This window comes from Peptostreptococcus anaerobius 653-L (genome assembly GCF_000178095.1).
Taxonomy (GTDB): domain Bacteria; phylum Bacillota; class Clostridia; order Peptostreptococcales; family Peptostreptococcaceae; genus Peptostreptococcus; species Peptostreptococcus anaerobius.
On record NZ_ADJN01000063.1, the window covers coordinates 1 to 57,671 of the forward strand.

Here is a 57,671-nt window from a genome sequence, read left to right on the forward strand (position 1 = left end):
ACTAAGGTCTCTCTCTTTTTAAAATACATTATATACCACATATGCCTATCTACTATAAAAATATATGCTTATTAAAGTTCAACTTTATTTATTATAACACCCAAGTCAGACAGGTATTTTTCAAGTCCAGCATATGATATAGTCACTGTCTTATGGTTTACATTTGGATGAAAGTTTAACTGGTCTTCACCAACTAGCTTTTTCTCTATAAAGAAGTTAACCACCTTCTCCCTGTCATTTATAAGTGAAAAAGGATTTACAGAACCAGGAAGAAGATTTAGGACCTTCTCCAGTCTTTCAGCTGATGCAAAAGATAGTCTAGTAGAACCTATCTTTTCCTTAAGCCCCTTTACATCGACCTGTGCATTATCTGTGCAGCTTATCAAATAATATTTGTCACCCTTAGCATTTCTAAAAAATAGGTTCTTACAATGAACTCCATGAGCCCTGTCTTTTATTGATTCAAGGTCTGCTGCTGTATATACAGGTTCATGCTCTATAACTGAGTAATCAATACCTAGTGAATCTAACTTATCGTATATCTGCTTTTCATTTTCTAAAATCTCCATAATAATCCTCCTAATACCATTCAATATTATTTTAAATTGATTATACCATACTAACCTTGTAATCACAATTATCACACCCTTACTATTAAACAATATAATCTGCAAGTCGGACTAGTGGCTAGATCTTTAAATCAGGACACGCAACTATATCTTGTATCTAATTCTTATAACCAAGTATTTAAATTTCGATATATAGTTGATATAGCTGATATCTCCTAATATACAAATATTTTTTCACCACTTCATTTTAAAAAGCTTAGTAGCATATGTATATGAAACTTTATTAACCTATATTATGATTATATTGATACCAGATTACACATTATATAATTAAGTTTTATTTTTTTTCAAGTCTTTTTGAAGAAAAAAATCACTTGTTTTATCCTGTGAAATAACGTATACTTATTAAGGGTAAGGTACAATATATTGTAGATTAGGCAGACTTTAAATCTATATATTGTGTTGCCTCTTGTTTTTAACGATATATTGCCCCAAGAAAATATAACTTGGCAGTATGTATTAAAACAGCTAGGTATGGGTACAAATTTATATGTAGAGTTTTTAAGTTATTTTTTTGATGGTAAACTTGTTTTTAATACTCTATATAGCAAAACAGCAATTATTTATTAATATATTTATAAGAGCTATATGGTTTTAAATGCAAGTGATATAAATATTATGGAAAGTGAGTGAGTATTAATGCTTGTAATGAAAAGAGATGGTAGTAAGGTAGATTTTGATAGATCTAAAATAAGGATAGCGGTTGAAAAAGCTATGAAAAATGGTAGTGGATTGTATCACCCAGACATAGCAGAGGCAGTTGCTAGAGACTGTGAAAACTATTTTTTAAGCCTAGACGAAGAACCTACTATTTATAAAATTGAGGGTTATGTGTATGATAGATTAATCCATTATAATCACAGTGAAACAGCGAGGGCCTACGAAGGATATAGGGCAGTTCAACAGTTCAAAAGACAAGTAAATACTACAGACGATTCTATACTTAACCTTATGAAGAAGTCTAATGAGGATGTCATGATGGAGAACTCAAATAAGAATGCCATCATATGCTCTACTCAGAGAGACCTTATAGCGGGCGAGGTATCTAAGGACATAGCTAGAAGAAAACTAATACCACCACATATAGTACAGGCACATGATGAAGGAGCCATACATTGGCATGATATGGACTATACTCTTCAGCCAATATTCAACTGCTGTCTTGTAAACATACAGGATATGCTAGATAATGGTACAGTAATCAACGAAAAAATGGTTGAGTCTCCTAAGTCTTTCTCTACAGCGTGTACAGTAACTACACAGATCATGGCTCAGGTAGCTAGTAACCAGTATGGTGGACAGTCTATAAGTATCAAGCACCTAGCTCCATACCTAAGAAGGACTAGGGACAAGTTTTACAATCTATACCTTGAAAAATATAATGATGAAAAACTAGCTGACGAAATAGCTGATGACATGATGAGAAAAGACCTAAAAGATGGTGTGCAGACTATCAGGTACCAGCTATCTACTCTTATGACTACTAATGGTCAGGCGCCATTTGCTACGATCTACCTAGAAGTAGAAGAAGGAAATGAATACGAAGAAGAGATGGCCCTAATCTGTGAGGAAATGATTAAGCAGAGACTTGAAGGTATGAAAAACTATAAGGGACAAAACATAGGTGAGGCCTTCCCTAAGCTAGTATACTTACTAGATGAATCTAACTGCCTTGAAGGTGGTAAATATGACTATATAACACGCCTAGCAGCTGAGTGTACTGCCAAGAGACTAGTGCCTGACTACCAGAGTGCTAAAATCATGAAGGAAAACTATGCTGGTTGTGCCTTCCCACCAATGGGTTGTAGGTCGCACTTGTCTCCATGGATTGACAAGGATGGAAACTACAAGTGGTATGGAAGATTTAATCAAGGTGTAGTATCCCTAAACCTACCTCAGATAGCTATCCTGTCAAAGGGTAAGATGGGACAGTTCTGGAATATACTAGACCAGAGATTGGACCTATGCAAGGATGCTCTATTATGTAGACATAAGATGCTTAAGGGCACCCTATCTGATGTATCTCCAATACATTGGCAGCACGGTGCTATAGCTAGACTTAAGAAGGGAGAAAAGATTGATTCACTACTTGAAGGTGGTTACTCAACACTTTCTCTTGGATACGTTGGTATATACGAAATGGTATATGCAATGTTAGGTGTAAGCCATACAAGTCCTGAAGGTGAAAAATTTGCGCTTGATGTAATGCACCACCTAAAGGATTCATGTGACCGTTGGAGAAATGAAACAGGTCTTGGATTTAGCTTGTATGGAACTCCAGCAGAGTCACTTGTTTATAGGTTCTGTAGGATAGATAGGGCTAGGTTTGGTGAAATAGAAGGCGTAACTGACAAGTTATACTATACAAATTCATACCATGTCAATGTATGCGAGGAGATAGATGCCTTTACTAAACTAAAATTTGAATCACAGTTCCACGGTATATCTACAGGAGGATGTATATCCTACATAGAAGTTCCAGACATGACTAAAAATATTGAAGCGGTGGAGCAGGTTATTAACTTTATCTACCACAACATACAGTATGCTGAGATAAATACTAAGCCAGACGTATGCTACAAATGTGGCTACACTGGTGAAATACAGATAGATAAAGACCTTAACTGGTATTGTCCTTCTTGTGGAAACAGGGATAGGGATGAAATGCAAGTTATGAGACGTACTTGTGGTTATATTGGTACTAACTTCTGGAACAAGGGACGTACACAAGAAATAAGTGAGAGAGTATTACACTTATAGATTCATATTGAATAGATACTCATAATATATTGTTTTTGTTTACCATTCATTTATATATAATATATTCAATTAATATATGCATTTTAGATACTAAATAAAATAATATAGCAGAGGTTGAAATATTAAAATGGCAATATGATATCATATTGCCATTTGTTTTTTGGGGAGGTTTTAAATGAAGTATACAACTATTAGAAAACTAGATGTATCAAATGGTCCTGGTGTTAGGGTGACGCTTTTTGTATCGGGATGTACACATAAATGTGAAGGTTGCTTTAACGAAGACCTACAGGACTTTAATCATGGGAATGATTGGACTAAAGACACTGAGGATATGTTTATAGGCTATCTTAAAAATCCTGTCGTAGTCGGTATAAACCTACTTGGTGGTGAACCCCTACAACAGACAATGGATGATAGCCTACTAAATCTTTTAAAAAGGGCGAAAGAAGAATGTCCAGACAAGGATATATGGATGTGGACTGGCGATGTATTTGAAGATATTATAGGGAATGAAAAGAAGATGGAACTCCTAAAATATGCTGATGTTCTAGTAGATGGAAAATTTGACTTATCTAAGAGAAATATAAAACTAAAATACAGGGGTTCAGAAAACCAGAGGATCCTAGATGTTGTAAAATCTATAGAAGAATCTAGACCAATTAAGTTAGATAATCAATAATATATATCAGTAGATAATTAATATTTTTTAATATCAAGATATAAGAAATTGTTTACTAAATTAGTTTCTATGGTATAATATAAATGTAGTAAATTACTATCTAATAGACCAGATGTATTCTGATTACTAGTTTAGAGAGTATATTATTTCTTACTTTAAGACTAGTTAATCTCATTGGAGTATATGGTTTTATAATAAAAACAATTTGAAAGGATGAATAGACATGAAAGTAGAAGCAGCACAGACAGCTTTAGACGTACTAAGAGAAATATTAGAAGAACAGGCAGAAAAGCCAACATCAATAAGAATGTATTTTGCAGGAGCAGCTTGTTCAGGTCCATCATTTGGTCTAGCACTAGATGACAAGAAGCCAAGTGACGTAGCTTGCATGGTTGAAGAATTAGAGTTTGTAATGGATGCTCAGGAATATGATCAGTTTGGAGACATGCTAATCCAGGATATCGGCGGTGGATTCAGAGTTATACCTGAAAAGCTAAAAGATATGGAAAGTGGATGCTCAGGTTGTTCAGGTGGATGCCACTAATAAGTAAGAATTTAATCAAGTTGAGGGCTTTTTGTCCTCAGCTTTTTTATTTGCTAAAATAGATTAGATGACATATCTATGTTATAATATAACTAATGTTTAGAGAAAAATTTATATTGCAAGGAGTTATTATGAGAAGAAGACGTAGAAAAGACGCTGATAAAAAATTACTATCCTATAAGGATTATATAATAAATGGTATGGTTGAGCAGGTATTTATTGAAAGTAAAGATGAGGACCAATACCTAAATCCTTTTGATAATAGGGTATTTATAAAGGATGAAGTGTATAAGAATATAATAGAAAATTACAGGGGCAAATGGTCTCAGGTATTCGAGAACGACAATCCAATCCATATCGAAGTAGGTACTGGTAGGGGACAGTTTATCACTAGCCTAGCTAAATTAAATCCAGATATCAACTATATAGCTCTTGAAATAAAGGAAGAAGTCTTACTTAGGGCTGTAGAAAAAGCAGACAAACTAAAGCTAGACAATATCCTATTCTTGTGGGGTGGGGTAGAGTTATTCGACCTATACTTTGAAGATAAGGAACTAGATAGGGTATATATCAATTTCTGTGATCCATGGCCAAAAAAGAGAAATGCAAAAAGAAGGCTTACAAGTTCGCTATTTATTGATCTGTATGACAAGAAGTTAAACAAGGGACAGATACACTTTAAGACAGACAATAGAGACTTGTTTGAGTTTAGCCTAAATGAATTTTCGTCAAAAGATTTGAGGTTGTCTAATATATCCTTGGATCTTGCAAAGAGTGATTTTGAAGGAAATGTAACTACAGAATATGAGGACAAGTTTATGGGCTTGGGGATGCCTATCTACAGGTTAGAGGCAGAGTTTAGAAAGTAGGTAACTTATGAACCTTATCTTAAATACACTAAAGTCTAGTCTTATATACAGCCTAGCCTTTATATTTTCACTTCTTATATTTGGACTCTTTTTCAGCATAATAGAAAAGAAAAACTCCTCAAGTATATATAGGGTTTTTGGCAGAAAAGGTCTGGTTATAACCGGCATGATTGGCACTGTAGTGCATGAATTTAGTCATATGGTATTCTGTATTATTTTCGGACATAGGGTAGATGAATTTTCACTATTTAGACCTATGAAATCTAGATATGATGGAATTATGGGCTATGTCAACCATTCTTGCGACCGACGTAGCCTATACCAAAATATAGGGAACTTTTTTATAGGGATTGCACCGATTATATTTGGAACAGGCTTTTTAATATTATCTATGGCAATATTGCTACCAGTACCTTTCTACAATATAATGTCTTCCTTTAATAGATATATGGTATGTATGTCACATATACAGTCCCCACTAGATTCAGTAAACGTATATGTAGATATTATATTGACGATACTATCAAATCTTAGTCCGCTTAAGCAAGATAACTTTATAATGTATATTATCTTTATATATATAATGTTTTCTACCAGTAGCCATATGGATCTTAGCAAGGAGGACTTACAGAATAGCAGCACTGGATTTTTTGCTTTTTTTGTATTTATTTTTATTTTAAACTTTGTATCTATACTAATAGGAAAGGTTAGCCAGGTATTTATATTAAAGATTCTTGTATGTATATTTGGATTTTTGACTGTGGGCTTGATATTTGCCATTATTACAATGACCATATCATTTTTACTAGAATTACTATTCGCAAATTAAATAATGAGATAAAAAAGGAGTCACTATTTTAAGCAGTGGCTCCTGATTTTACATATGATCTAATTTTCTTGACTTTCAGGAACTTGTTCTAGTGCACAGATAGCTGCATCTATATTAAAAACGGGGCATATAAATTGCTACATACATTTCTGTTTTTATGGATAGATTTGATATAGCTTTTACTTATCAAATTAATAAGTATGTACAGGAGAGTATCTGGACCGCAAAAGATAACTATTCTTTAAATGTATATTTAGGGAATAGTTGCTAGCTTATTATTATACTAATGATTCATTTTACTATTATATGGCGTATATAGATAATTCGTGATATAATATTAATAATGAAAATATGGAGGTACGATATGAGCATCAAATTAATAATAGATTCTGCATCCGATATTTCACCTGATGAAGCTAATGAACTTGGCCTTGAGCTAATGCCGCTATTGATTTCTTTTGACGATATGGATTATAAAGATGGAAAGACGATTTCTAAAACGGAATTTTATAGACAGCTTAAGGCGCATGACCAGCTACCTAAGACTAGCCAAGTCACTCCTTATGAATATGACCAGGTGATTAGTGATGTTGTATCTAAGGGCGACACTGCAATTATTATTACATTGGCATCTACACTTTCAGGAACTTGTTCTAGTGCACAGATAGCTGCATCTAACTATCCTGATGACAAGGTATTTGTTGTAGACAGTATGAATGTTAGCGTTGGTGAGAGAATTCTTATAATGCACGCACTAGACCTTATCAAGCAAGGTTTAGAGGCTGCTGAGATAGTAGACATACTAAATGAAAAGAAAAAGCAAATAAAACTATTGTTTTTGGTGAATAGCCTAGATTCCCTTTACAAGGGTGGTCGTTTATCAAGGCTAGAAACTATGGCAGGTTCTTTCCTCTCTGTAAAGCCAATTTTAGCACTTGAGGAAGGTAAAATTGTAATTGCAGGTAAAGGAAGAGGCACTAAAAAATCTTGCCACACTCATGTAGAACTAGCAAAGAAATACGGTGAAATTGACTTTTCTATGCCTATATATATGGCATATTCTGGTGATGATGAATCTATAGTATACAACAATTCAAATGCATATGAAGAGTTATTCCAAAAGCCAATTGAAGAAATTGGTCTTACTATTATTGGGTCTACTGTAGGTACTCATGCAGGTGTTGGGGCCATAGCAGTTGGATTCTTTGCCAAGAATTAGATAGACATAAGAATTAAATATTAAAAAGCATTAAAAGAGTGATTAGTCAATAATCACTCTTTTTTACAATCCATCTTCTCTATTTTTATAGTATATTTTAAGTTATAAATTGGATAGTCCACCCAATAGATAGCATATTTAAAATTATAATTTGGATAGTCCACCCAATAGTTATTCTACTTTAAATTATAACTTGGATATTACACCTAATAGATAGTCTACCTCATCTTTGCCAGTTGCCCAGCTAGTACAAAACCTGATACAATCTTTATCTTCGTCAATATTGGCCTCAATATTATAACTGATATTATTATCATCTAGAATTTTTTTCTGACCTTTGCTAAGTATTGGGAACTGCTGGTTGGTAAATGACTCAGCTATAAATCCTATACCCCTATTTTCTAGGGCGTTTTTTATCATGATTGCGTATTTTACTGCATTTCTTGATTTTTCTATATAATTGTTGTCTGTAAATAAGTAATCAAATTGAATACCAAGGAGTCTACCCTTTGCAAGCACTCCTCCATTATGCTTTGTGATGCAGTTAAAGTCTAGATTGTACTTTGAATTAGTGAAACAAACAGCTTCACCGAACATGGCACCACACTTAGTTCCGCCTATATAGAATATATCCGTATATTTTGCTAGGTCTTCTAGACTGATATCGTTATTTTCTGATGCAAGTGCATATGATAATCTAGCACCGTCTAAATAAAGAGGTAAATTGTGCCTTTCACATATAGACTTGATAGCAATTAATTCTTCCCTAGTGTATAGGACACCTCTTTCTGTAGGATGGCTGATGTATACGGCTCCTGGCTGTACCATATGCCAGTCACCTTTAGCAAAAAACTTAGTCAAATAATCATCTAGTATATCTGGATATATCTTAGACTCGTCATCTTTCTTGATGTCACCATTGGATATGGCCAATACCTTGTGACCTACGCCCTCAACTGCTCCAGCTTCATGTACGTTGACATGGCCCAACTGAGCTGCAACAACACCCTGGTGAGGTCTAAGTATTGAATCTAGGACTGTAAAATTGGCCTGAGTACCTCCAACTAAAAAATGTACATCAAGATCATCCTTACCACATGCTCTTGCTATTTTTTCACTGGCTGCCTTACAATATGGATCCAACCTATAGCCAGATGTCTGTTCCATATTAGTCCTTGTAAATATCTCTAGTATCTCTGGTATACATCCCTGTGAATAGTCATTTTCAAATCTATACATATAATCCCCCCTTAAATATATTATTAATAGTATACCACAAGTCAAAATTAATACTAGTCTTAATTATAAATAATACTTGAATAATTCTCACAAATAAGTTAGTATAGAGTAATAAAGATTTAAGGAATAGTTGTTTTAATAGAAAGGAGTACTATGGCTACTAGAATTAATAATAAGTCTTCTAAACCAGACAATATAGTAATAAGAGATAACAATATAATAGATGAATGCAAAAAACTAGAATCACAACTCCCCTCTTTCTTAAGGGACTACTTTGTTTATCTTAGGGGGGCTGTATCTGTTACTACAAGACGTGCCTACCTTATGGATATAAAGTTTTTCCTAGATTATCTTATAGATACCGACCTATATACATCTGCCAAGTCTGTATCGGATATATCTATAGATGATTTTAAAGAAATCGGTGCTCGTGACATCAACCTCTTTATAGGTGACTACTGCAATAGGTACTACAAAAATGTCAACAATGACAGGGTCTTATACGAAAACAACAACAAGTCTCTTGCTAGAAAGAAGTCTTCCCTCTCTACAATGTTCAAATTTCTGTTCAGAAACGAGCAACTGGATACTGATATAACTTCTGGTTTTAACCCTATCAAGTTACCAAAGCCACAACCAGATGCAATCAAAAGACTAGAAATAGATGAGGTTGCAATAATGCTGGAAGCTGTAGAAACAGGAAATGGCCTAACTGACAAGGAAAAAGACTATTGGTTAAAGACTAAAAAAAGAGACAGGGCTATCCTAGTCCTATTTATCACCTATGGGTTGAGGTTAAACGAGCTAAGAGAACTCAATATATCTTCATTTAACTTCTCTAGGGGTGAGTTTATGATATATAGAAAACGTGGCAAGGAAGTTCTAATGCCAATTAACAAGGCCTGTGAAACAGTTGTAAAAGACTATATAGAAAACGAAAGACCAAGTGATGATGAAATAAGTGAAGAATACCAAGATGCCCTATTCTTGTCTCTTCAAAAGAAACGAATGACTGCAAGATCTATAAGAGACCTAGTTAAGAAGTACACAGCCATAGGCATGAATACATCAAGATCCAAGGGATATAGCCCCCATAAACTTAGGGCAACAGCAGCCACATCCCTTATTGAGACTGGTTTTTCCATATACGATGTACAAAACCTTATGGACCATGACAATGTAACCACTACCCAGTTGTATGCTGCCCACAGAAAAAATCTTAAAAGGGATGTTGTCGAAAACTTTGATTGGCTTGATGAAGATAAGGTGCTAGGAAAAAAATTATAAGTTCCCCCTATTGACTTGAACACACGTTCTCAATATGTTATAATTTTTCTATATGCTTATGGAGGTTAATATATGTACGAAGAATTAAAACAAAAAGATATAGATGTTCTAGCCTATTTGAAAGACCATTCATCAAGGTATGGCTACCCACCATCTGTAAGGGAAATCTGTAAAAAATTAGATATCAAGTCTACATCTACAGTATTTGCCATTATAAAGAGACTGGAAACGCACAACTATATTAGAAAGGACCCTACTAAACCTAGGGCAATAGAAATATTAGATAGGGATACGGAATCTTCTTCCTTAAACTACAATGATGAGGTTCTAAGACTGCCACTTGTAGGGCAAATAGCTGCTGGTAGCCCTATCCTAGCAGAAGAAAATATTGAAGAGTATATAGCACTTCCATCATCATATGTCAAGAATGGTAGCTCATTTATGCTAAAAGTAAAGGGTGACAGCATGCTAAATGCAGGTATTTTGGATGGAGATTATATAATAATAGACCCATCAAACAAGAATCCGTCAAATGGAAAAATGGTCGCAGCTCTTATAGATGGTGATACATCTACAGTGAAAACATTAGAAAGAATAGACAATAAAATAGTACTAAAGCCAGAAAATCCTGACTACCAACCTATGATATTCGATACTAGCCAAGTATCTATATTAGGTCTTGTGAGCGGAGTTTTCAGGGTTATATAATAAAAGCCTTCCTTATGCTTATGCACTTGGAAGGCTTTTATTATATCTAATTGTTCTATGTTACTTAACATGCCCTTATTTATAGAAGTCATTGGCATTAAATACTTCTATAATCTTTTCATAAAGAATGATACTACAGCTACGACAATTACTGCACCCAATATAGATGGTACCAATGCCATACCTGCAAGACTAGGACCCCAGTGTCCAAATACTGACTGACCTACTGAAGAACCTACAAGACCAGCTATTATATTAGCTATAAATCCCATAGACTTACCTTCCTTAGTTATTGCACCTGCTATTGCACCGATGATTGCTCCTACTATTATTGACCAAATCATGTGATTCCTCCTTACTTATTAAGAGAACTAAAAACTATAATTTAAATCCAATTAATAATTTTTCTTATTATGTATATACCCTTTAATTAATGTATAAATCACAATTTATAAAAAAAGACACCCAAGATGAAAATATCATGAGTGTCTAAAAATATATCGAATTATATTTAAATATTAGAAGTTATATCCTTCCTTAGCTAGCTTAGCTTCAAATTCTTTATCATCTATGTCAGTTCTCTTACCTACAAACCTAATACCAAGCGCCATAACTACTATAGCTACTGGTAATACAATATAGGCTGGAACTCCCATACCTGCAGGTATATAACCAGCTACAACTGTCACTACTGCAGTGAAAATTGAGTAAGGCATCTGAGTCTTAACGTGGTCTATATGGTTACAACCAGCTCCCATTGATGAAAGGATAGTTGTATCTGATATTGGTGAACAGTGGTCACCAAATATTGCTCCTGTAAGAACTGCTGAAGTAGATACTATTACATATGCCATATCTGGATTGATTGAGTGAGCTAGTGGTATAGCAAGAGGCATCAATATACCCATAGTACCATATGCTGTACCTGTTGAAAATGATATGATAGCACCTAATCCAAATATTATACTTGGTAGTAAGAATGGTGGTAAAGTACCTGATAGGTAGTTAATCATAAACTTAGCAGTACCAACTTCCTTGATTACTGAAGATAGTGACCATGCAAGTACTAGGATAACACCTGTGATCATAAGAGTCTTCATACCATCTATCCATACTTCGATTGATTCTGATAATGTGTATATCTTCTTTATCTTTGCCATTATCATAGCAACTATCGATGAGAATAGGGCTGACTGGAATAGGGCAACTGATGCGTCAGATGCTGAATAACAGTCCTTGATAGATGAGAAGGAGAACATGCTCTCAGATACACTCTTGATAAGTTCCTTGTCCTCACCTGCCATGATAGCAGAATAACCACTATAGTAGAAGGCTACTAGTGATGATACTATCAATAAACCAATAGGTATAATTGCATTCCATACATTTAATTCTATACCTTCCTTTGGTGCCATATCGTCTAATTCTTCAACACCCTGGTCTAGGTCATCGGTCTTTACAAGACTTCTCTTTGCTATATATTCAGCCTTTCTCATAGGTCCGAATTCCCTTACCATGACAGCACTTAGGACTATGAATACTAGAATTAATATATTATATAGTCTAAATGGTATTGTACTAAGGAATACTCCAAATGCATCAACATTAACATTTATTGATTTGAATGCATCGTGAATTAGACCAACTTCAAGTCCTATCCAAGTTGATATGATTGCAAGACCAGCTATTGGTGCTGCAGTAGCATCTATAACGAATGCAAGCTTCTGTCTTGATATGTTCATCTTGTCAAATACCGGCCTCATTATAGGTCCTACTATTAGTGAGTTGGCATAGTCATCAAAGAATACAAATATACCAAGTAGTAAAGATATCAACTGGGCTCCCCTAGTAGACTTTGCCTTATCAGCAAGGGCTTCAGCTATGGCCTTTGCTCCACCCATCTTACCTACTAGGTTGATTACACCACCTATACACATAACCTGCATGATGATACCAGCATTCCAGGGGTCAGCAAGTGATGCAAGTGCCCTAGATATGAAATCTAGAAAAGATAGTGGTATAGCAGCTATTATGCTTTCTCCCTTTACCATCTGTAGGATAAAAGATCCGGATAATACACCTAAAAATAGGGATATAACAACATTCTTTGTAATGAATGCAAGCACTATGGCTAGTAGTGGCGGTATAATAGTTATTATACCTAATTTACCTGCATTTGCCTTTGCTATAGAATCGATGTCTGCTGCAAAAGCAGGTGCTATTGTCATAAATAAAATTGCGATTGTGGTCATGAAGACCTTAAAACTTCTCCTGTTCATTTAGAACCTCCTTATATTCTTTTAATTAATGGTAATTAATAAAAAGCTATGGTGGCTCTCATAAACAGAGCCTAATATCATGAGCATATAAAAATACCTCGGAGCTAATCCGAGGCATGATAAATACATACTCAACTGATAGCTCAACACAGTTTCCCGTGACAGTTGCACACATATTATATGTACACCCAGCAATAAGACCCTAAAGCAAATCTTACGCTTCGGCGGATAATCCTTTCACTGGGGATGCTTTAACCCTTGCTCCAGTTACTCTTAAGACCCGCGCCTCTACCTTCTATTAATTTACAATTACTAGTATATAACAAGATACACATAAAATCAAGCTATTTCACGAAAATATTTAAGTATTAGTAAAGTTTTTTAGTTTTTGTAAAGGATTGACTCCCCCACAAACTAGTCTAAGTTTAGCTTTCTGTTGAGTATATAGTATGTTATAGCATATAATACTGCTATTTCTATCACAGTAGATACTATAAATCCTACCTGTAACTTACTTATAAAATCTACTACTAGCCCCACTCTTTCTCCCATCTGTGCAGTAGTGGCAGATGCATCAATGTTTTGTGCTGATGCTGTTTCAAATTTGTCTATCAAGGCTTGTGTACTGTCTTTACTAATCACAGTGTAAAGGTATGTAGATGCCGTATTGAATACTATAAAAAATGCAAAAGCGAATATATTTTTATGCTTCTTTAAGCCTGGTAGCTGACCAAATGACAATGATGCGTATATTAGGAAAATCATGTCAATTATGGATACAAGCACTGACACTATAGTCACTATTATTCCAAGGTATACACCAGGATACTTAAATACATTATGTATAAATTCTATTCCCTTTGGATCTATCTTGTTAGCAGAAACTGTGGTACTAACAAGGAAGATCATTACAAAAGCACCAGCAACTACAATAGTTGATAGTATATTAAATATCAATAGGACAAGAGCCTTTGACCAAATAACTGTATGAGTTGATGTAGGTATTGTAAACATAAGATAACCTTCATCTCCAAGCAATGATGTATTAAACCTAGTGATAGTAAATATAAACTGGACAACACCCAAGGCTATACAAGCTACAAAACAAGCTACAAAAGATCCTATACCTATTTTTTCAAGTATTGCTACTTGAGTACGTGCAGTTGTAAGAGACATTATAGCCCCTATAATAATTATTGCGTACAAAGTTAAAAAGTACTTATAAATAGATTTCATCTCATATTTCATCAATTTACCTAACATCTGAATTCCTCCCTAAAAATAGCGTCTATAGATTTATTGTATTTCTCCCTAAGGTACTCTGTCTCCTCATGCATAAGCACCCTACCCTCATTTACAAATATTATCTCATCACATATAGTTTCAATATCGCTAATCAAGTGGGTAACTATCAAGAGACTTGATTCCTCTGGTAGGTTTGTAAGTATAGTCTTCATGATATAGCTCCTCGCAGCTGGGTCTACTCCTGCTATCGGTTCATCCAAGATATATAGGTCTGCATCCCTTGACATCACAAGAACTAGCTGGACCTTTTCTTTTGTACCCTTTGACATAGTCTTTAGTTTGTCACCTAACTTGATATTCATATCAAAGAGCATCTGCTCTGCCTTGTCCTTGTCAAAGTCTTCGTATACATCATCAAAAAACTCTAATATATCCTTTACCTTCATCCAATTATTAAGGTAGGTTCTCTCAGGTAAGTATGATATCCTGGCCTTTGTTTCTTTACCAATGTCGTAGCCACATACCCTTATTTCACCTGATGTTATTGGTATAAGACCGTTTATTAATTTTACTAGTGTAGTTTTACCACATCCATTTGGCCCTAGGAAACCGACAATCTTGCCCTTTTCTATATCAAATGTCATCCCCTTTAATACACTCTTTTTACCGTATGATTTTCTAACCTGGTCTACAGACAGAACTGTATTTTCACTCATAACTTCTACTCTATTAATTGACATCTTTACCCTCCTTGAACAAAACTTTTTTGTAAGCATCTAGTATATCCTCATTGGTAAATCCTAGATCATACAATGCCTTTATCGACTCCTCTATCAATACCTGACTCATCTTGAACCTCTCCTCTTTAATTAGATTTGTATCCTCTGTTACGTATCTTCCCCTGGTCCTTTGAGAGAACAGGAGTCCCTGGTTTTCTAATTCTGAAAGTGCTCTTTGGATAGTGTTGGGGTTGATTTCAAACTCCCCTGCCAAGTACCTAACTGACTCTAGCTGGTCACCAGGCTGGTAATCACCAGATATAATTTTCTTTTTAATTATATCTATAACCTGTAGGTACAAGGGCACGTTATTATCAAAAACGTATGCCATGTCCTTCCTCCTTTAAATTTACTTTTGTATTACTGTATTATTGTACTAACTCTTTAATACAATAATACAGTTTAAAGAGAATTATGTCAAGGTGTTTTTGGAAAATAATAGATATAATATTATACTACTAGTCAATACACTCTTTTTACCTATATTTACTAGCTAAAAAGGCCATTTACATTTATGTAAACAGCCTTTTTATGATCGCTTTGCAATTCTTTACTTTAATTTAATACAAAATCCTATAGACACATCTCATATATTTTCACTACATCTTCCGGTCTTAGTTCCACCATTCCCTTTATAGAGTCCTTACCCTTCATAGCTTTGACAGACATCTTCTCAAAATTTTCCCTACCTATACCTAGCTTGCTAAGACTCATAGGTATATTCATTTTATTTGCAAAGAAGTCTTCAGTAAGGTCTATTGCCATATTAGCTATTTGAAGCTTGTCTAGGTTTTTGTCTATGCCCCATACATTTACGCCATACTCTACAAACCTATCTATGTTGTCCTCGTTTAGCACATACCTCATCCAAGCTGGTGTTAGGACTGCAAGACCCTCTCCATGAGTCACATCATAAAAGGCTGACAGTTCATGCTCCATTGGATGGACTGACCATGCATGGCTCGCACCCTGGGCAAGTAGTCCATTGATAGCCCAAGTAGATGCCCACATAAGATTGGCTCTTGCATCGTAGTTTTCTGGTTGAGCTAGGGCTATAGGGCCATAATGAATACAAGTTTTAAGTATAGCCTCTGCCATCCTAGCCTGCATATATGCATCATTGGTATTAAAGTAGTTTTCAAATGTATGACTCATAATATCCGCTACCCCTGCTGCTGTGTGCTTGACTGGAACTGAATACGTATACTCAGGATCCAAGATTGATACCTTAGGTACTGTACATGCTGCACCTGTTCCTAACTTTTGGTTTGTTGCCATATCAGATATTACTGCATTGGGGTCCATTTCAGAACCAGTCGCCGCCAAAGTTAGGACTGAAAATATTGGTAGGGCATCCTTCATAAGTTTCTTGTCTACAACCAAATCCCATGGATCCTTGTCATACTTGACACCTACAGCTATGACCTTGGCACAGTCGATTGATGAACCGCCTCCGACTGCTAGTACTCCACCTAGGTCGTGCTGTCTGCAGAGTTTTATCCCCTCTCTTACTGATTCTATTCTTGGGTTTGGATCAACATCAGCTAGCTCAACCCATTCTATCTTATTTTTTATCAATTCATCAGTTACATCCTTGTATATGCCGTTCTTCTTAATTGACCCACCACCGTAGACCAACAATACCTTGTCACTGTATTCAAGTATATCCTTACCTAGATTTACAACCATTCCTTTACCAAAATGTATTTTTGTGGGTATCTGTAGATTAAAATTATACATAGTTTCCTCCTATAAAAATATATATGCCAAGTCCCTTACCACATGATTCCCAGTCCTATACTAGTCACTATAAGGGCTAGCAAGTTATTTAAAAAATGTCCTATAACAGATGCTCCGATACTGTTTGTCTTCTTGACACCAATAGCCAAAAACATACCTAGTATGGCCGTAGTAGGTATCTTGAACCAGTATACGTGTAATATACCAAATAACAGGCCAGAGAAGATTATAGCTGCCTTATCGCCCTCTAAGAGCCTATACATCCCAAAGCTACTTCCTCTTTCCATGATAGATGTCTTGCCCTCTCTTAGGCTAGGATCATCTGAGTACTTTTTGTCTATTGATTTTTTATTGGAAAATGCAGACAAGATAAAGCCTCTGAAAATTGCTTCTTCACATATGGCTGGAGCTACTGCTATTGCAATTATATTCAAGACCATATTATCACCAAATATAACTTTATTCAACTGTTCACCGATTTCTTTTGCACTTGGTGAAAGTTTCATTATTAGTAAAGAAAGTGCCCCCATAGCAATAAAGGCGACAAACCAAATCAAGACACCATACAGGGCTTTTTTAGGTCCAATCTTGTTAAGACTATAGACCTTTTTAAAGTCCACTCTTATATACCATGAATATAGGACTACTATGCCCAGCATCATGACCTGACTAAGTAGTATACCCACAGTTCCATAGCTCACCTGTATATAGGAACCTAGAGTAAGTAAATATACAAACTCAAGTGCAAAAATCAATATGCCATCATTTATACTAGGCATAGACTTTGGCTTGATATTTCGTCTTGCATTTAAAATAGATATACCCTCGCCGCTTCCGAAAAGTATATTCTCAGACTTGAATATCTTGGAAAGTATTGCTAGGGCCATGGCTATATAGGCAACATTTGATAGCAATACAAATCCCGCTAGTCTAGTGTTAACCTCCATAAAGAAGACAGCCTTTAGGAGCATCACGACATTTACAACCGGTATCAGGGCTGTAGTTGAGTCTAGCTTTAGCATAGGTATCATACTTGCATAGGCAGGTATCATAGTCACAAGCATAAGAGGTGTTAGATAAGCCTGGGCCTGTTTGTAGTTTTTGGCAAATGAGCACACACACATACTAATCGCTGATATAACAAGTGTGAACATAAGTAATGATACCAGTGTTATAATTATCGGCACTATCATCTTGTATATATCAAATTTCATCTGCATACCGTCCATCATCTTGCTGGCAGTCATATAGAAGTAATAGCTTGTTAGACCCATAGATACTAGGTTCATCAGGGCAGATATTATAGCAGTAAAGGCTACTGATAGGTACTTGCCCGCTATTAGCTCTATATTTTTAATCGGCATGGTAAGTAGTGTCTCCAAAGTTCCTCTTTCTTTTTCTCCAGCTATCATATCAGCTGCTGGATATACTGCACCCGATAGTATTCCCATTATGAGCATAAAAGGAATAATCCTTCCTATTAGTCCGCTTGCTTCCTCTTGTGATTCAGCCACTGATTCATTTGTATAAGATATTGGATTTAGGGTATTTTTAGGATCTAATCCAGCTGATTTTATACTAGCCTTGACTCTCGTGTCCTTGTAGTCATCAAGAATTTTATTAACTCTTTCTTTTAAGAGACTAGACTTGTCTGACCTTGTATCTACAAATACCTTATAAGTATTGTTTTCTTCTCTTTTTATGGCTATATCGTAGTCTTCCTTTTTTATACTTTCTTTTATATACTTTTCATCTGTACTCTTCTTGTAGATACTGATCTGGCCTTGGGACCTTGTCTTGTTTCTATCCTTGCTTTTTTCTATGTAAGTGTACAGGTCCTTGTCTACACTTTCGTCAATCAAGAGTCTTATCTCCTGCTTTCCCATATCGTCTATACTAGCCATCATAACCTGTGATATACCAACTGTCAGCAGAGGGTACATAAGTATGGGTAAGATAAACATCATGAATAGGTTTTTCTTGTCTCTCACCAACTCCAAAATTTCTTTCTTAAATATCTCTTTTATAATATTAAATCTCATTTTCCCCTCCTATATCTGCAAGCTTTATAAAGGCATCCCTCAAATTGTCAGTTGAAGAGTCCTCCATGATTTGCTTGGGACTTCCACTAGCTATAATCTTTCCCTTATATAGGAAAACAATCTTGTCGCAAAGAGACTCAGCCTCTTCCATATAGTGAGTTGAATAAAGGACAATCTTGCCACTAGCCTTCTCATTTTTCATAAAGTCTATTATACCCTTACTCGAGATGACATCTAGGCCCAGTGTAGGCTCATCAAAAATATACAACTTTGGCGAATGTATAAGACACCTAGCTATTGAAGCCCTCTGAGTTTGTCCGGTAGATAGGTTTTCAATCCTATTGTCAATGAAGTCTCCCATCTTCATAAGGTCTACAATATTTTCTATTGATTTACTTATTTCTTCCTTGGTCATGCCATTTAGACTGGCAAATGTAGACATTATTTCCCTAGGAGTAAGCTTTTTGTATAGCTTGGTATTGCCTGATAGGTAGCCTATATTCTTCTTAAACCTGTTTAGGTCCTTTGCAGAATCCTCCGAATCAAATATTACTTTTCCATCATCAGGTGTTAGTATACCACCTATCATCCTCAAGAGTGTTGTCTTACCTGCTCCATTTGGACCCAGTATACCCAGTATCTCTCCGTCACTTGCACTAAAAGATATTCCATCTACAGCATTGAACTCAACCTGCTTATTTTTCTTCTTTCCTTTATCATTTATATATTGCTCGTTCTTTATAAATGTCTTTTTAAGACCCATTACTTCAAGCATTTTTATACCTCTTTCATTAAATATAATTATATTTTAGCATATAAATATGTAAATCATAATCTAATTATTACATATAAGATATGTTTAGTCAAATTAAATAAACTTTTTAAACTAAAGACCAACAAAATAATTATGTTATTTACAAAGCAGATAAATTGTATTATAATCTATTAGTAATATTTGTAAAGAACACGAATTTATTCAAAATTAGTATGAGTGATGATTAAGCAGGTGATAAAATGAAAAAAAACACTAAATTCTTTGAAAAACACATTATATCCAAGCTTCCAAGTATAGGAGTTGTAAGAGAAATTTTCTATAATGATATCAAAGAAATCAAAAGAAACAGAATAGTGACCATAATAGTAGTTGGTCTTACAATTATACCATCCCTTTACGCCTGGTTTAATATAGAGGCATTCTGGGATCCATACGGCAACACTAAGAACCTTTCAGTAGCCGTTGTTAACGATGACAAGGGATATCAATTTAAGGACCAAGACCTACATTTTGGTGACAATCTAGTAGAAAACTTGAAAAACAACAAGAACTTGGACTGGAATTTCGTCTCAGACAAAGATGCCCAAAAGGGAATCAAGACCGGTAAATACTATGCAATAATAAAAATACCAAAAGACTTTACCAAGAATCTAACATCGATAACAAGAAAAGATGTTAAAAAAGCCAGCATAGAATATACAACCAACGAAAAGACAAATGCAATAGCTGAAAAGATAACTGACCAAGGAGCCAACAAGATTCAGGCTAAGATCAGTGAGATTCTAATAGGTACTATAAGCAAGTCTTCGCTTGCGGCAATAGGTGGCACCTCATCCATGATAGGTGACATCAACCCCAAGCTTGATACAATGAAGACCAGCCTCAAAAACCTAGACAAACAGCTTGTAAACCTAGAAAAGGTAACAAAAAATGCCAAGTCATCAAATGAGGACATGAAAAAACTACTATCCTCATCCAACAATACCCTTGTAAGTATAAAAACTAGTCTAGATAATTCTAGAAGACTAAGTTCAGATATCCAGTCAAGTCTTAACCAGGCCAACTCAGATATCAACTCTGTAGGTCCTCAGGTCAAGACTAGCCTGAAGAGCATATCTAGACTTATAAATACGTCAAGTTCTTTGGCTCAAAGTCTTGGAAGCCTTTCAAGCTCAAGCAGCCAGGAAGCTATTAGGCAAGTGAGTAAAATAAAATCAAACATAGACCAGGCATCATCAAGGTTGTCTAATGTTATTGACCTAATGAATATATTTTCAACAGGAAATACGAATATTTTAAATGCAGCAATAGCTAGGTTAAATAACCACTACTCTGACTTAAATAATGCCAGTCAAAAGCTAAGCAACATTATAGATTTGATATCTAGGAGCAACCAAATAAACTCTGATCTAACAGACCAAGTTGCGTCTATAACTAGTGATTTAAACGATAAGATAAATAATATTATACTTGATTATGATGACCTAATTACAGGTCCCCTAAACAAGGCCAAGTCAAGTAGGTCAGATATTCAAAGAGACCTAGATTCAATTATAAGGTCTACAGAAGGAATCTACCCAGCAACTAGTAACTTTATCAATAACTTGGATTCAATGAACAAGAATATTGATTCAACACTGGGAACATCTCAAATCTCTATAGACCTCCTTAGAAGTCAAATAAAAGATTCTCTAGAGATGATTGACAAGCTTGAAAACAACAAGGACCTAAAAACAATAAATGATGTCATAAAAACCAATATCCTAGACAGGGCTGATTTTATTAAAAAACCAGTTGAAATAAAGGAAGTAAGGTTGTACAAGATGGCAAACTACGGGTCAGCCATGGCTCCATTTTACAGTGTTCTAGCAACCTGGGTAGGTGCCCTTATCCTTTGTACCCTTATATCTACTGATCCGGGAGACAAATACAAGCCTCTTGAAAAATACTATGGTAGACTTACCCTATTTTTAATATTATCTATTATTCAGTCGCTGATAATATCAATAGGTGACTTAGTTTTACTTGGTGTTACTGCAGCAGATCCCTTCCTATTTATATCCATACTTATGTTGTGTAGCGTATGCTTTTGTTGCTTGATATACACCCTAGTATCCGTATTTAAGACAGTAGGTAAGGCCCTATCTATGTTCCTACTTGTAATACAAATAGGTGGGTCTGGCGGTACATTCCCTATACAGATGACTCCAACCTTCTTTAAGACTATCAATTCATTTATACCTTTCACATATGGTATAAACGCTTGTAGAGAGGCTATAGGAGGAGTTTACCCACCAAACCTATACCGAGACTGCGCAGGACTAGTTGTGTTCGCCATCATATTTATAATCTTTGGCACAGTATCCAAGGATATCATAAATAGGAAGTTAGAACCCCTATCACATAGGTTTGAGAGCAGCTTTTTGATGGAGTAGGATAAAGGTAAAATAGGTGAAATATCATAAATATAAAATAAAGCTAGCTTGTTGAAAAGAGCATAAATATAAAATAAAGCTAGCTTATTAAAAATAGCATAAAAGAATATAATATTAGAATAATATGTAATTAAAAAGGACTCCAAATGGAGTCCTTTAATATTATATTTAGTTAAGTTGGTAGCTACTCCTCTTTAAAGAAAGGCTAAGAACATTGTATAGTACCAGACAAGCTACCATATTGAATACTAGGGTTGGTAGGACAACTGATACAAACAGAACTCCAAATCCTCCTGGTAGACCTGCCATTAGGTATGCAACAGTTAAAAATACAACTCCACTTACCAAGGTACCTATAGCTGTCATGCTCACTACTGCTATCTGGTCTGCCTTTTTACCGATTCTATTCATAACTGGCAACATATAAAGTGACTTCATAAAGAAGTACATAACATGCATAGTTACCACCTTATCAACAAAGTTTGGTATCTGACCCATAGGAAACTTTGTCGCTAGGGCTGAAAATATAGCTGTTATAATGCCTGATACTAGGCAAGTCTTATAGTTTTCTCTATTTATTACCATTATACAAAACAACATCACTAGGGTCATATCTGGTGTGATACCTGCAGCCAAGGCCGGCAATACCTGGTGCAAAATAAAACCAATACCTAGCAATATTGCATTTAAAATCATCTTCTTTGTGTCTATCGTTCTTCTTTTCATTTATATAACCTCCATTTACTAAGCTACTATTTAATAATATCATTATAAAATATATATTACCATATTATTTCTAAATTTTTTTGAGTCTTTATCTCAGACTAGACATAACTACTATAAATTTTCCCATACTACTATCTAAATTTCACAACATACTATCACCTCTAGAAAATATTTATAGTTAATCAAAATAAAAAAAACTCCGCCCTTGATATAGGGCGAAGTATAAATTCGCGTTGCCACCTAAATTATGTACCAGTCTGTTGCTGTCAAATACAATTACAAACCTATACATATCTCATTATCAGGAACAATCATTCCCTATCCGCTATAACGTGCAGCCCACGGTGAAGTCTACTATTATTTCGATCCACTCCTCCAAGACCCATTCGCCCAACTCCTACTACCGACATTCCACCACAGTCAGCTCTCTATTAATAGTACCATTGAGTTACTAATTCTCTTCATCAGATTAACTATGTAATTATAATAGGTCATTTTTTTAGTATTGTCAATATCTTATTTGAATTCTTTGTATTTTTTTTATGAAAACTATCCAATTATATAGTTATCGCTATTCTCTTTAGAATATTTGGCGAAATTGTCTTCAATAAATGAATCTAATTCAAGTTTAACTGGCTTGTTGTTTTTAGCTGCAATAGAAGACGCCAATATACCAGCCATAGGTTTGTCGTAATTAATGTATGTATAGCCTGTTCTATTTGAGAATAATTTGTCTATTATCACTGATGATGTTTCTAACCTATTATACCCACTCAATCTATTGGCCTCTATACCATTCTTTACAAGCTCCCTATAAATATTGTCTGATAGTGTTGATCTACCACCTACTAAAATAGCTCTTGTAGATATTCCGTTTCCTGTTTTTAGTCTATCCGGTTTTGCATTCTTTTTAAGAAGTTCCAAAGAATCAGGTCTTAACTTGTCTTTTGGTGTCAATAAGATCGGTGTCTTTGTACTGTATGCATATGTGGCTATACTTGGAACATCAAAGAAATATTCTCCGTTGGCAATTGAATATATATTTGCTCCTATTTTCTTGGCTATATTCAATGATGTATCATACCTAGACCTTCCAGAATAATCTATTATATTAAAACCTTTTTCTTTTAGCTTATTTATAACCTTGTCGCTTATCATTTTGGAACCTGATGTTATATGAATATTCTCGGCCTTAAGATCGTATAATTTATTGAGAAGGTTCTCGTTTAATTCTTCTCTCTCTGAAAGCAGTATAGGAGCGTCAAGGTAACCAGCAAGTCCTGCAGATGAAAGAGAATCGGCTACAGAATCAGCACTTGCCAAAACAACATTCTTAGACCTTGCAAATCCTGCATCACATATAGATATAGAAGAGTTCACTTTCATACTAGCCTTACTATCATTGTAATACAAGCCACCAACATAACCCTCTTCAGTTACCTTCATTGAGTTTTTGCATAAATTGATGATTTTGTCTTGTATATTCTTGTCTGTTCTAAATACCCTAGTTGAGTAAGAATCCTTGCTTCTAAGATACAAGCACCCATTGTAAATATTATTCTTAGTATCTGAGTAGAAACCAACACTAAAGTCCTTGCCAGAAATATAGTGAGGGTATCCCTTGTACTCCTGTCCCTTAGGCACTTCCTTCATCTTGGAATCCCTCAAAAGACCTATAATTTCCCTTACTAGGTCCTTATCATCCAACCTTATACCCTTTCTAGCCAATTTGCCGTATCTAATTTCAGGGCTGTTTTCAATACAATTAATTAGTGTTTCTTTTAAGTCCTTGTCACTTGAGCTAATACTATTGAAATCTAAGTGTTCAGCATAAGCAAGGATAGGGCTCATAATATTTACTGCCATAACCGTTGTCATTACTAGCGAAGTCTTCTTGAATTTCATACAAATACCTCCTCTTAAAATAAACAATTATTATATACTTATAAAAAATCTCTATGCTATTAAACTAATAATAACATAGATATTTTTTAATTGCAATACAATATCATTCTTTTATTTTACTATTAAGTCCCGAAATGCATCTTAGCTAGATTACTGTTTCACAAACATATAAAATCTTTAAAAGACCTATTACATATTAGTAAATGGATTGATGTATATATCAGACTTGAAAATTTCACATCCTTCGCATATATACCTGATAAAGTCGATTATTGACTCAGCAAATATATCCTCAGTTCCAAAATGACCAAAATCAGCCACCATGACACCCATCTCTTTTGAATCTATTGCCTGATGGTACTTCATATCCCCTGTTATAAGCAGGTCTACATTCTTTTGGTGACACATCTCAAAGTATTCTGCACCAGATCCAGTTACAACCGCAAAAGACTCAATATTGTTCATAGGGTCACCTACTAGCCTTATATTTTCAATCTTTAGGGCTGCCTTTAAGTTCTGCAGGAAGTCTAGGGCCCTAAGTCCTTCACCTAGTCTAACAATCCTACCTAGTCCATATTCCTTAGTTACAGTAGTCTTTGTCGCTGCATCATAAAATTCTGCTACACCAACCGGATCTAATATCTCGCTAGGCTTATAAGACATCAGCTTTACAAAATAGTCATTTAAACCATTTTCAGCTACATCATATGATGTATGCATACAGTAGACATTTATATCATTTTTTATCAATTTATATATTAACTTTCCCTTTAGGTCCTTATTTGTTATCTGATTGACCTTTGAGAACATAAATGGATGGTGGGATATTATTAGGTCAACTCCCTTTTTTACAGCCTCATCAACTGTATCAGATGTTATCTCTAGGGTCAACATTATCTTATTTACATCAGAGTCTAAAATACCTATATTCAGGCCTGAATTATCCCACGAATACTGAAGATTCTCAGGGTATTTTTTATTTATTTGGTCTAGTATACTTTTAAGTTTCATTACAAACTCCTTTCAAATAAACCTAGGCTCATGTAATTATATTTTCTTCTTCAAGGCTTTTATTACACTCAGCTTAAAATTTATTTCTTTTTTTCTTTTATTTATTGTTTCATTGTCTATATTGGGCATCTTATCCAAAATAGATGAGTACTCATGTAGTTTCCTGTCTATAAACCCTTCAACTAAGTCTTTTGGATTGTTAAATATTAGTTCTGGAACCTCATAAGAAAGATCTAGGATGATTTTTTCCATATCTTTTTGATTAATTGGGCTAGGATCTTCTTCCTTAAAGCCTAGATAAAAATCCCTATATGAACTTGTTTGATAATCCAGTCCCCTATATCTTACAACTAATATTTCGTATAGCCTAAAATCCTCTTTTACAAGGTGTTCAGACTCTATCTCATATCCAGACCTATCAAGGTATTGCCTAAGCTCTTTTGGGGCCTGCATTGGTTGTAGAATAAGTTTTTCAGCGGCTATAGCAGTGCTTCTTCCCGCCTCTAAAATCTCACTGATAAGGATCCCTCCCATACCAGCTATTATAATCTGGTCTACCTCACCTGGTTTTACAACTTCAAGACCATTACCCAACCTAAGCTGACACCTGTCTTCAAACCCTAGTTTGGAAATCTCAGACTTGGCATTGTCAAGCGGTCCTTTGTTTACATCTGTTAAAATGGCTTCACTCACGAGGCCCTTAGACATCAAATATGATGGTATATAGGCATGGTCCGTGCCTATATCTGCAATCTTCTTTCCTGGATCTACCAGGGAAGATATTTTTTCTAGTCTAGCTGTTAACTTCATTTACTCTCCCCTACAATTAAAAGGGTACATACTTACAGATAACCATAAATACATACCCAAATCTTCAATCTAAAAATACATAGCATTCAATCAGATGCTCAAGTAGCTCTAAGCCTATTAGTCTAAGTAGTCACGCAACTTCTTAGATCTGCTTGGATGTCTCAATTTTCTAAGAGCCTTGGCTTCTATCTGACGGATTCTCTCTCTTGTGACGTCAAACTCCTTGCCGACTTCTTCAAGAGTTCTAGCCCTTCCATCTTCAAGACCAAACCTCAACTTAAGTACCTTCTGCTCTCTATCATTAAGAGTATTCAATACTTCCTCTATCTGCTCCTTAAGTAGTGAATAGGCAGCTGCCTCTGCTGGTGCAGGTGCATCTTCATCAGGTATAAAGTCACCAAGATGTGAGTCTTCCTCTTCACCTATAGGTGTCTCAAGAGATACTGGATCTTGTGCTATCTTCATTATCTCTCTTACCTTATCTTCTGACATATTCATTACCTTGGCTATCTCTTCTGGCTTTGGATCTCTTCCTAGCTCCTGTAGTAGCTGTCTAGATACTCTTATCAATTTGTTGATTGTCTCTACCATATGGACAGGTATTCTGATAGTCCTAGCCTGATCAGCTATAGCCCTAGTTATAGCCTGTCTAATCCACCATGTTGCATAAGTAGAGAACTTGTAACCCTTCTTGTAGTCAAACTTCTCAACAGCCTTGATAAGACCAAGGTTACCCTCCTGAATCAAGTCAAGGAACAACATACCCCTACCAACGTATCTCTTTGCTATAGATACAACTAGTCTTAGATTGGCTTCAACCAACTTCTGCTTTGACCTCTCATCACCTTCTGACATAAGTCTAGCAAATTCAACTTCTTCATGTGGCTTAAGTAGTGGTATCTTACCTATCTCCTTTAGGTACATCCTCACTGGATCATCGATACTGATACCCTTAGGTACAGCTATCTCAGCTGTCTCTGTTTCTGCAGTTTCGGTATCTTCACTTGATTCTTCGTCTATAGACTTGATATCTAGGTCGTCTGGCTCATTCAAGTTTATATCGGCTTTAAATTCCTTGTCATTTATTACTTCTATCCCTAAATTACCTAGGGTTTCATATAGGTTTTCTGCAACGTCCTTATCTAAGTCCTTGTCTTGGAATGCTTCCATGATGTCGTACAGGGTTACAGTTCCTTCTTTCTTACCTTTTTCCAATAATTTCTTTTTGGCAGCCTTGTTTATTTCTGCCTTTTCATTTGTGATATTTTCAGCCATAACTAACCTCCTTCCTAGAATTTTTTCAATGTCTTGTTTTCTGCTACAATTTTTAAAGCTATTTCCATAATTTCTAAGTCAACCTCTTTCGCTTCCTGGCTATTATTTTTTATTGTCTTTCTTCTGTTTTCCAAAATTTCTTGCTGTTTGAATAATTCCTCTAATCTTTTTTCGGAGCTTTCCCTCATAAAGCTATTAATTATCTTATCAACCTCGTTTAAGTCATTGAATTCGACATTGAGCTTTACCCTGCCAAGCTTCTTGATATAATCAATGTCAATATCATCTGAATATACATCTTCAAGCTTGATGCTCCCATCCTTACTTACTTTAATGCCCTTATTATCAACATTTGAAACCTTCTCATAGATCTTTTTGCTATTTTCATCTGAAAAATCCTCAAGGCTAATCTTAAGAGGCACTGTATCTCTAACCAATCGGCTATCGAGCATTGCCCTTATTAGATTCAATTCTATAAATTTACTGCCATCCTCAACAACACTGACCTTTTGTGGCCTATGTAAAAAAGTATTGGCAGGTTTTTTATCATCTCTTCTCGGATAGTTCCTAAAAGTCATCCCAAACTCAGACCTTATTATATCTGAATTAGTACCTGTTATACTTGATAGGTATTCTATATAGTAGTCCTTTTCTATAGGACTCTTGATCCTCTTTACAATCTTAGATGACTCTTTTATATAGGCTATTACGTCCTTTTTATCATCCATATTGTAAGACTTTCTAAGACTATCCAACCTAAACTGGTTGGCCTCAATAGCCGTATCTATCCTGTCTAACATGGCGTTCATACCATTTGCTCTAACAAACTCATCTGGGTCCTTATATGAGCCTAAGTTTAGTACCTTGGGCTTTATACCTTGTTTTTCTAATATGCCTATTGCCCTCAAACTGGCATTTACACCAGCGTCATCTGAGTCATAGGACAAGATCATATTATCTGCAAAGCGCTTTAAAAGTACCGCCTGGTTATCTGTAAGAGCTGTACCTAGGGTAGCAACTACATTTTTGATGCCAAATTGGTGAAGGGATATCAAATCCATGTAACCCTCAACCAGTATAAGAGTCTTATCATGACCTATACTCTTTCTTGCATAGTTAAGACCATATAAATTATTTCGTTTGTTAAATAACTCAGAGTCAGGTGAGTTTAGGTACTTGGGCAAAGAATCATCTAATACCCTTCCACCAAAACCTATCACATTACTCTTATAGTCAAATATAGGAAACATTACCCTATTTCTAAACTTGTCATAATAGTTTGTCTTGTTCTTGTTTTGGCTGACAAGTCCAGCGTCAAACAATTCCTCTAGGCTGTATCCTTTTGACACAAGATAATTTTTGAGGCTATCCCAAGAATCTGGAGAATAACCTAGTCCAAACCTCTTTATTGTCTTTACATCCAAGCCCCTTTTCAAAAAATACTTCAGAGCAGGATTATTAGGATTGTCTAACTGACTATAGAAGTACCTAGCTGCTTCAGTATGCATCTCTTGGTATCTCTTAATCTTTGCAAGTCTTTGCTTGGTTTTTTCATCCAAATTAGTATTGAACTCTATTCCCGCCCTATTGGCTAGGAATTTTACAGAATCCATAAAATCTAGATTTTCCTTTCTCATTATAAAGTTGATAACATCTCCACCAGCCCCACATCCAAAGCACTTAAAAATCTGTTTGGACGTATTGACACTAAATGAGGGTGTCTTCTCATGATGGAAAGGACAAAGACCCTTATAATTTGAACCAGAAGGAGTCAACTTTAAATAATCAGAAATAACATCTGCTATATCATTTCTAGCCTTTACTTCATCAATAATATCTTTTATATCGTCCATGTATATCAACTTCCTTCTGTCTAAATAAGTAAAACTTAGCATGTTTTACAAAATGTCAATCTTCACTATAACTAATTTCGACATATCTTGTATAAATCCTTTTTTTTCACATAATTTATGCAAGATAAATATAAAAAATCAATATATTGCCTTAAAATATGTCTTTAAACAAAATTTTTATATTAAGGCTTCTTAAGTTAGCAACAAAATAAAATAGGAAGATGGTTTCTTCCTATTTGTCTATACCATTAAAATTTTGTCTGTACTAGTAAAATCAATTATTAAAACTCAATATTTGCAAAGACCTCGTCAAATGATTTATCAAAAATACTAGGCTTGTCGAACTTCCAAGTACCTGTGTAAACTGGCTGTGAATTCAAGTAAAAAACTCCTGTTCCGTGCTTCTCACCTTGAACAAACTCACCCTCATAGTACTTGTTCTTGTTCCATATATACTTGCCCTTACCATGAATCTGGCCCTTTAGCCACTCACCACTATATACTAGCTCACCCTTAGAATTGAAACATGAACCCTCTCCGTCCATCTTGCCATCCTTAAAGTCGCCTATATACATATAGCCATTCTTCCAAGTATATATACCCATACCTTCTTTGGTTCCTTCTTCCCAGTTGCCAAGGTACTCGTCGCCATTATTGTATTTCATTCTTCCAACACCATTGCTCTTGTTGTCTACAAAGTTACCTATATATTCATTGCCATTTGAGAAGGTGAAAGTTCCCTTTCCTTCCCTAATACCATTGACAAAGTTGCCGATATACTCTGTATTTATATTGCCCTCATCATCTTCTTTTGGCGCAAATATGTAAGAACCTATCCCTATCATCTTGCCATCAAGTAGCCTTCCTATATACATATCCCCATTTGTGAACCTGTATATCTGAACCATATCATTTGCCTTAGCAGCGCTGTTCTTATCTTCATCTTCTAGTATGTCTAATATGTCTGCTAAGTTTTCGTTTTTAGACAACTCTTTCTTTGTGTTCTCTATATATTCTTGATTTGCTTCTTTATCATTCGCAGTATCATTCTTTGGAGTGACACCTAAGAGATATTCTTCAAGTTCAGAAACCTCTTCGTCTGAAGCAAAAATGCCCAACTTTAAAGCTGTATTCTTTTTTAATTTGAACATCTTTAGGCTCTTCTTTATATCATCTATCTCTCTAAAGTAGTTGCTATAAAGTTCAACATAGTTTTTTGATAAACTCAAATTAACTACCTCCATTCATTAAAAATAAGCTCAATTTACCACTCTATATATTATAGTACACTTACTAGTATTTTAAAATACTTATTTCAAATAAAATTGTTTTTTTATCTAGATTATATGTCTTTTGCTTTAAATCCCCTACCCTTTACTTCTGTAATGTCACTAACAGATATAAAGGCCTTCTTATCATGCCTAAAAGCTATGTCTTTTATCCTAGGTATTTCACTCGTTAAAGCTACTGTATATACAATCTTCTTTGGCTTCTTTGTGTAGGCTCCTTCAGCATTTAGGAAGGTAACCCCCCTTACAAGGTCTCTCATTATGTCTTTTGCAATCTTCTCAGGCTCATCAGTAATTATCAAGAGTGACTTTTGATAATTCATAGCATCCTTGATAAAGCCTAATGCAAGAGAACTAACATAAAATCCTATAAGAGTATATAATCCAAGAGTAAGACCAAAAAATGCTGTTCCAACCATAACAACACCTACATTAAATGCAAAGTTGGAATTTTTGATCTCAACATTACTCTTCATCTTGATAATAGCACAAAGTATATCAGTACCTCCTGTAGATGCCCTAGCCCTAAAGACAAGTCCTATACCTAAACCGTTTAAGAAACCACCGAATATAGTCTGTAAGAACATATCATGCACTGGTATAATGCCACCGACATTTTGGGTCATACCCAATATAAAAGAGTATATAATCATATTTATCATACTCATAATACAAAAATCCTTTTTAAGATATATAAATCCTAAAATAAAAATTGGAACATTGATCAAAAATGTCATCAAACCTACATTGACACCGGTTAAGTAGTTAATAACAGTAGCAAGACCAGTAACTCCACCACTTAGTAGGTGAGCCTGCCTTAAAAAACCATTTACTCCTACCGCCGAAATACTCAATCCTAGTACCATAGTTGCCATTCTAAGACTAGGGTGTTCCTTCAATCTATCTCTAACCTGACTCATAAATCCTCCCATACTCTAAACTTAATTAAATTTTTCTTACACACTCAATTATAGCAGATATTTAGTCATTTAGTGACTATTATATAAAAAAGTCCTAGAATATCTAGGACTTAGTCATTTTTTTATTATATTGTTCTTATATTCCTCTACCAGGTGAAACAACTTGTCCAGTAGTTCCACCAACAGCTGGTCCTGACTGCTGATTTGGACCACGTTTAGCACCTGGATTAGGTTTAGCTGCTGGCTTAGCAGGTCCTACTTTTATAAGACCTACCTGGGCTGGATAAGTACTTATGGCAATCTTTTCAGTCTTTACTGTATTGCCTTGTTCGTCCTTAAATATTCTATATGTTGCTACACTATATCCAGGTCTTCCATACTTGACTACTACTTTTTTACCTGCAGGCACGCTAGCATCAACGACTGTCTTGTTTCCACCACCGAATGATCCCAACATCTGAGTAGATATAGTTATTTTCTGGAAATCTTCTTTAGAGCCATATATCTGAGAATGAAGCTTGCCATTTAGAGTATAGTTCTTGATATATACATTGTGTTTAAACGGATTTTTAAACTTAAAGTCCTGACCTGGGTTACCGTCAACTACTGTCGCATCACGGCCCAAGTCAACATAATCTGATGGTATAGTATGGTTTCTTCTAGTTGTTATTTCCATACCAGCTAGGAGTGCAGAATTAAATATAGTCGATGAAGTCTGACAAACACCACCGCCAATACCTGGTACCAGTTGACCACTCTCTATTACTGGTGCAACCTTATAACCCCTTGCAAGGGTCTTATCCCCTGTAAGACCATTAAAAGAAAATTCTTCGCCCGGTTTTAAAACAACACCGTTAGTATCTCTTGCAGATTTTTCTATATTGTAACTTCTACCTGCAACACCACCGTAGTTTGTTGAATAAGCTCCCAACAAGGTATCTATTCCCTTAAGGTCTGCTGCTTTAAACTTAGCTTCTTCTAGCTTAACAACTAAGTCAATATCAAAATTATCTTTTTTAAGTTCATTTTTAATCTTAGACTTTGATGCCAATACTTTCATTTCTCTACCTGATTCTTCAGGTATAACACTTGTTTTTTCATTTTTGTATTCTAAAGTTGCATTTTTTACAGGGCTATCCAACTCACCCTTAATTTCAACTAGCTTTTCTTCTAATTTAGCATCACTATAGTCCATTTCAAGTGGTACGCTAGTCTTTTTTCCAAAGTCAGACCTTAGCATAGACATAGAATTGGAGAAAAAGCCACCATCCCTATTTACCCTATATGCCTTGTCAACTGTCTTTGAAAAGTCTATATTAAGGTCAATATCATCAACAGATACAGTCCAATATTTCTTGGCGTGTTTTAAGTTAATATTTTTAAACTTAGACTGACTATCCAAAGACTTAAGAGCTTCTGCCTTTGTCTTACCACCTAGATTAACACCGGCAATACTTACATTTTTAGCTATCTTATCCGACGAAACTTGTGCAGACAAGATGCCCGTTCCAATTGCTAGTACAGCAACAACTACCCCTACAGGTATTATTACCTTCTTGTTTTCACTTAAAAAACTCATATAATTCCTCCGCTAAATTCTTACCTAATATAATACAAATAATTTCTATATAGTATAGTGCTCAAAAAAGCATAATACTAAAAATAATAGTATAAAATACTATTATTAAAAGATACCCCCTAATCAATAACTGTAATCTAGAAAATTTCATTTTGTTTTATATCAATATATAAACATCAAAATTTTCAAAAGCCTATCTATACTTATATTAACATGAATAAGAATATATTTGAAATGTTTTTTTTCAATTTGATAAAAATATAGGTTGCGTTTTCTAAACCATATGGTATAATAGAACATATAGGAGGTTCGAGTATGGAAAAACAAATATTTATAAGCAGATTAAAACTTGCTATGAAAACCAGACACATAAGTCAATACAAGCTTTCTAAACTAACAAAAATCAACAAAGGTTCCCTAAGTTCGTATATGTCAGGTAAATACCTTCCAAAACCTGATAAGATATTTATTATTGCAGATGCCCTAAATATTAACCCAGACTGGCTAATGTGTAATTCAGAAGAGATGGAACTTTTAGAAACATATAAATCAAGTGAACCGACAAGTCTTAATATACACTCATACCCCCTTATAAGTGGATCAGTATCTGCTGGAATTCCGGACTTGATAGACCCTCAAGAAGAATTTGACTATATAGACATTCCTGATAGTATGCTAGGAAAGTACAAGTCTAGAAAAGATATGGTAGTTATGAAGGTAAATGGAGAAAGTATGAATAGGACCATACCGGACGGTGCCAATATTCTTGTTGCTAGAGACTATGATATCAAAAGTATTTCAACTGGAGATATAGTTGTATTCAGCCATAATTACTCATATTCTGTAAAAAGATTTACCAACGATAAAAAGAATAAGAGATTTATTTTTAGCCCAGAAAGTTATGATGACTGTTTTAAAGATTTAATAATATCCTATGATAATTCGCAAGAACTTATACTTATTGGCAAGGTTGTATTCTATAGTGTGCTCTTGTAAATTAACAAAAAACACAGTGAATAATCAAATCCACTGTGTAAATATCTAAATTATGAAACTTTGCCTTGTGACTTCTTGTTCTTTCTCCTGTTGTTAAGCCTTGCTCTTTCAAGTCTTTCTTGTTCAAGCTTGATGATAAGCTTCCTATTGATAGGAGTAAACAGCTTATCACAATTTTTAGCCATCTGAGCAGCAGTACAAAGTCCAATAACTCCAATTATTATCCAAGTATAGAAGCCAAATGAAGCTTTAACTCCAAGAAAAGCATTCAAAATTAAAAGAGCCATTGTTACTGGAATAGCAGTTATAAATGAAAACACGACATACCTAAGTGTACGACTCCAAAAACTCTTTACTTTTACAATTAGGTCTCTCACGTCTTCACCACCTTCCAACTTACCCATAAGTGAAATAACTATTTGAAATATATGATACTTACTCATATATAATAACCCAAAAAGTATACTAACTTATAAATCTAAACTCTTAACATAAATTAACCCTATCAATATAATAACAAATTATGACACTTTTATCAATCAAATTTTGAATATTTGTTATAAATATTTTTTCATGGTCTATATTAATGACTCTTTTGCTAGTTTATCGGCCAATTCATTGTAATCAACACCCGAATGTGCCTTCACTTTATAAAAATTGACCCTTAGTCTATTCTTAATACCATCATAGAATTGCTTATAATTTTTAGTACCTTCTTTATTTGTCTTCCATTCTCCTGTGCACCACTTTTCAATGCCATTGTAGTCAAAATATAGGTCAAGTGTGTTATAACCATTTTCAATCGCATATTCCATAGCTATCATAGCACCCTCAATTTCACCTGCTACATTCCTCATCGATATATTCTCCTGGTTTTGACCCTTCCTTGAAATTGTCTCAACCACCTTATTGTCGTTAATTATTACGATACCAGAACCATAAGTGCCTTTAGATGAATCAAAACTACCATCAACATATGCCTCTATTTTTTGGCTATTACCCATAACAATATCTATATGTTGATTCTCTACACTGTGACTAGTCTTTTCATGGTCTATAGTCTCTAGGTTTTCAGACTTATTATTATCTTTGCCATCTACCCTATCTTCTCTTGCCTTAGTTCTGTACTTATCTATATCACTTCCTAATAGGTAATCTATAGCTTCATAAGGGTCTTCAAAGGACTTGTAAGATGCATTTGAGTATCCACTAATCATTTCCTTACAATCATTCCAAGTCAGGAATATACCCTTTTTTCTTCCTTCTTTTACAACATAAACTTTTTTCATTTAAATCTCCCTTGTATTATCGTTAACTTATATTTTAACTCAAATCCATCTTACTTTCCACCTTTTTGCCAATTAAGTATACAAGTATAAAAACAAGAAGAGTAACTACAAGCTTAGATGGGTTCTTAACGAATTTATGGTAATCACTTCCCAAGTAACTGATTGTAAATAACATCATAAATTTTCCTGCTACCATAGGTGGCAAAAATCTTTTAACATCTATCTTACAATAGGCAGCAGCTAGTGTTGTCAATGAGCTGGGCAAAAATGGTAGTGTATAAAATAAAAGCAAGAATTTAAAGTCAGACTTTTTCACTTTGGCTATCATCTTATTAAATTTGTTATTCTTGTCCATTAATTTTGTGAAAAATGACCTATTCATCAAGTGCTTTAATATTAAAAATACCGAAAATGCACCTGCACAAGATCCCAACCAAGTGATAGCAAATCCTAAAAATAGACCATTTATTGCTCCGTTAGCAGCCCCTATTACCAAAATAGGTATCATTGGTATAAAACTTTCTATATAGGCCAAGAAAAATCCACTTATAATAGAGAGAACCATGTTATCTTGGGCCATATATAATAATTTATCTACATTTTGTAATATCTCCATAAAACCTCCGTTTATTATTTTTTTCATTTACCTAGTCTATCAACTAAGAAAAATCTATATGATTGAATTTAAAAAATATATATGCTTAAATTAAGTATCTCAATAAATTTAAACTTAGATTGATTTGATATTTATATATTAGTTACCCAATTTTTATCGGTCTCAAAATTATATACTAAAAAACACCACCTAATAAATACTTATATACATCTATCCAAACTTTATAGTTTTAGAATAGTAATATATATAATACCTATCCAGATGGTGTTTGATTTAATTATTAAGCAACTGTATGGGCCTTGACTGTGTTATTTAATATGTTATCTAGTATATAGTTTGTCACAGTATTACAAATATAGGCTGCATACTTTAAGTCATTTTTTTCATAGTTCCCATTTGACTTGTATTCAAGGTATAGCATATCAAAGAAAGTATCAAAATTTTCTAGATGTGATAGTCTATCATCCTTTAGGTAGTAATCCTCTGCCACCTTTGTTAGACCCCTCTCATACTGAACGTGTATATACATACTGTGCTTAAATTCCCACCTTTCACTATGGGCCACACAGAAAAAATCTGCCAAAAAGTGACAAATGACACCTATCTCCTGGGAGAAACTAGACTTGCTATATAGCTTTTCAAGACTATCGAGGTTAAGACTGCTCATCTTTTCAATCTTTGTCTTGATCATTGTATACGACTCATCTAAGTAATGTTTCTTAAGCTTGTACTTTGAAACTATGTCAGGTTTTATATTACCATATATAAAATTATTTTCACTAAGGAAAAACTGTTTAGTCTTATCGGTATTGTCTATTAAAGACTTTGATAGGATTATGTGTGTTTTCATCATCATATCTATCACCTCTCTTCCTATTGAAATATTTTCCCTGCCATGAATCCCTTCTCTTGAGTTCATCATCTATAGCATTTAGAACTTCCCATTTTTTTAGACTCCACATAGGTCCTACTAGGTCTTCTTTTTTGCCATCACCAGTCAACCTGTGAATCACCATTTCTTGTGGTAGTATCTCTAGCTGGTCGCATACAATCTTGACATAGTCTTCCTTTGTCATAAGGTCAAACTGTCCCTTGTCATATTGCCTAGCCATTACAGTGTCCTTTATCACATGAAGAAGGTGTATCTTTACCCCTTGTATATCTAGCTTGGATATAGCCTTGGCTGTCTCAAGCATCATATCGTGGTCTTCACCAGGAAGTCCGTCAATAATATGTACAACAACATTTATATTCTTAGACCTCAACCTATTTACACATTCTAGAAATATAGCATAGTCATGCCCTCTGTTTATCCTTTTTGATATATCATCATGTATTGTCTGTAGACCTAGCTCAACCCAAAGATCAGTCCTCTTGTTTAGGTCGTCTAAGTATTCAAGGACATCATCCTCTATACAGTCTGGCCTAGTAGAAATAGATAGGCCTACTACATTGTCCTGTTCAAGTATCACCTCATACTTGTCTCTTAGTACTTCTAGAGGGGCATAGGTATTGGTAAATGCTTGAAAATACCCTATGTACTTTGCCTTAGGCCACTTTTTTTCCATCATCAGTCTCATAGCTTGAAACTGAGTTACTAAATCATCTTTGGGATTTCCGGCAAAATCACCTGATCCCTCTTTACTACAATATGTACAGCCACCCCTGCTGATACTTCCATCTATGTTAGGACAGGTAAAACCAGCATTGATAGATACCTTAAATACCTTTGTATTATACTTTTGTCTCAAATAATAGTTCCAAGTATGGTACCTTTTATTTTCGATAGCGTACTTAAATTTTTCCATTTGTTAAAACCTTCCATTTTCTATCTTTATCCCGATACTGATAAAATACACACCTACCAGAATTGCTATAAATGATAGTATTCCCACTATAAACTTTGACAAAAATAGCGGTGACATTATCAACATCAAACCAACTAATAATTTCACCAAGTCAGTCAAGCCATAGTAAGGCAACATATGTCTTTTATAATCTAGATATTTCTTTATCTGGATGGACAATAGCAGTATGCCCAATACAATAGATGCTACCATATTGACCCACTTAGGCCAAATAATAAGTAATACAGCCATCAATAGGCAACCATATAAGTAGTATCTTTGCTTTCTAATATCGGATTTTGCAGCATACTTAGTCAACTGGTTTAGTTCCTTAAGTGCTAACCATGCCCCATAGAAAAATACTAGTGACAAGCCCCATGAGAATATATTAATACCCATGTACTTTCTAGTAGAACAATAGATGCCAACTGCAAGTAGTGTCACTCCAAGTATTATAATCTTTTTTCCATCCTTGTTCTTGTAAAAATCATTTAAGTTAAAATTAAAGATATAGTTCATATTTTCCTTCCTCCAAGACTTTAGCTAACACTAATAATATTGTGTACTTATATTATACCCCTATTCTTGAGCATTTAAATCAATTATCATTTTTATAGCATCTGCTACTGAAGGAGTTTCAAAGCTAGCAGAAGACTTTACAGCAGGGCTTGAGTTTTCCATAGCAAAGCTGTATCTGACGTTCTTCAACATACTGATATCATTGGCAGAATCGCCTATAGTAGATATCTCCTCTAGACTTATACCCTCTCTTTTGCATACCAACTTGATAGCATCAAACTTTGATATTCCTCTTGGTACAATATTTAATGTTGTTTCACTTGAAGCATATACCTCAACGTCTGGTCCAAGTGCAAGAGAAAACTCACCTATCATTTTGGCCAGTTTTTCAGGGTCAGTACAGACAACTCCTATATTTCCTACCTTTGATTCATATACTTGCCTAGTTACTATGGTAGGGTCAATAGAAAATCCCCTACTTAAGTATTCAGCCTTTGAACCATCCTCAGGCATTATAACCTTGCCATCATATTTAAAATATATTACCTCTTCTTTTGGGTCAATGAAGTCAAATTTATTATAAGTTTCTATAATCTTGTTTATACTTAAGTCACTTAAAACTCCCCTATAGAAACACTCCATCTTGTTATCATATATATAAGAACCATTTTCTACTATTAAATAAGAATCTAAGTTAAGGTCCTCCATTATTGACAATGAATGGTCTATTACTCTACCAGTAGCTATATTAAACTTGATACCCGCTTCTTTGGCATCCCTTATAGCCTGTTTGTCCTTGTCAGAAATCCCATCCCTGTACAAGGTCCCATCCAAGTCACAAAATATATTCTTTATCATAAACTCCTCCATATCACCTAATCTATTAATACTTTTCTTACCTGATTTAAGGCCTCATTTGTAGCTCTTCTTCTAATTCTTGCCCTATCACCAGTAAATATCCTCTTAATGGCATATGTTTTTCCTTTTACATATATACCAATGTATACTAGTCCAACCGGTTTTTCTTCACTTCCACCATCTGGACCTGCAATTCCTGTAGTGGAAACACCTATATCAGCTCCAAGACTTGTCGCAACGCCTCTCGCCATCTCTATAGCTGTTTGTTCACTTACTGCTCCATATTTATCAAGAGTATCTTGAGATACACCAAGTCTTTTTACCTTGGCCTGGTTTGAATATGTAACACAGCCTTCCAATAGACATCTTGATATTCCACTATGGTCTATAAGAGATGATGTAACCATACCACCTGTACATGACTCTGCAACAGCTAGGCTAAGGTCTTTCCTTAATAATAAGTCTGCAACAACCCTATCAAGCTCTGTTTGAGTAGAAGATATAGTATCATCACCTACTAAATATATGTAGTCAGAGCATCTATCATTTATCTCACAAAATTTTTCATCTAAAAGTCTTTCACATTCCTCATCGTCCTTAGCCCTAGCAGTAAGGCGTATAAGTACCTCTCCTTCTTTTGCGTAAAGGGCAACTGTAGGATTTGTCTGTTCGTTTAATATGTCTAGTATCTTAAGTTCGAGTGCTGATTCACCTATTCCAAAGAGTCTTATGTATCTTGACTTAAACAGATGGTCTGTATGGTCTATTAGGTATGGCAGAACACACTCTCTAAACATAGCCTTCATTTCCCTAGGAGGTCCAGGCATTACAATTATTTTCTTGCCGTCCTTTTCAAATATAGCCCCAGGTGCTGTCCCCTTGCTATTTGGAATTACCTTGGCTTCTACTGGAAACATTGCCTGTTTCTTGTTGTTTGCTGGTATCTTGTCCTTACCACCAGAAAACTTAGAACACATTTCTTCTATTATTTTCCATGAAGGTTCATGTAGGACTAGGTCTTGACCAAAATACTTGGCAGCTCCCTCTTTAGTGATATCATCTGTAGTAGGACCAAGACCACCTGTAGTAAGGATTATATCGGCGTCCTTGAAGGAATATTCAAAGGCCTTAAGGAGCCTATCCATATTGTCTCCAACGGTCATCTGTCTATATACATTTATACCTAGTGCACTTAGCTCCTTAGATAGGTACTGTGCATTAGTGTTCACTATATCACCTAGCAATAATTCTGTTCCAACTGAAATTATATCAATATTCATAATTACCTCCCTATTCTAGTTTGATCTATATTTTCTCCCTAGAATCTATAATTATATAATAGCAAAAATAGGTAATTTATACAAGTTTTTAAAGCTTGCACCCATTTTCAAGAAAGTGTATAATTAGATATGGATTAAAAAAGGAGTTGAATTTATGAAAAAAATCGCAGTATTATATGGTGGAGTCTCATCAGAAAGAGAAGTATCTCTTAATTCTGGCAAGGCTATGATAGATAACTTAGATAAGAATAAATACGATGTTATAGACTTTAGAATTGATAGCAAGGATGACATTTTCAAATTGGACAAGGATATAGACTTGGCCCTTATTGGACTACATGGAAAATTTGGAGAAGACGGCTCAATACAGGCTGTCCTAGAAACAATGGGCATAAATTACTCAGGATGTAACCCACTTACAAGTGGTATCCTTATGGACAAGAACTTTACAAAGATAATAGCAAGGGAAAATGGAGTCAAGACTGCAAATTGGGCAATAGTTAAGAGTGTTGATGCCATAGACTATGACAAAATTGATGAAATAGGCTATCCGGTATTTATAAAGCCAAACTCAGGAGGATCAAGTGTTGCAACTAACCTTGTAAAGTCTAAGGACCAGGTTGAGTCTGCAGTTATTGAGGCCTTTAAGTACGATGATATAGTAATGATTGAAGAATATATCAAGGGAATTGAACATACTTCATTTATACTAAATGGTGAAGTATTCCCTACAATCAGAATAACTTCTGACCACGAGTTCTTTGACTACGAAGCAAAATACTCTACATCAAACGGAGCAAGAGAAGAAGTTGTAGAACTTGAAGAATCAGTTGCAAAAACACTTGAAGATACTTCAAGAACATGTTGGGACATATACAACTGTAGGGGCTATGTGAGAGCCGACTACATAATAACAGAAGACAATCAGGTCTACCTACTAGAGATAAATACTCTACCAGGTATGACAGAGACAAGCCTAATACCTAAGTCAGCTAAGGCTAGAGGAATAGATTATTCAGGGTTGTTGGATAAGTTGATAGAATCTGCTGAGATTTAATAGATACTGTTAGTGGAAGGATTTTTAGCTTTATTTGTAATAGATACTGTTAATGGAAGGATTTTTAGCTTGATTGTAACTCCCACTTGAATTAATAATTTCTAAGTTTTAGTTAGGAGAATTCCTAAATCGCTATCGCTAGTCGGAATTCTTTACCTAACTTTCAACTTGAAATTATAGTAATTCAATGGGAATGTTACTTTATCAAGCTATAATATCCTTCCACTTTTTAATACCTTTAAATGAGATATCAGTAAATAACACAAAAAAGAAGGCTATAATATTCATATAATATTCTAGCCTTCTTTAACTTTAATCTTAATTCTATTCAGGTCCAAAGTTTCCTTCTTTATAGTGTTTCCTACAAAGGGCAACGTACTTATCATTGGCTCCTAGTTCTATCTGCTCTCCTTGTCTCACAATACCATTTTCATTGTATCTTGCACTGCAAGTAGCTTTTGAACCACACCAACATACTGTCTTTACTTCGTGTATTTCATCTGCTATGGCAATCAGCCTCTTAGAACCTTCGAATAACTCATTCATAAAGTCCGTCCTAAGTCCGTAGCACATCACAGGTATACCAAGCTTGTCCACTATATCAGACAAAAAGTCGATTTCTTCTTTAGTAGCGAACTGAGTCTCATCTACTATTATGCAATCATACTTCTTTATATCTTCATTGCTATACTTGATGAAGTTTGACATCAGCTCACTCTTATGCTTAAGACCTATCCTAGATTTAAGTATATATTCACCATCTCTTTGGTCTAAGTCTGGTTTAACAAGTAGGGCCTTTTTCCCTCTTTCATGATAGTTATAGTGCACCATCAAGGCATTGGCTGTCTTTGATGACCCAACCACTCCATAGTAAAAATATAATTTAGCCATAATTCCTCCTATATAAACAAGGCAATATATCCTATTGCTATTGATCCAAACACCCAGGCGATTGCAATCTGCAAATCAACACCAGATTTGTCATTTATATACTTTTGTTTATACTTGGATTCTACTGTATTACCAAACTCTACATTTGACTGTATTTTTTTGTAGTAGGCATAGTTTCCGTAAAACCCTGACCTAATATACTCCAGAAAACTAAGACAGAATAGTCCTATCAATAATGGTTTCTTTGTAACATAGGCAAGCATAAGTAGCATAATCTGTATTCCAATTACAAGGGCACCATGAGATACCATCCTCCTGTAAATATACCAGTAAGGGCTAATAAGCATAGCCCATAGGTTAAAAGACTTCTTTTCTCCATTTCTAAACTGGTCAAAAATCGGCTTGTAGTATTCTTCGTAGTTTTTGCCTACAAGGTCCTTTTCTTCAATCGGTTTTTCAAAAGTTTCGTATCTCATATTGCCCCCTAATGTTTTAATTGTATTTTATTTGTTAATCCGCCTTATCTGTAGTACTTTCATTTGTATCTACCAAAATCTCATCTTTCCCTAGTTCTTCATCTATATGGTCATTTTCTTTGCCTTCATCATGACTTAACTTAGGGTCCGGAGTGATTTCATACTTATTATCTAGTATATCCATGAACTCTTCCCCAGTAATAGTCTCGTTTTTAAGAAGGTATTCAGATATCTCATGTAGTTTTTCTATATTGTCCTTTAGGATATTTATAGCCTTGTCATGACAAGCTCCTACGATTGCTATAACAGAATCGTCTATCTTCTTAGATGTATCCTGGGAGCAAGCAAGTGAAGAGTCTCCTCCTAGATACTGGTTTGTAACTGTCTCTAAGGCAACCATACCAAAATCTTCATCCATACCGAATCTAGTTACCATAGCTCTTGCTATCTTGGTAGCCATTTCAATATCGTTTGATGCACCTGAAGTTTTCACGTTGAATATTACCTCTTCAGCTGCTCTACCACCTGTATAAGTTGTAATCTTGTCTATAGCTTCATCCTTTGTCATAAGGAACTTCTCTACTTCATCGACCTGCATTGTATAACCCAAGGCTCCAGACGTTCTAGGTATAATAGTGATTTTATGAACTGGTGCTGAATGCTTTCCAGCAGCGGCTACCAAGGCATGTCCTACTTCATGGTAGGCTATAATCCTCTTTTCCTCCTCACTTATTACGGCATTCTTTCTCTGGTATCCAGCTATGACTGTTTCAACAGATTCCTCAAGGTCTTCCTGCTTGATTCCCTCTCTCTTCATCCTAACAGCCCTAAGTGCTGCTTCATTGACTATATTGGCAAGCTCTGCACCTGATGCGCCTGATGTAGCCCTTGCAACTTGATTGTAATCTATTTCTTCTGATTTTTTTACATCCTTAGCATGGACCTTAAGTATAGACTCCCTACCCTTTAGGTCTGGTAGCTCAACTGGTATTCTTCTGTCAAACCTGCCTGGTCTTAGTAGGGCCTTGTCTAATGAGTCTGGCCTATTTGTAGCAGCAAGCATAACTATACCTATGCCATTTTCAAAACCGTCCATCTCACTCAATAACTGGTTTAAGGTCTGTTCTCTTTCATCATTTCCGCCACCAAAAGCACCGTCTCTCTTCTTACCTATAGCGTCTATTTCATCTATAAACACTATACAAGGTGCCTTTTCCTTGGCCTGCTTAAAGAGGTCCCTTACCCTTGAAGCTCCCATACCAACAAACATCTCAACGAATTCAGATCCTGATATAGAAAAGAATGGCACTCCAGCTTCACCTGCAACAGCCTTGGCAAGCAGGGTCTTACCTGTACCAGGAGGTCCTACCAAAAGGGCTCCCTTAGGCATCTTGGCTCCAATAGCAGTATACTTAGCAGGTTCATGCAAGAAGTCTACTATCTCTGTTAGGGCTTCTTTGGCCTCATCCTGACCTGCTACATCATCAAACATGACTCCTGTCGATTTGACATATAGTTTTGCGTTAGACTTTCCTAGCGACATCATACCGCCACCTGGTCCCATGCGTTTACCAAGTCCATATAGTAAGAACCTTCCTATAAGCATCAAGAATATAAAAGGTGCAACCCACATAAGGAAAAAGTTTATAATCATAGTGTTTCCACTAGGTATATCCTGTGCGTACTTGGCACCTGACTCTTGTAATTTTGAAACAAGTTCAGGGTCATCAAGCTTTCCAGTTACATATTTCTTCTTGTCACCCTTAGTAATATAGGATATCTTGTTGTCCTCTAACTTTACTTCTTCAACCTTCTTCTGTTCAAGCATTCTTATGAAACTACCATATCCGACCTCTGTAACTCTCTGTTTTTCGAAATTAGGTATTAATAGGCCGTTCATAAGTAGTGTCATAACCAATAAAACACCATAGAACCATAGGAAATTAGCATTTGGTTTCTTTTTATTATCCATTTTATACCTCCCAACTATAAACTAGATAGGTAATCAATAACCTCTTCAATTATCCAATCCGGAGTAGATGCACCTGCTGTGACGCCTATGATTTCATAAGTGTCAAAACTTACACCTTCCAGCTCTTTCTTTGTTTCAACTGCATAGGTATCAACTGACTCAGAACATATCTTGACTAACTTTTGGGTATTTGAACTGTGTCTTCCACCTATTACTACCATTGCATCTACCTGACTGGCAATCTTTCTTGCAGAATTCTGTCTTACTCTTGTAGCAGAGCAAATAGTATTCTCAATATTTATATTCATATCTAGTTTATCTATATATTCAACGATTTTTTCAAACTCTTTTTCGTTCATAGTAGTCTGGGAAACAACTAGGTATTCCTTGGACTTGTCTAGGTCAATTTCTTTAAATTGTTCTAGTGTCTTAAATATTATAGCAGAGTTTTGACACCAACCGTTTATACCGATTATTTCAGGGTGAGAGGCATCACCAAGTATTATAACCTGCTTGCCCTCATCATAAGCCTTCTTGGCAAGTGTGTGTATCTTTTTGACAAATGGGCAAGTAGTATCTACAACTTCCAAACCATGATCTTCTGCCTCATCATATATCTTCTTAGCCACACCATGCGACCTTATTATCATCTTTGAACTCTGGTCTTCAATTTGACCTATCTCGTCAACTGTAACCAGACCCTTTTCTTCGTACTTAGCTACTGCCTGCTTGTTGTGTATCAATGGACCTAGGGCATATATCTTTTCATTTTCAGTGCTCGTCACTTCATTCCAAGCTATGTTCATAGCCCTCTTTACACCAAAGCAGAAACCAGCATCGTCCGCTATCAATATTTTCTTCATATCTAATCCTCAACCGTAGATACAAGATTCTTATATCTACATTATTCCTTCCTTATTTAAATCGTAGTTAACTTCAACCACGTCCATCATAGCTTGCGCTATCTGAGGGTATTCCTCCTTTGTCACCTTCCTATTTCTGTACTCTTCCATACTTATAGGTTCACCTATAACTACTCTTACCTTTGAAAATACCCTATATCTTGTGACAAGAGACATAGGTATAATATCTGCCTTAGACTTTATAGCAAAAAGTGCAACACCAGGCTTGGCTGGCAAAAATTCATTTCTAGCTGCCCTTGTACCCTCTGGAAATATTCCTAAGACTCTCTCTTGCTTTATCTGGCTAAGTATGGCCTTAACAGTGGACATACTAGGATTTGCCCTATCTATAGGTATAACTTCCATCTTATTTAAAAGGTTCTTAAGTACTGGAACATCAAATAGTTCCTTTTTTGCTACTGGTATTATCCTTCTGTTTCTTACTGCAGCCATCATAAAAATAGGATCAATCCAACTCTTGTGGTTGCATACTATTATATATTTACCTTCATCTGGTATATTATCAGCTCCTACTACTTCAAACCTAAATAATATAGCTACTAAAAACCTTAATAGGGAACATACAAAATTATATAATCTCATCCTATACCTGCCTGTTCTTATTTACTATACTGACAATACAGTCCACAACCTCTTGTATAGACATATTAGTAGAGTCTATCTCAATTGCATCATCAGCCTTTATTAGAGGTGCAAATTCTCTTTTTGAATCTATGCTGTCCCTTCTCTTTACATCCTCTATAATATCTTCTAATACCACCTTTTCTCCCTTTGAAACCATTTCTTCATACCTTCTTTTGCCCCTTTCCTCAGGACTTGCATTCAAGAAAAACTTGAATTTTGTATTTGGGAAAATATGAGTGCCTACATCTCTTCCATCTAGTATTACATCCTTGTCTGAACCTAGCATCCTTTGTATTTCAACCATTTTAAGTCTTACATCTTTAATTTTGGCTACATTAGACACATTTTTATTGATAATTTGTGATCTAATCAAGGCTGATACATCTTTTCCGTCAAGATAGATTGTGTTATTTTCAAAGTTAATATCAGACTGATTTGACATTGCAACAACATCTGTCTCATTTTCTGTATCTATATTATTTTCAATACACTTAAGAGTTAGGGCCCTATACATAGCACCTGTGTCTATATAGTTAATCCCCAACTTAGTCGCTACCAATTTTGAAATGGTGCTCTTGCCTGCTCCAGCAGGTCCGTCTATAGCAATTATGATGTTAGTCATAATATTATACCCCCTAGCTTTATTTTTGCTTATTTATCGCTTTGTAAATTCTCTGCTGCACTAATACCAGCTAAATAACCTGTAGAAAAGGCTATTTGTAGATTGTATCCACCAGTGAAGGCATCAACATCTAGCATTTCTCCTACAAAGTATATCCCCTTGTCTATTTTAGACTCCATTGTAGATGGATTTACATTCTTTACAGACACGCCACCCGATGTAATTGTAGCAGCTTCAATTCCCATGATCCCGTCTACCCTTAGGTGAATATTCTTTGTATATAAAAGGACATATTCAAAGTCCTTTTTTGACATATTGGCTAGTTTATCCTTCTTGAAATTAAATTTAAGATCAGGATATTTTTCATCTAATTCATCTATAACTTTAGCTACATATCTTTTAGGCAAGTATCTTCTAAGGACTGTAGCAAGCACTTGCTTTGGACTTGATAGGATCTTCTGGTATAGGTCCTGACTAGGTATATCCCCCATCAAATCTAACTTCATAATGTTTTCATCTTTAAAATCTAGTCTATTTATAAGAGAAGACATCTTAAGACTTGCCGGACCCCCAATGCCCTTATGGGTGATTATTATATCTCCACAGATACTTCTTGACCTTGAGTGTTTGGATTTATTTTTGACCTTACAAAATCCAAAGTCAAACTCCAGTGCAGCATTCTTAAATGATATACCAGCCATGGATGTAAACCACGACTCTCTTAGGTTGATAGGAACAAGACCTGGTCTTGGATCAATTATATCGTAGCCCTTATCTGAGAGAATATCTAGAACGGAACCATCAGAACCTGTGTTTTTAAAGGACTTGCCACCACTCGCAAGTATTACAGATCTAGAGTAAAATACCTGGCCATTAGATGCCTGCAAAGAGTAGCAAGTATTTTGAAAGTCACTTTTGATATGCTCCAACTTATCTGTTGGATTATCTACCAATGTATTTTGAGTCTTGTATCCTAGTTTTATTCTTTGGATATCCAATATCTTCTTGTTATAGTAAATAGCCACATCTGAGTCTATAAGTTTGTCGGTCAAAGCAACTATAAAATCCTCAGACCTACCTGAGCCAATATAGACCTTATTGTAGTTATCCTCTTCAACTATATAGTCTAGTCCTAAAGATATTACAAGATCTTTTAGGTCTTCATTGGTGAATGAATACAGGGCTGAATATAGGAACTTATCATTTGTAACTATCTTATCAAAAAAGTCTCCTATATATTCGTTATTGGTAAAGTTACATCTACCACCACCCGTAAGCTTTAATTTTTTACCCAAGCTTGTATTTGAGTCCAAAATACCTATAGACAGGTCTTTGGACACTTTTCTAGCCGACAAAGCGGCCATAATCCCACTAGGTCCACCACCTACTATAAGTATATCATATATCTTCTTTTCTTTCTTAAACTCTTGCATTTAAATTACTCCAAGGCAGACTTTACTTGGTTTACGTCATCACCTGTCACTAGGTGGGATGTATCGTTTATTTTTTTGATTACTGGACCATAGTCTTTATATTCTACAATATTAATTGCTGTGTTATCCTGCTTGATCCTGTATATATTAGATATATCTGAATCCAACATACTAAGTAGCATCACCCTAACTGTAACAGAATGAGATACTAGTAGTATATGCTTGTTCTGGTACTTAGTATTTAGTTCTTCTAATAGTTCATCCTGTCTTTTCTTTATATCCTTAAGCATCTCCCCGCCTGGAACAATCAACTTGTCTGGTTGGTTTCTCCATATGGCGAACATATCCGCATACTCTGCCTCAATATCTGTTAACTTCATGCCTTCCCATATACCAAATCCCATCTCTCTTAACTTGCTTGTAGGTTTAACCTCTATCCCAAGATTTTGACCTACAATCTCTGCTGTCTGAATAGCCCTACCAAGATCACTACAATATATAAGGTCGATTGGGTACTTCTTTATCGCATTTGCAAGATTTTCAGCCTGCTTTACTCCAAGATCAGTAAGTGGTGAGTTACCATGCCCCTGAGTCCTTCCCTGAGTATTCCATTCAGTCTGACCATGTCTAACTAAATAATATGTGTTCATTTATATCCTCCTAATAACCTAATTAACTAATCAAAATTTTAAGTATAAAATAACCCAATACACTACATATTGGGTTATTGAATCCTTATTCATATATTTCAAATTTTTCCCAAACTTTTTCCAACTCTTTGAAATAAGCCTTTATATCTTCTTTTTCCTTCATTGCTACACCAACTACTATGGCGTTTGCAACAGAAAATGCTGGAACCAATGAGTCTATAAAGGATACCATGTTGTTTTTAACTGTGACAACAACGTCTGCTACCTTGGCAATTGGAGCATTTATTGTATCGGTAATGGCTATTACCTTTGCCCCTCTTTCTTTAGCAAATCTTACAACTTGCTGGTTCTTCTTTGAATACCTAGGAAAACTGATTGAAATCAATACATCTTCAGACGAAAGTTTAATCATCTGTTCAACCGGCTCACCCATATCCATCCTAATTATAACTACATTATCTAGGATATAATTTAAATAATAGCCTAGGTACTTGGCAACATAGATAGAACTCCTAAGTCCCATAATATATAGCTTTCTCGCAGATAATATTGTATCTACAGCATCCTCATATGATTCCTGCCTAAGAGAATCCATAGTCTGCTTTATATTCTCTATATCGTCTTTCAACACGTTCTCCAGTATCATACTATTATTTGAGTAGTCATTGTTGGCCATTTCCACTCTTTGAACAGTTGTAAGCTTAGTTTTAATTAGTTCCTGGAGTGCATCCTGAAACTTAGGATAACCGCTAAAGCCCAATGCATTCGCAAATCTAACTACGGTAGACTCGCTGACACCTACTGTTTCACCCAGCTTTGAAGCTGTCATAAATGCAACCTTCTGATAGTTATCAAGGGTATACTGGGCCAGTAACTTTTGCCCCTTACTCATTGTCTTGTACCTATCTTTCATCAAGGACATTAAACTGTTTTCTTTTTTTTCAACATCATCAGTGTATGTATCATATCCGTTATCCATGTTTACACTCCCCATTAAAATTCATTATCTACATTAAATATTATACAACATAAATAGGCATTTTTCAATCAATTGAATTGCAATTAAAACCTATATTTTTTTCAAATACTCAATCTCTTCTTTTGTCAATTTTCTATACTTTCCAAGCTCTAAATCACCAATGTTAATCTTTCCAACTTGAACTCTTTTAAGGTTCATTGTAGGATGATTTATGGCCTGAAACATCTTTCTTACCTGACGATTTTTGCCCTCATGAATTGTCACCTTGCATACAGAATAGTTCTTATTTGTGTCTGTCTTAAGTATCTTCAAATTAGCCTTTGCTGTTGTGTAGTCTTCTATTTTTAGACCATTCTCAAATGCATACTTTTCTTCTTGAGTAACAATGCCCCTAACAGATGCTATATAGGTCTTATTCATCTCGTGCTTTGGATGGGTAATCTTGTATGTTAGGTCTCCATCATTGGTCATAAGTAGTAGACCGCTTGTCTCATAGTCCAATCTACCAACAGGATATATCCTCTCTTTAATATCACTTGTAAGGTCACTTACACTAGGTCTATCAAACTGGTCCTTTACAGACGTTATATATCCTTCAGGCTTGTTGAGCATTATGTATACTAACTTTTCATCCTTAACGCTTATAGGCTTATTGTCAAAAGTAACTTGGTCAAGGTCTTCATCTACTTGGTAAGACAATTCTTTTATTACTTTATTATTTACCCTTATTCTGCCCTCCAAAATCAGGGTTTCAGCCTTTCTCCTTGATGCAACACCGCTCGCTGCAATAAACTTATTTATCCTCATTATTCCACCTTTACTTTCTAAATTAACAAGCTACAGACGGCTACTCTTCTATATTTTCGTAAAATAAGGTTGGCTAAAAGCCAACCTAAATTTAACAATTTAAGATTTTATTACTTAATATCCATTACCTGACTGAACAGTTCCAGAACCAGTCCCTGCTGAACCACTGCCCTGAGTAGTTCCAGTATGCCTACCAGACTGATTTACATAGCCACTATTGTTGCCGCTTAGGTTTGACTGTGTGCCATACCTATTTTGACTTGATGTGCCATAATTATTTGATTGACTCGACTGGCTTGATGTACCATAATCACCACTGCTTGCTGTTCCATCATTAGTTGATGTATTGGTTTTATTTCTAAAATAATTGCCATACTTACTAGAATACGCAGAACTAGACGCATACCTATTTTTATTCTCTTCTGCAGACTTCTTGGCGTTTTCTTTTCTTGTTATTGACGCCTTTTTTTGGTTGGCGTATGCTTTTTGAGCCTTGTCGAGCATAGTCTCAGCCTGTGTTCTTACCTTGGCTGAACCACTATCGTCGTTCAATAAGTCATTTAGCTCCTTTATTTCCAAATCATAATTTTTTCTACTATCATGTATAACTGCCTTCTTTAACTTAAGGGCCTGATAATACATTCCCCTAGCCTCTGTGTTGGACTCATCTTCTGATATTACCTTAGATAGATTAGACATTGCCTTGTCATATTGTCCCTCTTCTATAAACTTTCTGGCATCACTCATCAACTCACCAGATTCGCTAAAACCACAACCGCTCAATGAGATCATACTGATCAAAACTACTATGGTTAACAATCTCTTCTTCATAATCCACCTCCTATAAAAGGATACTTAATAAGATTAATTATACCACAAATCAAGGTCTACTGTCTACAAAATGAATATTAAAGGATTTTAAGTGTTCTCTTAGTTGTCAATACATATGTTACACTTACGAGAAAGTTTTTCAAAATAATAGGCTGTATTTTTGAAATACTCTTCTACAACTTCATTTTGGCTTTTAAATTATAGAACCGAAAAAAAGAACTCAGGGTCTCCCCCAAGCTCTTTCCTTTTTTTACTTACTTAGTTCATTAATAACTTTATCACTTACCATACTTGTACCACCAATTGCAGTTATCTTATCGATTTTTGATTTAGCGATATGGTCTCTTAGTGATTTTGGTGCGCTGTTTGCTTGTGTTAATAGGATTGGCATATTTAACATTCCGCCTACTGGTCCTATTACTAGTGCGTCCATCCAATGTTCTCCATTTGCAACAAATGCTTTGTTTGAAGTTTTTAATCCTTTGGATGCTATTTCTATAGCTGTTTCGTATCTTGTTTTACCACTTAATCTTTCTGCCACTACTGGTAGTGATTTTTCTAGTGATTTTGATACTGAGCCATAGCCACCTACAATGGATACTTTCTTTACACCAATTTCTGTAATAGCATCTGAAATTGATTTTGGTATACTATTTGATTTCACTAATAGTATTGGGTAGCCTTCTCTTGCTGCGTATGGACCAACTGCTAATGCATCTGCGAAAACTTCACCTGATGCTATCACTGCATGTCCAGTTTTTCCAGTTATTTTTGCTAATCTTCTTGCAACTTGTGCTGATGTTTCATATCTATCTTTTCCAGAAATTCTTTCTACGCCATCTTTATCGAATTTAGATAGTTGATTTAATGCTCCATCTGAAACTGAAGATTTGCCTCCAATAACAGTAACATTATGTGCTCCAAGTCTTTTAATCTCTGCAGCTACTCTTGAATCTAAATTATTTGAGTTTGTTAATAGAATAGGTGCTTTAAGTTGCTTTGCAAGTGCTGATGCTGCCATTGCATCTGGGAAGTTTGAAGCATCTACTATTATTACTCTTTCAGCTTGTCCAAAGTATTTCTTAGAAATTTCGATAGCAGTTTCAATTCTGTTCTTACCATGAACTCTGTCTGTAGTTGATGGTGTTGTTGGAGTTGATGGTTTTGATGGTTTTGATGGTGTTGGTTTGTCTTTTTTAACTTCTTCGAAAGTCCAAGTTAAAGTATAAGTGATGTTTCCTTTTTCATCTATAGTCTTAACCCATTTGCCAACCTTCCATTCTCCAACCTTATTTCTACCTCTCATTTCAACAAGAGCTTTTTGTGCTTCTTTTGAAGAAGTGTTTGGTACTTTAGGCTCTGCTGGTTCATTGTCTTCATAAACAGCCTTATCTCCAACTAGGTTTTTTGGTTTTAATGCCTTTAAAACTTCTGGAAGAGTTTTGTTATTTGGTTTAGTTTCGAATACATATTTAACTTCAACCTTGCCCTTTTCAGTCCAAGTCCAAGTACCTGTAAATTTATTTTCTTTAGTAGCACTTACAATTAATTCTTTTGGAGTCCATTCTTTAAATGTCCAAGTACCTTGTTTACCACTGATAGTTTCTGGTACAGCTGTAAATTTATCCTTGCCTGGAGTTTGTGTTGAACCTATATAGTTTGTAGTATCATTTACTTTTTGTTTAACTTTTACATCATCTGGTAATTTATGACCTGTTGGTACATCTTTACCATTACCCATTATAGTTGGATCAATAACAAATTCACGTGTAACCATAGCAGTCTTAGTTTCAGCTAAAATCCACTTACCAACTAAATTGTTTTCTGCATCAGTTGCAGATACTTTGGCCTTAGCGTCTGTTAATTTTTTATCTTTACGATACCAACCATCAAATGTCCAAGTACCTTGTAGGTCTCCAGTATTAACTTTTTGGTTAGGATATGTTGGTAAAGTAATTTCTGCTCCAACATCTTGATCTATAAGATTTTATAGATCTGGTTTTTTGAAGTCTCCAAGTGCATTATATGGTTGTGGACTATTGGCATTATCTTTCTTCTTGTAGAATTCGAAAGTTAAGTTGACCGTTTTTTTATCAGGTGTAAATTCCCACTTACCTATAAATTTATTGTTTTCTTCTGTTGGTGATACTGTTAGAGTTGCTGGGCTCCAGCCTTTAAATGTCCATGTTCCTTCAGCTACTTTTACATCGTTATAAGTTGTTGTTGGAGCAGCTACTCTTTCACCTACTTTTTGGTCTGTTAGTGCTTTTGGTGCATCTGGCATTTCTGTTGTTGGAAGTGCCTTGCCTTCTGTACCACTTTCAAATTCGTGTGTTACAGTGAATAATATTTTAGTAGCTTTAGCTGTAAATACTTTATTGCTATTTGTTACAACATGATCTTGAGGATTGTTAGGTGTTTGACCTTCCCATACAAGGCCAGCGTATCTTGCCTTATCTGTTACTTCTGCACCGATACGATCAAAGATGTTTATTGCTGTTCCTGACAAATATCTGTCAAGGTTAAATTTTGGTTTTACTTTATACTTACAATATACTACACCTGTTTCATTACCAGTTTTATCTCCCACTTTAACACCTTCATCTAGTTTAAATGTTACGTCAATCGCATCATTTGGTGCTTTATCATTTGTTGCAGATGTTCTATGAGATATTACATATAATTCTTGTTTTTCAACATCAATATATGATTTATCTTTAAATGTTACTCTTATTGTTCCTGTTTTTACTTCTGTTAGTGTATTATTTACTTCTTCTCCTATTGAAATTCTTTTAGGAGTTGTAATGTCTTCATATGAAGTATTTTTATCATCCAAATAACCTTTTATTTTTTCCTTCAATGTGTCATTTGTTACTTTATCAGCAACCGTAACCCCATTTTTCCATGGAATAGTATCATTTTCCCATACCTTCAATGTTGCTGGTGCAAGATTATCTTTTTTAATAATCTCTGCTATCGTATGAGCCTCGTATTGTGCTGTAAAAGTAAGGTCTTGGTGTTCTCCAAGTTTATTTACATCAATTTTCTTATCAGGTCTAATTGCATTTTCATGATTCATTTTCCATGGGGCTTTATCATTTTTCTTCCAAGTAGCTTTAGAAGCATCATTTACAGAATATGTTGGGAAGGGTACATTGATATCATTTCCATCAGCTTTCTTACCCTTTAACATCTTAGCTCCCATATCAATTTCTGTATTAGCTGGATTTACTGCATATACAACTTCTTTCTTTTTACCATCAAACTCTCCTCTTTCTTTGTCAAAGTCATCAGCAAAGAACTTAACAGCTACATATCCTTTCGGGAAGTCTTCTCTTGGATCTAATGGACCTACGATGCCACCAAGATTTTTAACGTCAGCCTTACCATTTGTTGTTCTAGTTTCACTTTGTCCAGTTTGCTCATTATCTGCTAATACATTTACGGGTAATGTGCCAAATATAAATGAAAAAACTAAAACTAGAGATAATAGTCTTTTTTTCATTTTAAACCTCCTATTAATTAAGTTGTGTTTTCAAATTTAATGTTATAGGAAGGGCTACTAATCCTATCCCATATTCATTCTTGTCATATTATCTTACACTTTGAGTGTCAGTTCTATATAGCTTCTTTATCACCTCCTTCTGCTCCTGTAACTGCTAAAATTATTTTATTAGTTTTTTATTTAGATGTCAAGACAATTTCTTCATTTGACAGTGTCAAGTTTTTATGGACTTTTTTATTACAACTAACTCCCTAAAATATTTGACCTATTAGATCCTACGCCTTTTATTAAAATTCTTGTAGCTGAGGAGCCATCAAATATGAATTTTTCCTTAAAGACACTCCATATAAATTGTATAAGTCAAGACAGGGCAAGTGTAGTACTATACTTGCCCTGTCTTATTATCTTACCTATAAGCCTATAAAGTTTTAACTAATCAGCTAGACTTATATTATTCAAAATGTTTGTAGTTATTGTATTTTCTCCACCTAGCAAGATTACTCCCTTGGCTTTGTTATCCAACTTAGTCCTTACTCCTTGTGGTATATTAGCCTTGTTTACCAATAATATAGGCATATTTGCCTTGGCAGTCACAGCTCCTGCAGATAAGGCGTCGATAGGATTGTATGCATTTGCAATCATATACCTATCTGCATTAGGGTAAGATTCCTCTGCTATCTTCATAGCTGTCTGGTACCTATCCCTACCAGCTATTCTCTTTTTATTTGAAGCCTTGGCCTTATCTACTACACTGTTTGGTAATGAACCTGTGCCTCCAACCACATAGATTTCCTTCAAGTTCCAACTATCCAACTTGTCCTTTACAAACCTGTCTATACCATTTGACTTGGCCATTATGACAGGCAGGCCTTCCTTGGTAGCTAGAGATGATACAGTAAGTGCATCTGCTTCTTTTGAACCGTTGATCAAGACGGCTTTGTTTGAACCAGTAGCATCCTTGACCTCTTGGGCTATCATTGCAGATGTTTCATACCTAGTAGCTCCTGACAGCCTTCTAACATTGTAGCCTTTCGATTTCATATTAGTTTCTACTGAGTGTCCAACTGAAGATACTCCTCCTACTATTATCACATTTTTAGCCTTTAGCCTCTCTATTTCCCTAACCACACTATCATCAGTAGAATATGTGTCAGTAAGAAGTATAGGAGCCTTTTTTAGGTTGGCAAAGGAAGCTGATACTAGGGCATCTGCATTATTTTTGCCACTTGCTAGAACTACTGTGTCAGCAGACTTGAAGTACTTCTGACTGATTTTGGCTGATGTTGCGTACCTGTTGTTACCTGCTATCCTGCCTGTGTCTGGTTTTTTATCCTTTGAGCCTGGTTTACTAGGGTTGACACCAGAAGCGCCTGGTTTTTTACCATTTGTTCCTGGTTTACTAGGGTTGACATCAGGAGTGCCTGGTTTTTTATCCTTTGAGCCTGGTTTACTTATTGTTTTATACTTTGCTGTTACTGTTGTGTTTCCATTTACTGTAATCTTGTCTCCAACTTTTTTGGCTACGCCGTTTACTGACCAGCCTGCAAACTCTTTGCCCTGATCCGGTTTAAACGTTGGTTGAGGAAGTTGATATTCGCTGCCTTTTGTAACAGTTACAGGATCCATATTCCCACTTGCACCGGTTTCTCTCTGGAATGTTACTTTAAATTCAATTGGTTTCCAGATAGCTTTTATAACTGTGTCGCCAGTGATTGTTGTCGTTTCATTAGGTTGTTTTAAGTTTTTATCATCACCAATTTTCCAACCTGAAAATTCTTGGTCTTCATTTGGTGGTGTGAAGGTATTTTTAGCAGGAAGAATAAAGTTTTCACCACTCTTCTTGATTTTAATTATATCCTCTCCAGTTCCACCATTTGCTTTAACAGTTACTTTAAATGTCTTGGTTGCTGTGGCTGTGAATACATTGTTATTGTCTGTTGCTACAAAGTCATCTCCATTTTGGTTGTTTTTCCATACTGGATCTGCATACCCTTCGTCAGCTTGTTCGTCAATTAAATCGAAAATGGTTTTTTTCAAGACCGGGTATTTATAAGTTGAAAAATCGGT

52 protein-coding genes, 1 pseudogene, 1 riboswitch and 1 other annotated feature (1 of these 55 running past the window's edge) are annotated in these 57,671 nt (G+C 35.2%); of the genes and pseudogenes, 11 read left to right on the forward strand and 42 right to left on the reverse strand.

The annotated features are described in order from the left end of the window. Positions 1-71 precede the first annotated feature (71 nt). On the reverse strand, positions 72-569 hold the full coding sequence (locus HMPREF0631_RS07725) for a prolyl-tRNA synthetase associated domain-containing protein (RefSeq protein ID WP_002844310.1): 498 nt from the start codon (positions 567-569) through the stop codon (positions 72-74). A 699-nt stretch (positions 570-1,268) separates the two neighbouring features. Here HMPREF0631_RS07725 and nrdD point away from each other — a divergent pair. From nrdD to HMPREF0631_RS07755, 6 genes are all read left to right on the forward strand, one after another. After that, a complete protein-coding gene (nrdD, locus tag HMPREF0631_RS07730) occupies positions 1,269-3,389 on the forward strand; it encodes an anaerobic ribonucleoside-triphosphate reductase (RefSeq protein WP_002844360.1) in 2,121 nt (706 codons plus the stop codon). A 175-nt stretch (positions 3,390-3,564) separates the two neighbouring features. After that, positions 3,565-4,071 (forward strand): anaerobic ribonucleoside-triphosphate reductase activating protein, encoded by a 507-nt coding sequence (gene nrdG, locus HMPREF0631_RS07735; protein WP_002844305.1) that lies wholly within the window; start codon positions 3,565-3,567, stop codon positions 4,069-4,071. A 223-nt stretch (positions 4,072-4,294) separates the two neighbouring features. Then, a complete protein-coding gene (locus HMPREF0631_RS07740) occupies positions 4,295-4,615 on the forward strand; it encodes an iron-sulfur cluster assembly accessory protein (protein WP_002844304.1) in 321 nt (106 codons plus the stop codon). Between the two features lie 131 nt (positions 4,616-4,746). Further along, the gene (trmB, locus tag HMPREF0631_RS07745; protein ID WP_002844367.1) at positions 4,747-5,484 is read left to right on the forward strand and encodes a tRNA (guanosine(46)-N7)-methyltransferase TrmB; all 738 of its coding nucleotides are present in this window, start codon (positions 4,747-4,749) and stop codon (positions 5,482-5,484) included. A gap of 7 nt (positions 5,485-5,491) precedes the next feature. Next, complete coding sequence (locus HMPREF0631_RS07750; protein ID WP_002844319.1) at positions 5,492-6,313, forward strand: hypothetical protein; 822 nt, start codon at positions 5,492-5,494, stop codon at positions 6,311-6,313. 364 nt (positions 6,314-6,677) lie between these two features. Further along, positions 6,678-7,532, forward strand: coding sequence for a DegV family protein (locus tag HMPREF0631_RS07755; RefSeq protein WP_002844369.1), 855 nt, complete (start codon positions 6,678-6,680; stop codon positions 7,530-7,532). A gap of 186 nt (positions 7,533-7,718) precedes the next feature. Here HMPREF0631_RS07755 and HMPREF0631_RS07760 read toward each other — a convergent pair whose 3' ends face one another. Beyond that, positions 7,719-8,771, reverse strand: a complete 1,053-nt coding sequence (locus HMPREF0631_RS07760) for a threonine aldolase family protein (RefSeq protein ID WP_002844358.1) — start codon at positions 8,769-8,771, stop codon at positions 7,719-7,721. A gap of 153 nt (positions 8,772-8,924) precedes the next feature. On the opposite strand from HMPREF0631_RS07760, the gene HMPREF0631_RS07765 reads away from it, so the two are divergent. After that, positions 8,925-10,058 (forward strand): tyrosine-type recombinase/integrase, encoded by a 1,134-nt coding sequence (locus HMPREF0631_RS07765; RefSeq protein ID WP_002844312.1) that lies wholly within the window; start codon positions 8,925-8,927, stop codon positions 10,056-10,058. Between the two features lie 72 nt (positions 10,059-10,130). Continuing rightward, on the forward strand, positions 10,131-10,766 hold the full coding sequence (gene lexA / locus HMPREF0631_RS07770; RefSeq protein ID WP_002844363.1) for a transcriptional repressor LexA: 636 nt from the start codon (positions 10,131-10,133) through the stop codon (positions 10,764-10,766). 107 nt (positions 10,767-10,873) lie between these two features. On the opposite strand, the gene HMPREF0631_RS07775 is transcribed toward lexA, so the two are convergent. From HMPREF0631_RS07775 to HMPREF0631_RS07810, 8 genes are all read right to left on the reverse strand, one after another. Then, complete coding sequence (locus HMPREF0631_RS07775) at positions 10,874-11,110, reverse strand: GlsB/YeaQ/YmgE family stress response membrane protein (protein WP_002844343.1); 237 nt, start codon at positions 11,108-11,110, stop codon at positions 10,874-10,876. Positions 11,111-11,284: 174 nt separating this feature from the next. Beyond that, entirely contained in the window at positions 11,285-13,045 is a 1,761-nt protein-coding gene (locus tag HMPREF0631_RS07780) for a Na+/H+ antiporter NhaC family protein (protein WP_002844364.1), read from the reverse strand. Positions 13,046-13,176: 131 nt separating this feature from the next. Next, a riboswitch (Lysine riboswitch) is annotated at positions 13,177-13,344 on the reverse strand. Between the two features lie 115 nt (positions 13,345-13,459). Then, complete coding sequence (locus HMPREF0631_RS07785) at positions 13,460-14,308, reverse strand: hypothetical protein (protein ID WP_002844333.1); 849 nt, start codon at positions 14,306-14,308, stop codon at positions 13,460-13,462. After that, positions 14,302-15,030, reverse strand: a complete 729-nt coding sequence (locus HMPREF0631_RS07790; RefSeq protein ID WP_002844368.1) for an ABC transporter ATP-binding protein — start codon at positions 15,028-15,030, stop codon at positions 14,302-14,304. Before HMPREF0631_RS07790 ends, HMPREF0631_RS07785 begins: the two co-directional genes overlap by 7 nt. Beyond that, positions 15,020-15,400, reverse strand: a complete 381-nt coding sequence (locus HMPREF0631_RS07795) for a GntR family transcriptional regulator (RefSeq protein WP_002844294.1) — start codon at positions 15,398-15,400, stop codon at positions 15,020-15,022. The genes HMPREF0631_RS07790 and HMPREF0631_RS07795 overlap by 11 nt, the downstream gene beginning before the upstream one ends. Before the next feature lie 242 nt (positions 15,401-15,642). After that, a complete protein-coding gene (locus HMPREF0631_RS07800; RefSeq protein WP_002844301.1) occupies positions 15,643-16,809 on the reverse strand; it encodes an iron-containing alcohol dehydrogenase in 1,167 nt (388 codons plus the stop codon). A 35-nt stretch (positions 16,810-16,844) separates the two neighbouring features. Continuing rightward, positions 16,845-18,851 (reverse strand): ABC transporter permease subunit/CPBP intramembrane protease, encoded by a 2,007-nt coding sequence (locus HMPREF0631_RS07805; protein WP_002844356.1) that lies wholly within the window; start codon positions 18,849-18,851, stop codon positions 16,845-16,847. After that, positions 18,841-19,626: an ABC transporter ATP-binding protein gene (locus tag HMPREF0631_RS07810; protein ID WP_002844308.1), complete on the reverse strand. Its 786-nt coding sequence runs from the start codon at positions 19,624-19,626 to the stop codon at positions 18,841-18,843. Before HMPREF0631_RS07810 ends, HMPREF0631_RS07805 begins: the two co-directional genes overlap by 11 nt. 239 nt (positions 19,627-19,865) lie before the next feature. Between HMPREF0631_RS07810 and HMPREF0631_RS07815 the strand changes: the two genes are divergently transcribed. Continuing rightward, on the forward strand, positions 19,866-22,061 hold the full coding sequence (locus HMPREF0631_RS07815; protein WP_002844344.1) for a YhgE/Pip domain-containing protein: 2,196 nt from the start codon (positions 19,866-19,868) through the stop codon (positions 22,059-22,061). A gap of 168 nt (positions 22,062-22,229) precedes the next feature. On the opposite strand, the gene HMPREF0631_RS07820 is transcribed toward HMPREF0631_RS07815, so the two are convergent. The 9 genes from HMPREF0631_RS07820 to HMPREF0631_RS07860 all read right to left on the reverse strand — a co-directional run bounded on the left by HMPREF0631_RS07820 (position 22,230) and on the right by HMPREF0631_RS07860 (position 33,429). Beyond that, complete coding sequence (locus tag HMPREF0631_RS07820) at positions 22,230-22,787, reverse strand: tryptophan transporter (RefSeq protein WP_002844321.1); 558 nt, start codon at positions 22,785-22,787, stop codon at positions 22,230-22,232. A gap of 208 nt (positions 22,788-22,995) precedes the next feature. Further along, positions 22,996-23,261 (reverse strand) — a binding site (T-box leader). A gap of 75 nt (positions 23,262-23,336) precedes the next feature. Next, on the reverse strand, positions 23,337-24,692 hold the full coding sequence (locus tag HMPREF0631_RS07825) for a cell wall-binding repeat-containing protein (RefSeq protein ID WP_002844291.1): 1,356 nt from the start codon (positions 24,690-24,692) through the stop codon (positions 23,337-23,339). A gap of 189 nt (positions 24,693-24,881) precedes the next feature. Then, a complete protein-coding gene (locus HMPREF0631_RS07830) occupies positions 24,882-25,703 on the reverse strand; it encodes a Nif3-like dinuclear metal center hexameric protein (protein ID WP_002844315.1) in 822 nt (273 codons plus the stop codon). 36 nt (positions 25,704-25,739) lie between these two features. Further along, the gene (locus HMPREF0631_RS07835; RefSeq protein ID WP_002844334.1) at positions 25,740-26,513 is read right to left on the reverse strand and encodes a tRNA (adenine(22)-N(1))-methyltransferase; all 774 of its coding nucleotides are present in this window, start codon (positions 26,511-26,513) and stop codon (positions 25,740-25,742) included. Positions 26,514-26,630: 117 nt separating this feature from the next. Beyond that, a complete protein-coding gene (gene rpoD, locus HMPREF0631_RS07840) occupies positions 26,631-27,788 on the reverse strand; it encodes an RNA polymerase sigma factor RpoD (RefSeq protein WP_002844311.1) in 1,158 nt (385 codons plus the stop codon). 14 nt (positions 27,789-27,802) lie between these two features. Then, on the reverse strand, positions 27,803-29,641 hold the full coding sequence (dnaG, locus tag HMPREF0631_RS07845) for a DNA primase (RefSeq protein WP_002844345.1): 1,839 nt from the start codon (positions 29,639-29,641) through the stop codon (positions 27,803-27,805). A 281-nt stretch (positions 29,642-29,922) separates the two neighbouring features. Next, positions 29,923-30,870, reverse strand: a complete 948-nt coding sequence (locus HMPREF0631_RS07850; RefSeq protein WP_002844351.1) for an MORN repeat-containing protein — start codon at positions 30,868-30,870, stop codon at positions 29,923-29,925. Positions 30,871-30,983: 113 nt separating this feature from the next. Then, a complete protein-coding gene (locus tag HMPREF0631_RS07855) occupies positions 30,984-31,850 on the reverse strand; it encodes a YitT family protein (RefSeq protein ID WP_002844349.1) in 867 nt (288 codons plus the stop codon). A 136-nt stretch (positions 31,851-31,986) separates the two neighbouring features. Next, positions 31,987-33,429: a VanW family protein gene (locus HMPREF0631_RS07860; protein ID WP_002844298.1), complete on the reverse strand. Its 1,443-nt coding sequence runs from the start codon at positions 33,427-33,429 to the stop codon at positions 31,987-31,989. Positions 33,430-33,744: 315 nt separating this feature from the next. Here HMPREF0631_RS07860 and HMPREF0631_RS07865 point away from each other — a divergent pair, with 315 nt between their 5' ends. Further along, a complete protein-coding gene (locus tag HMPREF0631_RS07865; RefSeq protein ID WP_002844313.1) occupies positions 33,745-34,425 on the forward strand; it encodes a LexA family transcriptional regulator in 681 nt (226 codons plus the stop codon). A 50-nt stretch (positions 34,426-34,475) separates the two neighbouring features. Here the strand turns inward: HMPREF0631_RS07865 and HMPREF0631_RS07870 are convergent, their stop codons facing one another. The 8 genes from HMPREF0631_RS07870 to HMPREF0631_RS07905 all read right to left on the reverse strand — a co-directional run bounded on the left by HMPREF0631_RS07870 (position 34,476) and on the right by HMPREF0631_RS07905 (position 40,834). Next, the gene (locus HMPREF0631_RS07870; RefSeq protein WP_002846410.1) at positions 34,476-34,868 is read right to left on the reverse strand and encodes a hypothetical protein; all 393 of its coding nucleotides are present in this window, start codon (positions 34,866-34,868) and stop codon (positions 34,476-34,478) included. Positions 34,869-35,003: 135 nt separating this feature from the next. Next, complete coding sequence (locus tag HMPREF0631_RS07875) at positions 35,004-35,714, reverse strand: ribonuclease H1 domain-containing protein (RefSeq protein WP_002844332.1); 711 nt, start codon at positions 35,712-35,714, stop codon at positions 35,004-35,006. A 34-nt stretch (positions 35,715-35,748) separates the two neighbouring features. Beyond that, positions 35,749-36,330, reverse strand: coding sequence for a TVP38/TMEM64 family protein (locus tag HMPREF0631_RS07880; protein ID WP_002844336.1), 582 nt, complete (start codon positions 36,328-36,330; stop codon positions 35,749-35,751). 280 nt (positions 36,331-36,610) lie between these two features. After that, positions 36,611-37,186 carry a zinc dependent phospholipase C family protein gene (locus HMPREF0631_RS07885; protein ID WP_019595430.1) on the reverse strand — a complete coding sequence of 192 codons (576 nt, stop codon included), beginning with the start codon at positions 37,184-37,186 and terminating at the stop codon, positions 36,611-36,613. Further along, the gene (locus HMPREF0631_RS07890) at positions 37,131-38,138 is read right to left on the reverse strand and encodes a TIGR01212 family radical SAM protein (protein ID WP_002844293.1); all 1,008 of its coding nucleotides are present in this window, start codon (positions 38,136-38,138) and stop codon (positions 37,131-37,133) included. The genes HMPREF0631_RS07885 and HMPREF0631_RS07890 overlap by 56 nt, the downstream gene beginning before the upstream one ends. A gap of 3 nt (positions 38,139-38,141) precedes the next feature. Then, positions 38,142-38,696: a hypothetical protein gene (locus HMPREF0631_RS07895; protein WP_002844299.1), complete on the reverse strand. Its 555-nt coding sequence runs from the start codon at positions 38,694-38,696 to the stop codon at positions 38,142-38,144. 60 nt (positions 38,697-38,756) lie between these two features. Beyond that, the gene (locus HMPREF0631_RS07900) at positions 38,757-39,554 is read right to left on the reverse strand and encodes an HAD family hydrolase (protein ID WP_002844316.1); all 798 of its coding nucleotides are present in this window, start codon (positions 39,552-39,554) and stop codon (positions 38,757-38,759) included. Positions 39,555-39,571: 17 nt separating this feature from the next. Next, entirely contained in the window at positions 39,572-40,834 is a 1,263-nt protein-coding gene (locus HMPREF0631_RS07905; RefSeq protein ID WP_002844296.1) for a competence/damage-inducible protein A, read from the reverse strand. 154 nt (positions 40,835-40,988) lie between these two features. Here HMPREF0631_RS07905 and HMPREF0631_RS07910 point away from each other — a divergent pair, with 154 nt between their 5' ends. Beyond that, positions 40,989-41,891, forward strand: a complete 903-nt coding sequence (locus tag HMPREF0631_RS07910; protein ID WP_002844297.1) for a D-alanine--D-alanine ligase — start codon at positions 40,989-40,991, stop codon at positions 41,889-41,891. Positions 41,892-42,215: 324 nt separating this feature from the next. On the opposite strand, the gene HMPREF0631_RS07915 is transcribed toward HMPREF0631_RS07910, so the two are convergent. From HMPREF0631_RS07915 to HMPREF0631_RS07975, 15 genes and pseudogenes are all read right to left on the reverse strand, one after another. Next, positions 42,216-42,782, reverse strand: a complete 567-nt coding sequence (locus HMPREF0631_RS07915) for a thymidine kinase (protein WP_002844324.1) — start codon at positions 42,780-42,782, stop codon at positions 42,216-42,218. A gap of 8 nt (positions 42,783-42,790) precedes the next feature. Next, on the reverse strand, positions 42,791-43,258 hold the full coding sequence (locus HMPREF0631_RS07920) for a DUF2628 domain-containing protein (protein WP_002844339.1): 468 nt from the start codon (positions 43,256-43,258) through the stop codon (positions 42,791-42,793). Between the two features lie 34 nt (positions 43,259-43,292). Continuing rightward, a complete protein-coding gene (gene ftsH, locus HMPREF0631_RS07925) occupies positions 43,293-45,230 on the reverse strand; it encodes an ATP-dependent zinc metalloprotease FtsH (protein WP_002844346.1) in 1,938 nt (645 codons plus the stop codon). Between the two features lie 14 nt (positions 45,231-45,244). Further along, positions 45,245-46,093: a 4-hydroxy-3-methylbut-2-enyl diphosphate reductase gene (gene ispH / locus HMPREF0631_RS07930; RefSeq protein WP_002844331.1), complete on the reverse strand. Its 849-nt coding sequence runs from the start codon at positions 46,091-46,093 to the stop codon at positions 45,245-45,247. Positions 46,094-46,129: 36 nt separating this feature from the next. Further along, positions 46,130-46,735, reverse strand: coding sequence for a lysophospholipid acyltransferase family protein (locus HMPREF0631_RS07935; RefSeq protein WP_002844357.1), 606 nt, complete (start codon positions 46,733-46,735; stop codon positions 46,130-46,132). 1 nt (position 46,736) lies between these two features. Beyond that, complete coding sequence (gene cmk / locus HMPREF0631_RS07940) at positions 46,737-47,399, reverse strand: (d)CMP kinase (protein WP_002844303.1); 663 nt, start codon at positions 47,397-47,399, stop codon at positions 46,737-46,739. 29 nt (positions 47,400-47,428) lie between these two features. Next, entirely contained in the window at positions 47,429-48,832 is a 1,404-nt protein-coding gene (locus HMPREF0631_RS07945; RefSeq protein ID WP_002844307.1) for a BaiN/RdsA family NAD(P)/FAD-dependent oxidoreductase, read from the reverse strand. Between the two features lie 5 nt (positions 48,833-48,837). Further along, positions 48,838-49,482 carry a histidine phosphatase family protein gene (locus HMPREF0631_RS07950; protein ID WP_002844302.1) on the reverse strand — a complete coding sequence of 215 codons (645 nt, stop codon included), beginning with the start codon at positions 49,480-49,482 and terminating at the stop codon, positions 48,838-48,840. A gap of 85 nt (positions 49,483-49,567) precedes the next feature. Beyond that, complete coding sequence (locus HMPREF0631_RS07955; protein WP_002844348.1) at positions 49,568-50,461, reverse strand: MurR/RpiR family transcriptional regulator; 894 nt, start codon at positions 50,459-50,461, stop codon at positions 49,568-49,570. 90 nt (positions 50,462-50,551) lie between these two features. Then, positions 50,552-51,268: a pseudouridine synthase gene (locus HMPREF0631_RS07960; protein ID WP_002844366.1), complete on the reverse strand. Its 717-nt coding sequence runs from the start codon at positions 51,266-51,268 to the stop codon at positions 50,552-50,554. Positions 51,269-51,382: 114 nt separating this feature from the next. After that, positions 51,383-52,099 (reverse strand): tetratricopeptide repeat protein, encoded by a 717-nt coding sequence (locus HMPREF0631_RS07965; RefSeq protein WP_002844306.1) that lies wholly within the window; start codon positions 52,097-52,099, stop codon positions 51,383-51,385. Between the two features lie 250 nt (positions 52,100-52,349). Next, complete coding sequence (locus tag HMPREF0631_RS10245; protein WP_002844295.1) at positions 52,350-53,876, reverse strand: cell wall-binding repeat-containing protein; 1,527 nt, start codon at positions 53,874-53,876, stop codon at positions 52,350-52,352. A gap of 33 nt (positions 53,877-53,909) precedes the next feature. Then, positions 53,910-54,080, reverse strand: a pseudogene (locus HMPREF0631_RS10395) (SHIRT domain-containing protein); the annotation flags it as partial. Between the two features lie 6 nt (positions 54,081-54,086). After that, complete coding sequence (locus HMPREF0631_RS10255) at positions 54,087-55,604, reverse strand: SHIRT domain-containing protein (protein ID WP_002844337.1); 1,518 nt, start codon at positions 55,602-55,604, stop codon at positions 54,087-54,089. Between the two features lie 432 nt (positions 55,605-56,036). After that, positions 56,037-57,671 carry the 3' portion of a cell wall-binding repeat-containing protein gene (locus HMPREF0631_RS07975; protein WP_002844327.1) on the reverse strand. 12 nt of this gene lie beyond the right edge of the window, so only the last 1,635 of its 1,647 coding nucleotides appear in the window; the start codon falls outside the window, past its right edge; its stop codon occupies positions 56,037-56,039.

Excerpts from the sequence above, each read along its gene's own strand:
- HMPREF0631_RS07725 (WP_002844310.1), bottom strand. The coding sequence starts at position 569 with ATGGAGATTTTAGAAAATGAAAAGCAGATATACGATAAGTTAGATTCA.
- nrdD (WP_002844360.1), top strand. The coding sequence starts at position 1,269 with ATGCTTGTAATGAAAAGAGATGGTAGTAAGGTAGATTTTGATAGATCT.
- nrdG (WP_002844305.1), top strand. The coding sequence starts at position 3,565 with ATGAAGTATACAACTATTAGAAAACTAGATGTATCAAATGGTCCTGGT.
- HMPREF0631_RS07740 (WP_002844304.1), top strand. The coding sequence starts at position 4,295 with ATGAAAGTAGAAGCAGCACAGACAGCTTTAGACGTACTAAGAGAAATA.
- trmB (WP_002844367.1), top strand. The coding sequence starts at position 4,747 with ATGAGAAGAAGACGTAGAAAAGACGCTGATAAAAAATTACTATCCTAT.
- HMPREF0631_RS07750 (WP_002844319.1), top strand. The coding sequence starts at position 5,492 with ATGAACCTTATCTTAAATACACTAAAGTCTAGTCTTATATACAGCCTA.
- HMPREF0631_RS07755 (WP_002844369.1), top strand. The coding sequence starts at position 6,678 with ATGAGCATCAAATTAATAATAGATTCTGCATCCGATATTTCACCTGAT.
- HMPREF0631_RS07760 (WP_002844358.1), bottom strand. The coding sequence starts at position 8,771 with ATGTATAGATTTGAAAATGACTATTCACAGGGATGTATACCAGAGATA.
- HMPREF0631_RS07765 (WP_002844312.1), top strand. The coding sequence starts at position 8,925 with ATGGCTACTAGAATTAATAATAAGTCTTCTAAACCAGACAATATAGTA.
- lexA (WP_002844363.1), top strand. The coding sequence starts at position 10,131 with ATGTACGAAGAATTAAAACAAAAAGATATAGATGTTCTAGCCTATTTG.
- HMPREF0631_RS07775 (WP_002844343.1), bottom strand. The coding sequence starts at position 11,110 with ATGATTTGGTCAATAATAGTAGGAGCAATCATCGGTGCAATAGCAGGT.
- HMPREF0631_RS07780 (WP_002844364.1), bottom strand. The coding sequence starts at position 13,045 with ATGAACAGGAGAAGTTTTAAGGTCTTCATGACCACAATCGCAATTTTA.
- HMPREF0631_RS07785 (WP_002844333.1), bottom strand. The coding sequence starts at position 14,308 with ATGTTAGGTAAATTGATGAAATATGAGATGAAATCTATTTATAAGTAC.
- HMPREF0631_RS07790 (WP_002844368.1), bottom strand. The coding sequence starts at position 15,030 with ATGTCAATTAATAGAGTAGAAGTTATGAGTGAAAATACAGTTCTGTCT.
- HMPREF0631_RS07795 (WP_002844294.1), bottom strand. The coding sequence starts at position 15,400 with ATGGCATACGTTTTTGATAATAACGTGCCCTTGTACCTACAGGTTATA.
- HMPREF0631_RS07800 (WP_002844301.1), bottom strand. The coding sequence starts at position 16,809 with ATGTATAATTTTAATCTACAGATACCCACAAAAATACATTTTGGTAAA.
- HMPREF0631_RS07805 (WP_002844356.1), bottom strand. The coding sequence starts at position 18,851 with ATGAGATTTAATATTATAAAAGAGATATTTAAGAAAGAAATTTTGGAG.
- HMPREF0631_RS07810 (WP_002844308.1), bottom strand. The coding sequence starts at position 19,626 with ATGCTTGAAGTAATGGGTCTTAAAAAGACATTTATAAAGAACGAGCAA.
- HMPREF0631_RS07815 (WP_002844344.1), top strand. The coding sequence starts at position 19,866 with ATGAAAAAAAACACTAAATTCTTTGAAAAACACATTATATCCAAGCTT.
- HMPREF0631_RS07820 (WP_002844321.1), bottom strand. The coding sequence starts at position 22,787 with ATGAAAAGAAGAACGATAGACACAAAGAAGATGATTTTAAATGCAATA.
- HMPREF0631_RS07825 (WP_002844291.1), bottom strand. The coding sequence starts at position 24,692 with ATGAAATTCAAGAAGACTTCGCTAGTAATGACAACGGTTATGGCAGTA.
- HMPREF0631_RS07830 (WP_002844315.1), bottom strand. The coding sequence starts at position 25,703 with ATGAAACTTAAAAGTATACTAGACCAAATAAATAAAAAATACCCTGAG.
- HMPREF0631_RS07835 (WP_002844334.1), bottom strand. The coding sequence starts at position 26,513 with ATGAAGTTAACAGCTAGACTAGAAAAAATATCTTCCCTGGTAGATCCA.
- rpoD (WP_002844311.1), bottom strand. The coding sequence starts at position 27,788 with ATGGCTGAAAATATCACAAATGAAAAGGCAGAAATAAACAAGGCTGCC.
- dnaG (WP_002844345.1), bottom strand. The coding sequence starts at position 29,641 with ATGGACGATATAAAAGATATTATTGATGAAGTAAAGGCTAGAAATGAT.
- HMPREF0631_RS07855 (WP_002844349.1), bottom strand. The coding sequence starts at position 31,850 with ATGAGTCAGGTTAGAGATAGATTGAAGGAACACCCTAGTCTTAGAATG.
- HMPREF0631_RS07860 (WP_002844298.1), bottom strand. The coding sequence starts at position 33,429 with ATGAGTTTTTTAAGTGAAAACAAGAAGGTAATAATACCTGTAGGGGTA.
- HMPREF0631_RS07865 (WP_002844313.1), top strand. The coding sequence starts at position 33,745 with ATGGAAAAACAAATATTTATAAGCAGATTAAAACTTGCTATGAAAACC.
- HMPREF0631_RS07870 (WP_002846410.1), bottom strand. The coding sequence starts at position 34,868 with ATGAGTAAGTATCATATATTTCAAATAGTTATTTCACTTATGGGTAAG.
- HMPREF0631_RS07875 (WP_002844332.1), bottom strand. The coding sequence starts at position 35,714 with ATGAAAAAAGTTTATGTTGTAAAAGAAGGAAGAAAAAAGGGTATATTC.
- HMPREF0631_RS07880 (WP_002844336.1), bottom strand. The coding sequence starts at position 36,330 with ATGGAGATATTACAAAATGTAGATAAATTATTATATATGGCCCAAGAT.
- HMPREF0631_RS07885 (WP_019595430.1), bottom strand. The coding sequence starts at position 37,186 with ATGATGATGAAAACACACATAATCCTATCAAAGTCTTTAATAGACAAT.
- HMPREF0631_RS07890 (WP_002844293.1), bottom strand. The coding sequence starts at position 38,138 with ATGGAAAAATTTAAGTACGCTATCGAAAATAAAAGGTACCATACTTGG.
- HMPREF0631_RS07895 (WP_002844299.1), bottom strand. The coding sequence starts at position 38,696 with ATGAACTATATCTTTAATTTTAACTTAAATGATTTTTACAAGAACAAG.
- HMPREF0631_RS07900 (WP_002844316.1), bottom strand. The coding sequence starts at position 39,554 with ATGATAAAGAATATATTTTGTGACTTGGATGGGACCTTGTACAGGGAT.
- HMPREF0631_RS07905 (WP_002844296.1), bottom strand. The coding sequence starts at position 40,834 with ATGAATATTGATATAATTTCAGTTGGAACAGAATTATTGCTAGGTGAT.
- HMPREF0631_RS07910 (WP_002844297.1), top strand. The coding sequence starts at position 40,989 with ATGAAAAAAATCGCAGTATTATATGGTGGAGTCTCATCAGAAAGAGAA.
- HMPREF0631_RS07915 (WP_002844324.1), bottom strand. The coding sequence starts at position 42,782 with ATGGCTAAATTATATTTTTACTATGGAGTGGTTGGGTCATCAAAGACA.
- HMPREF0631_RS07920 (WP_002844339.1), bottom strand. The coding sequence starts at position 43,258 with ATGAGATACGAAACTTTTGAAAAACCGATTGAAGAAAAGGACCTTGTA.
- ftsH (WP_002844346.1), bottom strand. The coding sequence starts at position 45,230 with ATGGATAATAAAAAGAAACCAAATGCTAATTTCCTATGGTTCTATGGT.
- ispH (WP_002844331.1), bottom strand. The coding sequence starts at position 46,093 with ATGAAGAAAATATTGATAGCGGACGATGCTGGTTTCTGCTTTGGTGTA.
- HMPREF0631_RS07935 (WP_002844357.1), bottom strand. The coding sequence starts at position 46,735 with ATGAGATTATATAATTTTGTATGTTCCCTATTAAGGTTTTTAGTAGCT.
- cmk (WP_002844303.1), bottom strand. The coding sequence starts at position 47,399 with ATGACTAACATCATAATTGCTATAGACGGACCTGCTGGAGCAGGCAAG.
- HMPREF0631_RS07945 (WP_002844307.1), bottom strand. The coding sequence starts at position 48,832 with ATGCAAGAGTTTAAGAAAGAAAAGAAGATATATGATATACTTATAGTA.
- HMPREF0631_RS07950 (WP_002844302.1), bottom strand. The coding sequence starts at position 49,482 with ATGAACACATATTATTTAGTTAGACATGGTCAGACTGAATGGAATACT.
- HMPREF0631_RS07955 (WP_002844348.1), bottom strand. The coding sequence starts at position 50,461 with ATGGATAACGGATATGATACATACACTGATGATGTTGAAAAAAAAGAA.
- HMPREF0631_RS07960 (WP_002844366.1), bottom strand. The coding sequence starts at position 51,268 with ATGAGGATAAATAAGTTTATTGCAGCGAGCGGTGTTGCATCAAGGAGA.
- HMPREF0631_RS07965 (WP_002844306.1), bottom strand. The coding sequence starts at position 52,099 with ATGAAGAAGAGATTGTTAACCATAGTAGTTTTGATCAGTATGATCTCA.
- HMPREF0631_RS10245 (WP_002844295.1), bottom strand. The coding sequence starts at position 53,876 with ATGGTTACACGTGAATTTGTTATTGATCCAACTATAATGGGTAATGGT.
- HMPREF0631_RS10255 (WP_002844337.1), bottom strand. The coding sequence starts at position 55,604 with ATGAAAAAAAGACTATTATCTCTAGTTTTAGTTTTTTCATTTATATTT.